This is a genomic window from Pseudomonas sp. 01L34 (assembly GCF_056400265.1).
This window is the reverse complement of the sequence record NZ_JBFTSX010000004.1, coordinates 1-57,671: the sequence shown is the minus strand read 5'-3', so window position 1 is coordinate 57,671 and position 57,671 is coordinate 1. Positions and strand designations below refer to the sequence as shown.

At 58.4% G+C, this 57,671-nt stretch carries 49 protein-coding genes and 1 pseudogene (1 of these 50 running past the window's edge); 17 read left to right on the top strand and 33 right to left on the bottom strand.

What is annotated here, in order from left to right; genetic code table 11:
* Nucleotides 1-182, top strand: partial view of an alpha/beta fold hydrolase gene (locus AC1DQM_RS12435; protein WP_018925549.1) — the 3' end only. Its footprint begins 643 nt before the window's first position; only the last 182 of its 825 coding nucleotides appear in the window; the start codon falls outside the window, past its left edge; the stop codon is at nucleotides 180-182.
* A 22-nt stretch (nucleotides 183-204) separates the two neighbouring features.
* On the opposite strand, the gene AC1DQM_RS12430 is transcribed toward AC1DQM_RS12435, so the two are convergent.
* On the bottom strand, nucleotides 205-669 hold the full coding sequence (locus tag AC1DQM_RS12430) for a helix-turn-helix domain-containing protein (protein ID WP_028941289.1): 465 nt from the start codon (nucleotides 667-669) through the stop codon (nucleotides 205-207).
* Between the two features lie 279 nt (nucleotides 670-948).
* Here AC1DQM_RS12430 and AC1DQM_RS12425 point away from each other — a divergent pair, with 279 nt between their 5' ends.
* The 8 genes from AC1DQM_RS12425 (at nucleotide 949) to ycaC (ending at nucleotide 9,427) form a co-directional block, all read left to right on the top strand.
* Nucleotides 949-1,944 carry an MBL fold metallo-hydrolase gene (locus AC1DQM_RS12425; RefSeq protein WP_018925551.1) on the top strand — a complete coding sequence of 332 codons (996 nt, stop codon included), beginning with the start codon at nucleotides 949-951 and terminating at the stop codon, nucleotides 1,942-1,944.
* A 47-nt stretch (nucleotides 1,945-1,991) separates the two neighbouring features.
* Nucleotides 1,992-2,915, top strand: coding sequence for a LysR family transcriptional regulator (locus AC1DQM_RS12420; protein ID WP_111454050.1), 924 nt, complete (start codon nucleotides 1,992-1,994; stop codon nucleotides 2,913-2,915).
* 138 nt (nucleotides 2,916-3,053) lie between these two features.
* Complete coding sequence (locus tag AC1DQM_RS12415; protein WP_477746260.1) at nucleotides 3,054-4,823, top strand: hypothetical protein; 1,770 nt, start codon at nucleotides 3,054-3,056, stop codon at nucleotides 4,821-4,823.
* Between the two features lie 364 nt (nucleotides 4,824-5,187).
* Entirely contained in the window at nucleotides 5,188-5,556 is a 369-nt protein-coding gene (locus AC1DQM_RS12410; RefSeq protein ID WP_086944973.1) for a DUF6124 family protein, read from the top strand.
* 257 nt (nucleotides 5,557-5,813) lie between these two features.
* Nucleotides 5,814-6,230, top strand: a complete 417-nt coding sequence (locus tag AC1DQM_RS12405) for a DoxX family protein (protein WP_064618759.1) — start codon at nucleotides 5,814-5,816, stop codon at nucleotides 6,228-6,230.
* Nucleotides 6,223-6,849: an antibiotic biosynthesis monooxygenase gene (locus AC1DQM_RS12400; protein ID WP_028941292.1), complete on the top strand. Its 627-nt coding sequence runs from the start codon at nucleotides 6,223-6,225 to the stop codon at nucleotides 6,847-6,849. Before AC1DQM_RS12405 ends, AC1DQM_RS12400 begins: the two co-directional genes overlap by 8 nt.
* 45 nt (nucleotides 6,850-6,894) lie before the next feature.
* Nucleotides 6,895-8,733, top strand: coding sequence for an amidohydrolase (locus AC1DQM_RS12395; RefSeq protein ID WP_018925557.1), 1,839 nt, complete (start codon nucleotides 6,895-6,897; stop codon nucleotides 8,731-8,733).
* Between the two features lie 67 nt (nucleotides 8,734-8,800).
* On the top strand, nucleotides 8,801-9,427 hold the full coding sequence (ycaC, locus tag AC1DQM_RS12390; protein WP_028941293.1) for an isochorismate family cysteine hydrolase YcaC: 627 nt from the start codon (nucleotides 8,801-8,803) through the stop codon (nucleotides 9,425-9,427).
* A gap of 64 nt (nucleotides 9,428-9,491) precedes the next feature.
* On the opposite strand, the gene AC1DQM_RS12385 is transcribed toward ycaC, so the two are convergent.
* Nucleotides 9,492-10,919 (bottom strand): mechanosensitive ion channel family protein, encoded by a 1,428-nt coding sequence (locus tag AC1DQM_RS12385; RefSeq protein WP_138867892.1) that lies wholly within the window; start codon nucleotides 10,917-10,919, stop codon nucleotides 9,492-9,494.
* A 63-nt stretch (nucleotides 10,920-10,982) separates the two neighbouring features.
* Nucleotides 10,983-11,999 (bottom strand): alpha/beta hydrolase, encoded by a 1,017-nt coding sequence (locus tag AC1DQM_RS12380; RefSeq protein WP_018925560.1) that lies wholly within the window; start codon nucleotides 11,997-11,999, stop codon nucleotides 10,983-10,985.
* A 160-nt stretch (nucleotides 12,000-12,159) separates the two neighbouring features.
* Between AC1DQM_RS12380 and AC1DQM_RS12375 the strand changes: the two genes are divergently transcribed.
* Complete coding sequence (locus AC1DQM_RS12375) at nucleotides 12,160-13,041, top strand: LysR family transcriptional regulator (protein ID WP_477746259.1); 882 nt, start codon at nucleotides 12,160-12,162, stop codon at nucleotides 13,039-13,041.
* A gap of 114 nt (nucleotides 13,042-13,155) precedes the next feature.
* Entirely contained in the window at nucleotides 13,156-13,968 is an 813-nt protein-coding gene (locus AC1DQM_RS12370; protein WP_477746258.1) for a class I SAM-dependent methyltransferase, read from the top strand.
* A gap of 14 nt (nucleotides 13,969-13,982) precedes the next feature.
* Here AC1DQM_RS12370 and AC1DQM_RS12365 read toward each other — a convergent pair whose 3' ends face one another.
* The 17 genes from AC1DQM_RS12365 to AC1DQM_RS12285 form a co-directional block, all read right to left on the bottom strand.
* Nucleotides 13,983-14,291: an addiction module antidote protein gene (locus tag AC1DQM_RS12365; RefSeq protein ID WP_018925563.1), complete on the bottom strand. Its 309-nt coding sequence runs from the start codon at nucleotides 14,289-14,291 to the stop codon at nucleotides 13,983-13,985.
* Between the two features lie 2 nt (nucleotides 14,292-14,293).
* Nucleotides 14,294-14,587 carry a type II toxin-antitoxin system RelE/ParE family toxin gene (locus AC1DQM_RS12360; RefSeq protein WP_018925564.1) on the bottom strand — a complete coding sequence of 98 codons (294 nt, stop codon included), beginning with the start codon at nucleotides 14,585-14,587 and terminating at the stop codon, nucleotides 14,294-14,296.
* 143 nt (nucleotides 14,588-14,730) lie between these two features.
* Entirely contained in the window at nucleotides 14,731-15,420 is a 690-nt protein-coding gene (locus AC1DQM_RS12355; RefSeq protein ID WP_064618749.1) for a hypothetical protein, read from the bottom strand.
* A gap of 56 nt (nucleotides 15,421-15,476) precedes the next feature.
* Nucleotides 15,477-16,289, bottom strand: a complete 813-nt coding sequence (locus tag AC1DQM_RS12350; protein WP_477746257.1) for a ChbG/HpnK family deacetylase — start codon at nucleotides 16,287-16,289, stop codon at nucleotides 15,477-15,479.
* Complete coding sequence (locus AC1DQM_RS12345; protein ID WP_477746256.1) at nucleotides 16,261-17,484, bottom strand: GNAT family N-acetyltransferase; 1,224 nt, start codon at nucleotides 17,482-17,484, stop codon at nucleotides 16,261-16,263. Before AC1DQM_RS12345 ends, AC1DQM_RS12350 begins: the two co-directional genes overlap by 29 nt.
* A gap of 31 nt (nucleotides 17,485-17,515) precedes the next feature.
* Nucleotides 17,516-19,435, bottom strand: coding sequence for a hypothetical protein (locus tag AC1DQM_RS12340; protein ID WP_477746255.1), 1,920 nt, complete (start codon nucleotides 19,433-19,435; stop codon nucleotides 17,516-17,518).
* On the bottom strand, nucleotides 19,432-20,736 hold the full coding sequence (locus AC1DQM_RS12335) for an oligosaccharide flippase family protein (protein ID WP_138867886.1): 1,305 nt from the start codon (nucleotides 20,734-20,736) through the stop codon (nucleotides 19,432-19,434). Before AC1DQM_RS12335 ends, AC1DQM_RS12340 begins: the two co-directional genes overlap by 4 nt.
* On the bottom strand, nucleotides 20,733-21,734 hold the full coding sequence (locus AC1DQM_RS12330; protein ID WP_064618741.1) for a polysaccharide deacetylase family protein: 1,002 nt from the start codon (nucleotides 21,732-21,734) through the stop codon (nucleotides 20,733-20,735). Before AC1DQM_RS12330 ends, AC1DQM_RS12335 begins: the two co-directional genes overlap by 4 nt.
* 12 nt (nucleotides 21,735-21,746) lie before the next feature.
* Nucleotides 21,747-22,883 carry a glycosyltransferase gene (locus AC1DQM_RS12325; protein ID WP_477746254.1) on the bottom strand — a complete coding sequence of 379 codons (1,137 nt, stop codon included), beginning with the start codon at nucleotides 22,881-22,883 and terminating at the stop codon, nucleotides 21,747-21,749.
* Nucleotides 22,876-23,844 (bottom strand): glycosyltransferase family 2 protein, encoded by a 969-nt coding sequence (locus AC1DQM_RS12320; RefSeq protein WP_477746253.1) that lies wholly within the window; start codon nucleotides 23,842-23,844, stop codon nucleotides 22,876-22,878. The genes AC1DQM_RS12325 and AC1DQM_RS12320 overlap by 8 nt, the downstream gene beginning before the upstream one ends.
* The gene (locus AC1DQM_RS12315; protein WP_138867885.1) at nucleotides 23,841-25,208 is read right to left on the bottom strand and encodes an O-antigen ligase family protein; all 1,368 of its coding nucleotides are present in this window, start codon (nucleotides 25,206-25,208) and stop codon (nucleotides 23,841-23,843) included. Before AC1DQM_RS12315 ends, AC1DQM_RS12320 begins: the two co-directional genes overlap by 4 nt.
* Complete coding sequence (locus AC1DQM_RS12310; RefSeq protein WP_477746456.1) at nucleotides 25,205-26,260, bottom strand: glycosyltransferase family 4 protein; 1,056 nt, start codon at nucleotides 26,258-26,260, stop codon at nucleotides 25,205-25,207. The genes AC1DQM_RS12315 and AC1DQM_RS12310 overlap by 4 nt, the downstream gene beginning before the upstream one ends.
* 32 nt (nucleotides 26,261-26,292) lie before the next feature.
* The gene (locus tag AC1DQM_RS12305; RefSeq protein ID WP_064618735.1) at nucleotides 26,293-27,888 is read right to left on the bottom strand and encodes a GumC family protein; all 1,596 of its coding nucleotides are present in this window, start codon (nucleotides 27,886-27,888) and stop codon (nucleotides 26,293-26,295) included.
* A gap of 17 nt (nucleotides 27,889-27,905) precedes the next feature.
* Nucleotides 27,906-28,934 (bottom strand): polysaccharide biosynthesis/export family protein, encoded by a 1,029-nt coding sequence (locus AC1DQM_RS12300; protein ID WP_477746252.1) that lies wholly within the window; start codon nucleotides 28,932-28,934, stop codon nucleotides 27,906-27,908.
* 23 nt (nucleotides 28,935-28,957) lie between these two features.
* Complete coding sequence (locus AC1DQM_RS12295) at nucleotides 28,958-29,602, bottom strand: CpsD/CapB family tyrosine-protein kinase (protein WP_064618731.1); 645 nt, start codon at nucleotides 29,600-29,602, stop codon at nucleotides 28,958-28,960.
* Nucleotides 29,603-30,349 carry a sugar transferase gene (locus AC1DQM_RS12290; RefSeq protein ID WP_018925578.1) on the bottom strand — a complete coding sequence of 249 codons (747 nt, stop codon included), beginning with the start codon at nucleotides 30,347-30,349 and terminating at the stop codon, nucleotides 29,603-29,605.
* Nucleotides 30,350-30,360: 11 nt separating this feature from the next.
* Nucleotides 30,361-31,404 (bottom strand): NAD-dependent epimerase, encoded by a 1,044-nt coding sequence (locus AC1DQM_RS12285; protein WP_018925579.1) that lies wholly within the window; start codon nucleotides 31,402-31,404, stop codon nucleotides 30,361-30,363.
* Nucleotides 31,405-31,872: 468 nt separating this feature from the next.
* Between AC1DQM_RS12285 and AC1DQM_RS12280 the strand changes: the two genes are divergently transcribed.
* The 5 genes from AC1DQM_RS12280 to AC1DQM_RS12260 all read left to right on the top strand — a co-directional run bounded on the left by AC1DQM_RS12280 (nucleotide 31,873) and on the right by AC1DQM_RS12260 (nucleotide 39,416).
* Nucleotides 31,873-33,570: a sulfatase-like hydrolase/transferase gene (locus AC1DQM_RS12280; protein WP_477746455.1), complete on the top strand. Its 1,698-nt coding sequence runs from the start codon at nucleotides 31,873-31,875 to the stop codon at nucleotides 33,568-33,570.
* A 111-nt stretch (nucleotides 33,571-33,681) separates the two neighbouring features.
* Nucleotides 33,682-34,350, top strand: a complete 669-nt coding sequence (locus AC1DQM_RS12275; RefSeq protein ID WP_138867883.1) for an ABC transporter ATP-binding protein — start codon at nucleotides 33,682-33,684, stop codon at nucleotides 34,348-34,350.
* A 1-nt stretch (nucleotide 34,351) separates the two neighbouring features.
* Nucleotides 34,352-36,823: an ABC transporter permease gene (locus tag AC1DQM_RS12270; protein ID WP_477746454.1), complete on the top strand. Its 2,472-nt coding sequence runs from the start codon at nucleotides 34,352-34,354 to the stop codon at nucleotides 36,821-36,823.
* Entirely contained in the window at nucleotides 36,813-37,883 is a 1,071-nt protein-coding gene (locus AC1DQM_RS12265) for a lipocalin-like domain-containing protein (RefSeq protein ID WP_477746251.1), read from the top strand. The genes AC1DQM_RS12270 and AC1DQM_RS12265 overlap by 11 nt, the downstream gene beginning before the upstream one ends.
* A 690-nt stretch (nucleotides 37,884-38,573) precedes the next feature.
* Nucleotides 38,574-39,416, top strand: coding sequence for a cyclase family protein (locus AC1DQM_RS12260; protein ID WP_225609293.1), 843 nt, complete (start codon nucleotides 38,574-38,576; stop codon nucleotides 39,414-39,416).
* Nucleotides 39,417-39,423: 7 nt separating this feature from the next.
* On the opposite strand, the gene AC1DQM_RS12255 is transcribed toward AC1DQM_RS12260, so the two are convergent.
* The 13 genes and pseudogenes from AC1DQM_RS12255 to AC1DQM_RS12195 form a co-directional block, all read right to left on the bottom strand.
* On the bottom strand, nucleotides 39,424-41,310 hold the full coding sequence (locus AC1DQM_RS12255) for an ATP-binding protein (protein ID WP_477746250.1): 1,887 nt from the start codon (nucleotides 41,308-41,310) through the stop codon (nucleotides 39,424-39,426).
* A 493-nt stretch (nucleotides 41,311-41,803) separates the two neighbouring features.
* Nucleotides 41,804-42,177, bottom strand: a pseudogene (locus tag AC1DQM_RS12250) (DUF6124 family protein).
* Between the two features lie 83 nt (nucleotides 42,178-42,260).
* Nucleotides 42,261-42,728: a hypothetical protein gene (locus AC1DQM_RS12245; protein WP_477746249.1), complete on the bottom strand. Its 468-nt coding sequence runs from the start codon at nucleotides 42,726-42,728 to the stop codon at nucleotides 42,261-42,263.
* Nucleotides 42,712-43,017 (bottom strand): hypothetical protein, encoded by a 306-nt coding sequence (locus AC1DQM_RS12240; protein WP_477746248.1) that lies wholly within the window; start codon nucleotides 43,015-43,017, stop codon nucleotides 42,712-42,714. Before AC1DQM_RS12240 ends, AC1DQM_RS12245 begins: the two co-directional genes overlap by 17 nt.
* A 632-nt stretch (nucleotides 43,018-43,649) precedes the next feature.
* Nucleotides 43,650-44,120: a hypothetical protein gene (locus tag AC1DQM_RS12235; protein ID WP_477746247.1), complete on the bottom strand. Its 471-nt coding sequence runs from the start codon at nucleotides 44,118-44,120 to the stop codon at nucleotides 43,650-43,652.
* The gene (locus tag AC1DQM_RS12230) at nucleotides 44,117-44,509 is read right to left on the bottom strand and encodes a hypothetical protein (protein WP_477746246.1); all 393 of its coding nucleotides are present in this window, start codon (nucleotides 44,507-44,509) and stop codon (nucleotides 44,117-44,119) included. Before AC1DQM_RS12230 ends, AC1DQM_RS12235 begins: the two co-directional genes overlap by 4 nt.
* A 193-nt stretch (nucleotides 44,510-44,702) precedes the next feature.
* Nucleotides 44,703-45,008 carry a hypothetical protein gene (locus tag AC1DQM_RS12225; RefSeq protein WP_018925589.1) on the bottom strand — a complete coding sequence of 102 codons (306 nt, stop codon included), beginning with the start codon at nucleotides 45,006-45,008 and terminating at the stop codon, nucleotides 44,703-44,705.
* Nucleotides 45,009-49,667 (bottom strand): RHS repeat-associated core domain-containing protein, encoded by a 4,659-nt coding sequence (locus AC1DQM_RS12220; protein WP_477746245.1) that lies wholly within the window; start codon nucleotides 49,665-49,667, stop codon nucleotides 45,009-45,011.
* Nucleotides 49,667-50,404, bottom strand: coding sequence for a DUF4123 domain-containing protein (locus AC1DQM_RS12215; protein WP_064618721.1), 738 nt, complete (start codon nucleotides 50,402-50,404; stop codon nucleotides 49,667-49,669). The genes AC1DQM_RS12220 and AC1DQM_RS12215 overlap by 1 nt, the downstream gene beginning before the upstream one ends.
* A gap of 24 nt (nucleotides 50,405-50,428) precedes the next feature.
* A complete protein-coding gene (locus tag AC1DQM_RS12210; RefSeq protein WP_225609294.1) occupies nucleotides 50,429-51,220 on the bottom strand; it encodes a hypothetical protein in 792 nt (263 codons plus the stop codon).
* Nucleotides 51,180-51,770 carry a hypothetical protein gene (locus AC1DQM_RS12205; protein WP_081626496.1) on the bottom strand — a complete coding sequence of 197 codons (591 nt, stop codon included), beginning with the start codon at nucleotides 51,768-51,770 and terminating at the stop codon, nucleotides 51,180-51,182. The genes AC1DQM_RS12210 and AC1DQM_RS12205 overlap by 41 nt, the downstream gene beginning before the upstream one ends.
* A complete protein-coding gene (locus AC1DQM_RS12200; protein ID WP_477746244.1) occupies nucleotides 51,712-54,018 on the bottom strand; it encodes a type VI secretion system Vgr family protein in 2,307 nt (768 codons plus the stop codon). The genes AC1DQM_RS12205 and AC1DQM_RS12200 overlap by 59 nt, the downstream gene beginning before the upstream one ends.
* 132 nt (nucleotides 54,019-54,150) lie before the next feature.
* Nucleotides 54,151-54,666, bottom strand: a complete 516-nt coding sequence (locus AC1DQM_RS12195; protein WP_007900657.1) for an Hcp family type VI secretion system effector — start codon at nucleotides 54,664-54,666, stop codon at nucleotides 54,151-54,153.
* Nucleotides 54,667-55,099: 433 nt separating this feature from the next.
* Between AC1DQM_RS12195 and ligD the strand changes: the two genes are divergently transcribed.
* Nucleotides 55,100-57,637 (top strand): DNA ligase D, encoded by a 2,538-nt coding sequence (gene ligD, locus AC1DQM_RS12190; protein ID WP_064618715.1) that lies wholly within the window; start codon nucleotides 55,100-55,102, stop codon nucleotides 57,635-57,637.
* The last annotated feature ends 34 nt before the right edge of the window (nucleotides 57,638-57,671 follow it).

Below are 57,671 nucleotides of genomic sequence, written 5' to 3'. Positions count from 1 at the left end.
TGCCGACCCTCGTGGTGCATGGCGACGACGATCAGGTGGTGCCGATTGAAGCCTCGGGCATCGCCTCGGCAAAACTGGTCAAGGGCTCCACATTGAAAGTCTATCCGGGAGCTCCACACGGCCTGACCGATACCCACAAGGATCAACTCAACGAAGATCTGCTGGCGTTCATCAAGGGCTGATCAAAATCAAAGGCGCCGGCGCCTACAGGGACATGTGAGCACCTGTAGGCGCTGGCGAAGGCTGCGATCTTTTGCTGTTGTGAGAGGGAAGAGTAAGCATGGCACGGCAGCGCCAGGCAAACGGTGTGATGCCTTCGCTGCGGGTGAAGATATGGGAGAAATGCGCCTGGTCGCAGAAGCCACATTCCAGGCTGATTTGCGTCAGGGTCAGGTCGGTGTTCTGGATCAATTGTTTGGCCCGGGCAATGCGTTGCTGTCGGATCCAGTCCTGCGGCGAAACACCGGTGCTGCATTTGAACGCACGGGAAAAATGACTGCGCGACAGGGCACAGACCCGTGCCAGTTCGGTCACTTCCAGGGTGTCGTCGAGGTGGTCGAGGATCAGTTGCTTGACCAGAGTTTCGCGCCAGGGGCTAAGGCCCCCCGTGGTTTTTTTTTGCGTTTCAATGGCACACGCCTTGATCGCGTTTTGCTGAATGAGAGCCATGGCCAATGTCCGTGTCGATGGGCGCGCGCGGATGCACTGCACGGTGGGTCAGCACGTTCCCTTGTTTTAGAAACAAGTCTGCGCAGAAGGCTTCATTCTTGGCCGCGAGGACTTTGGCTTGCGAGTTAAACGTTGTTAATTCCGCAGTCAGGCTTAAGGGTGAAAATGCGCCAACTGAGCACATCACTGCAATTCGCACCGATGCACGGTCATGCAAGATGGGCGACGTGTAGCGGCCTGGACTGGGCCGCTTTTTCTGGCTCGATCAAGGGTGATCTCATGAAGCAATCCCGCGTTTGCACACTTGGCGGACTTGGCCTGGCATTGGCGCTGATGTCTGGCATCAGCCTGGCCCAGGCACCGGCTCAGGTGAACACTCAGGTGCCCGGCTATTACCGGCTCGCGGTGGGCGACTACGAGGTGACGGCGTTGTTCGATGGCTACAACGACCTGTCGCCCAAACTGCTCGAGGGGCTGACCCAAGACCAGATCCGCGCGTTGCTGGCTCGTCGTTCGATTGAAACGCCGGGGGTGCAAACCGCGTTCAATGCGTTTCTGGTGAATACCGGCAAACAATTGATTCTGGTGGATACCGGAGCAGGGCAGTGCATCGGTGCCACGGCGGGCCAACTGTCGGCGAACATGAAAGCCGCCGGTTACCAGCCGGAACAGGTCGATACCATCCTGCTCACTCACCTGCATCTGGATCATGTGTGCGGGTTGGTGGATGGGCAGCAAAAGCCCGTGTTCGCCAACGCAACGGTGTACGCGGCCAAGGCAGAAGCCGATTACTGGCTTGATCCCCAGGCCATGGCCAAGGCACCGGCCGGTGCCAGGGAATTCTTCAAGATCGCCCAGGACTCAACCGCGCCGTATATCGCGGCGGGCCGTTTCAAAACCTTTACTGCCGGGCAGTCGCCAGTGCCGGGCGTTGTCGATGCCGAGCTGGAGGCCGGGCACACACCGGGCAGTACCACGTATCGGTTCAACTCCCAAGGTCAGAGCATTCTGTTCATGGGCGATCTGGTGCATAACCTGGCGGTGCAGTTCGAGCATCCCGAGGTGTCGATCCGTTTCGACGTCGACAATCAGCAGGCGATCAAGAGCCGCGCCAAGGTGTTCAGCGATGCGGCGGCCAGCAAGATCTGGGTCACGGCGGCGCATTTGCCGTTTCCGGGTGTCGGCCATATCACCGCTGTGGACAAGCATTTCCAGTGGGTACCGATCGAGTACGGGCCTTACAAACGAGCGGCGAAAGTGCCGATGATCGAGTAAAGTCCGACACACTTGCGCCTGGCTGAACACAAAAGGGAACCGTGCCCATGAACCGTAACGATCTGCGCCGTGTCGACATGAACCTGCTGGTGATTTTCGAAGCGCTGATGTTCGAAAAGAACCTGACCCGAGTCGCCGAAAAACTGTTCATGGGCCAACCGGCGGTGAGCGCCGCGCTGGGCCGGTTGCGTGATTTGTTCGACGATCCGTTGTTGCTGCGCAACGGTCGCGGCATGGAACCGACGGCGCGGGCGCTGGCGATTCTCAAGGAGCTGCAACCAGCGATGGACACCATCTCGGGGGCGGTCAGCCGGGCCAAGGAATTCGACCCGGCCAGCAGCTGCGATGTGTTTCGTATCGGGCTGTCGGACGACGCCGAGTTCGGGCTGTTTCCGCCGTTGCTGCGCCAGTTGCAGGAAGAGGCACCGGGGATCGTGGTTGTGGTACGCCGTGCCAATTATCTGTTGATGCCGACGTTGCTGGCGTCGGGGGAAATCTCGGTGGGGGTGAGTTACACCACGGATCTGCCGGCCAATGCCAAACGCAAAAAACTGCGCGACATTCCCTGCAAAGTCCTGCGCGGAGACAGCAGACCGGGGCCGCTGACGCTGGACGAATACTGCTCCCGCCCGCATGCCATGGTGTCGTTCTCCGGCGACTTGAGCGGCAACATCGACGTCGATTTGGCCAAGGTCGGCCGCACCCGCCGCGTGGTGCTCGGCGTACCGCAATTCAGTGGTTTGCGCGCGTTGCTCGCTGGCACGGAAATGATTGCCACTGTCCCGGACTATGCCGCGTGCGCGTTGGTGGAGGGCTGTGCCTTGCGCGCCGAAGATCCGCCGTTTCCCATTGATGCGGCGCAACTGTCGATGGCCTGGAGCGGGGTGCATGACAACGATCCTGCCGAGAAATGGCTGCGGTCGCGGATCAGCCAGTTCATGTCGGCCTCGCTGGATATTCCGGCTGTGTAAGGCGAAACCGCGCCGCGCCGTTCGTCCGAAACAGCCGCACACCTATAAGTTCTGACAGTAGCGCGTGCCCGCGCGTCGGTGTGTGATTCATTCAATGCTCTTTCGGGGGCCGGATCGATCATGCACAGGGACAGAACAATGAACATCGCTACCGCCACAGTGAACGCCGGCAGCCCACCGCCTCCTGTCATCCAGGAAAGCGCCAATCAGTCCCTCCTCAATCCGGTGGACGTGAGGAATACCCTCACGATCGAGGTGACCGATCCGACGTTGCAGCCCACCGACCAGGTGAGTGTGGCCTGGACAGGTGCACCGGGCTCCGGAGCAAACGGCTCTCTCACTACGGCTTTCATCAACGCCGGTAACACTCGGCCGCTGGTGATTCGAATCCCGGTTTCGCTAGTACTCTTCAATCTGAGCCAGACGGTGACGGTGACTTACACCATCATTCGCGGCACCGCTGCACCCGTGACTTCAGAGCCACAGGTCGTGTACGTGCTGCCTCTGGCGCAACGCGATTTGCCTCGTCCCGTCATCACCCAGGCAGAACAGTCCGGGGAAGGTCCGATACTGGACATCAATGGCCTGACCGACATTACCCTGCGTATCAACGCGTGGCCCTTGAGCGCTCGGGGTCAATTCCTTTGGTTGGGGCTTGAGGGCAAGAACGCCGACGGCAGCGATTTCCGTATGAGGTACTGGAGTGCGCCGAGCAATGTCATCACTGACGAATTCATCCGTTTCGGTTTTTACGAGCGAAGCCACTCCGCCAATGCCTTGCAAGGGCTCAAGGACCGCAGCGTACTGACCCTGAAGTTGATGGTGGGGCTGCAAGGGAGCCCGGATGAGTCCCTTGCCCAGCCGTTTGCCCATCGAAACTATATCGTCCTGACAAACGCAGCGACCCCGCCCGCGATCTTGTCGGTCACCGGTCCCGACGGCCAGGACATCGCCGATGGCGCAGACACCCCTCACACTAGCGTTACGTTAAGCGGCAGTGCCGGGGCTGGCGATGAAGTGGAAATTTTTGATGGGCCAACCCCCCAAGGCACGGTCATAGCTGTTGGTAGCGCCTGGACGTATAAGGTGGCTGTATTGACGGGCGGCTTGCACGTTTTCACGGTTAAGCCGGCGGATGGCAGTGGAGGGGCGTCCAGCCCATGGACAATCAACGTTGTGCTGCAAAACCTGGAGCTGACGATTGCAGAGGCGCCTGATAACGGCAATCTGGATCCTATTGCGGCATTGACGAGGCTGACGGCTGTCCTGGATTACAACATGCAGGCCGATGACAGGATCAGGGTCATCTGGACTGCTGCGCCAGGAACACCCGCTGCGGGCTCACACACCACCAATACCGTTCAGGCCGGCACTACCATCCGACCCAGGATAATCCAGCTGCCCGTTTCGCTGTTGGCTTTCAGCTTGGGCAAACGGGTGACGGTGAGCTTCGAATATGATCGCGGAACAGCACTCCCGGTGGTTTCACGGCCGCTTGTCCTGAACATCGGGACTATTCCGGCAAACTGGTTCGTCCCTCCGGTAATCACCCAGGCGAACGGTACGACGGTGCTGAATCTGGCCAATGTGCAAGCCGGGGCAACGCTCCTGTTTGGCGGTTGGCCGCTTATTGCCTCCGGTCAGCCGATCTGGCTGGATTTTGAGGGCCAGAACGCCAGTGGGGGCAGCCACAATCTCACCATGTGGACGGGCCCCAACTTCGCAGTCCATCGAAGTTGGGTGTTGAACGGCCGCTACAGCGTTACCGTTTTGTACAGTTATTTGAAGGAACTGGCGGAAGGCAGCACATTGTCCATTCACTTCAGGGTCAATATGGATCAGGTCCCGAATCCGGCGACGGCGGTGGTCTTCGCCGCACGTCAGTACATCATTCGGGCCATTCCTTGAAGAAGGGCTGGCGGGAGGTGTGTTTAACGGCGTTTATCGTTACTTGATGAAAGCTACAGATCCTTGCGCCGTTGCCTACGACTGCGCCAGAATCCGCCGGCTTGTGCGCTTTGGGCCTGGTCTTTATCGTTTCCGTATCGCTGCCAATCAGCGATCGGGTTTAGCGACTCGGACTATCAAAGTGCATCAGTGCTCCAGACTTTATTGCCGACTTTTGACGTCTGCATAACGTTATGGTGGCTGTATGCGGGAGACTCTCGGGTCTACCGGGTGCCTTTGACCGGTTCGCTAACCTGCATACAGTCGCCACTCTTACTTGTTTAGCGACAGGTTCTGGTGGTGCTATTTCCAAAGGAGATTCACCATGTTCAAAGCCACACCTAATCCGCCAGCAACCGATGACGTTTCCCCCTACGATCCCCTCGATCCCAAAAAACTCAACGAAGCCGCCGAACGCGCCCTCGATCACTACCTCAAACCGTCTGACACCAAGTCCCCACGCAAACCGAGCACGATTTACACCGTCGCCCCGGACATCAACATCGAAGAGCTGCTGACCAATGCCTGCGAGTCCTTTGCCTCGGCCAAGGTGATCGCCAGTGACTGCGCCGGATTTCTGGAGGGGCCGCAGCGCAATACGATACTGGGCGTCGCGCAGCTCATCATGTTCGGCGAGTTGGCGGTGAGTCGGGCGCTGGACAGTCTGGAGCTGAAGGCCAACCCGGCCCTATGACCTGATCCCCTGTGGCGAGGGGGCTTGCCCCCGTTCGGCTGCGCAGCAGTCGTAGAACCTGTGCATGCGGTTTGCCAGACAGACGGTGACTGCAGGTTTTGGGTCTGCTTCGCAGCCCAACGGGGGCAAGCCCCCTCGTCACAGGGGTTGCGTTGTCTGTGTATGGCGTTCCAGCCGTACAAAGAGAGCACGTACATTCAATTTTTCCCTACCCCTTGGCGGCACTATTCAATCCAATGATTGAACAGGGGTGAGTCATGAACGCTTCGCAAAGGGATGAACAGGCGCGGGATGTCGGGCTGCTGTTTCTGCGGGTCAGCGGTGGTCTGTTTCTGCTGTGGGTGCACGGCTTGCCCAAGCTGCTGGACTTCAGTGCGCAGCTGCAACTGATCGAAGACCCGTTCCACCTCGGTGCCCACCTCACCCTCAGCCTGGCGATTTTCGCCGAAGTGCTATGCCCGCTGCTGATTGTCGCTGGTGTTCTGGCGCGTCTGGCGTGCTTGCCTATTCTGTTTGTGCTGCTGGTGGCGCTGCTGGTCGTGCACCCGCAATGGAGTGTGGCCGAAGGGCAGTTCGGCTGGCTGTTGTTGATCATCTTCACCTCTGTGTTTATCGCCGGGCCTGGACGGCTGGCGCTCAATGTTCGTTTGCCCGGAGTGCTCCGTTATGTCTGAAGCCCAAACTCAAAAAGCGCCGGGGTCCGATGAGATCGTGACGCTGATCGTCAAGCACCGGGTCAAGGCCGGTTTCGAAGCAGCCTATGAAGCCTGGCTGCGCAACATCGTCAGCGTAGCGGGGCGCACGGAAGGGCATCTGGGCGTGGACGTGATCCGCGGCAAGAACGCGGGCCTGGACATGTTCACCTGCGTGCTGCGCTTTTGCTCCACCGAGGCCATGCAGCACTGGCTCGATTCGCCGCAACGTCAGGCGCTGATCGATGAAGCCGCGCCGATGCTGGCCGACGGCGACCAGACCGAGGTCAACCCGGTCAACGAATTCTGGTTTGCGCCGCTGGCCGATGCCGCCTCGCCGCCACCGCGCTGGAAGCAGGCCGTGGTGTCGTTGCTGGTGATTCTGCCGCACACCTTGCTGGTGCCGCTGCTCTGGGGGCCGCTGCTCAAACTCAACGCTTTTCTCTCCAACTACCTGGTCGCCACGTTCCTGATCACCCTGACCATCGTGGTGTCGGTGGTGTACGTGTGCATGCCGGCCGCGACTCGCTTGTTTGCGCCGTGGCTGACGGCCAGTCAGCCACGGGAGCACCTCGAATCCAACGCAAATTCGCCGCGCTGAGCCGGCGCTTTTTTGCTTCATTTCACTGATGACGAAGGAACTGCGATGAACGCCGATCTGATTCTGTTCAATGGTCAATTTCATACCGTAGACCGCGAAAAGCCCCTCGCCAGCGCCGTGGCGATCAAGGGCGGCCGCTTCGTCGCGGTCGGCACCGACGCCGAAGCCATGGCCCTGCGCGGCTCGGGCACCCAGGTGATCGACCTCAAGGGTCGCTGTGTCATCCCTGGCCTCAACGACTCGCACCTGCACCTGATCCGTGGCGGTTTGAACTACAACCTCGAACTGCGCTGGGAAGGCGTGCCGTCCCTGGCTGATGCGTTGCGCATGCTCAAGGAGCAAGCCGACCGCACACCGACGCCGCAATGGGTACGGGTAGTCGGTGGCTGGAACGAATTCCAGTTTGCCGAGAAGCGCATGCCGACCCTGGAAGAGCTCAACCAGGCGGCGCCGGACACCCCGGTGTTCGTGCTGCATTTGTACGACCGCGCCTTGCTCAACCGCGCTGCATTGCGGGTTGCCGGTTACACCCGCGACACGCCGAACCCGCCGGGTGGCGAAATCGTGCGTGATGCCAACGGCAATCCGACCGGCATGTTGGTCGCAAGGCCGAACGCGATGATCCTGTACTCGACCCTGGCCAAGGGGCCGAAGCTGCCGCTTGAGTATCAGGTCAACTCGACCCGCCAGTTCATGCGTGAGCTCAACCGCCTCGGCCTGACCAGCGCGATCGATGCCGGCGGTGGTTTCCAGAATTACCCGGACGATTACCAGGTGATCGAGCAGTTGGCGAAAGATGATCAACTGACCGTGCGTATCGCCTACAACCTGTTTACCCAGAAGCCGAAAGAAGAGCTGACCGATTTCCAGAACTGGACTGGCAGCGTCAAGTTGCACCAGGGCGACGACTACCTGCGGCACAACGGCGCCGGCGAGATGCTGGTGTTCTCGGCGGCGGACTTCGAGGACTTCCTCGAACCGCGTCCGGACCTGCCGCAGACCATGGAGCAGGAGCTGGAACCGGTGGTTCGCCACCTGGTGGAACAGCGCTGGCCGTTCCGTTTGCACGCCACTTACAACGAATCGATCAGCCGCATGCTCGACGTGTTCGAGAAGGTCAACCGCGACATTCCGTTCAACGGCCTGCCATGGTTCTTCGACCACGCTGAAACCATCACCCCACAGAACATCGAGCGGGTAAGGGCGCTGGGCGGTGGCATTGCGATCCAGGACCGCATGGCGTTCCAGGGTGAATATTTTGTCGACCGCTACGGCAAGCAGGCTGCCGAATCTACGCCACCGATCAAGCGCATGCTGGCCGAGGGTGTACCGGTCGGCGCCGGCACCGATGCCACGCGAGTGTCTAGCTACAATCCATGGACCTCGCTGTACTGGATGGTCAGCGGCCGTACCGTCGGTGGTCTGGCGCTGTATGAGGAAGGTTTGCCGCGCACCACTGCACTGGAACTGTTCACCCATGGCAGTGCCTGGTTCTCGTCCGAGCAGGGCAAGAAGGGCCAGATCAAGGTCGGGCAACTGGCGGACCTGGTAGCACTGAGCGCGGACTTCTTCAGCGTCGAGGAAGAAGCGATCAAGTGGATCGAGTCGGTATTGACCGTGGTCGGCGGCAAGGTGGTGTACGCCGCCGGCGACTTCGAAAAACTCGGACCTGTCAGCCTGCCGGTGCTGCCGGACTGGTCGCCGGTGGCGAAGGTTCCGGGACACTGGCGGCCGAACGCGCCGATGCAGGCGCAGGTGCACCAGTGCAGCGGCCCGTGCGCCGTGCATACCCACAGCCATGAGAAGGCCCGTATGTCGAACGTGCCGGTGAGTGACTTCGCCGGTTTCTGGGGCGCCTTCGGCTGTTCCTGCTTCGCGTTCTGAGTCTTGCAACAAAAGCGTCGGCCATGTGTGGTCGACGCTTCACTCACCACCCTCCGAGGAGTTTCACATGAGCAACGTTCCTTACAAACGTCTGAACAAAGATGACGCCGTTGTGCTGCTGGTCGATCACCAGACCGGCCTGATCTCTCTGGTGCAGGATTTCTCGCCCAACGAATTCAAGAACAACGTGCTGGCCCTGGGCGACATCGCCAAATTCTTCAACCTGCCGACCATCCTCACCACCAGTTTCGACGCAGGCCCGAACGGCCCGATCGTGCCTGAACTGCGCGAGCAATTCCCGGACGCGCCGTTCATTCAGCGTCCAGGCCAGATCAACGCCTGGGACAACGAAGACTTCGTCAAAGCCATCAAGGCCACCGGTCGCAAGCAACTGATCATCGCCGGCGTGGTGACTGACGTCTGCGTGGCGTTCCCAACCCTGTCGGCCATCGCCGAAGGTTTTGAAGTGTTCGTGGTAACCGACTCTTCCGGCACCTTCAACACCACCGTGCAACAAGCGGCGTGGGCACGCATGTCGGCGGCGGGTGCACACCTGCTGAACTGGTTCGCCGTGGCCTGCGAGCTGCAAGGCGACTGGCGCAACGACATGGAAGGCCTGGCCAACCTGTTGTCCCAGCGTCTGCCGAACTACCGCAACCTGATCAACAGCTACACCAAGTTCACCGCCAAGTAAGGCGTTGAAGAAAAATGCCCGCGATGTGCGGGCATTTTTTTGTACTGCTCGAATGTCCTCTGCATCAGCGCTTCTGCAACCATCCCAGAAACCCACCTTTCCTGATCGGCACCGGTTTGGCCATCAACGCCAGCCGACTGTTTTGCTGGCGCACCGCCTGCAACTTGTTCAACGCCCGGCCCACTTCGCTGCGCTGTTCCATGCACTGGCGGGTCAGGTTCTTGTCCAGACGGTAGATGATCGAAGATGTCAGCGCGGTGAACGTTGCCTGCGACGGCGTATCGGCCAGGATGCTCTGTTCGCCCATGACTTCGCTCGGCCCCATGCGACCGGCCTCGGTGAAACCATTGCCGTCCGGCACGCTGGCGCTGACGACGCCAGTGGCGATCACGAACAGGCTGTCCGGCACTTCAGCCAGATCCAGCACCACCTCGCCGGCGGCGTATTGTTGCGCGACCATCGATTCGGCGAGGCGGTCGCGTTCCTCATGGCTCAGCGAGCGGAAAATCTTCACTTCATCGAGCAGTGCGCGGGCGCGGGTCGAGGGTTCGATCACGCCGTCGGGGTGCCGCGAGATGCCGGCTGCTTCCAGATGGCGATGGGCGAGGTCGAACAATTGATTGCGCACGTCGCTCTTTTTGCCCAGCTCGGCGATGAACCCGCTGACCACGTATTCGGACATCTCTTCGCCAGCCTCTTTGAGCACCGCTTTTGGCGCGGGCGAGAGCAACAGACTGCTGCTGCCTTGCAGCGTGCGGTCGAGGGCGTCGAGCACCCGGCGTGGGCGGATGTGGTTCGCCACCTTGATGCTGATCGACACCCCGTGCAGGTTGTTCGGGCGGCTGAGGTTGACGATCTTGGCCTTGGCCGCCACCGAGTTCGGCACCACGGCCATCGTGCCGGCGCTGCTCAACAGGTGCGTGGCGCGCCAGTTAATGTCCAGCACTTTGCCTTCGACGCCATCGATCACCACAAAGTCGTCCACCTGATAGGGTTTGGTGGTGTTGAGCACAATGCCGGAGAACACGTCAGCCAACGTACTTTGCAGCGCCAGACCGACCACGATGGCGAACACGCCGGAAGTCGCCAGCAGACCCTTGACCGGCAGATCGAGCACATAACCGGCGGCCGCGACGATAGAGGCCAGAAACACCAGCGCACCGATCACGTCCTGCAGCAAACGGCCGCTGTGACCTATGCGACGCATCAGCACCAGACCGAACACCTCGGTGAGCACTCGTGCGGCGTACAACCACCAGATAATCCCCAGCGCCGTTGCACCGAGTTGCGCCACCGGGTCATCGGCAACCAACGGTGTCTGCAACGGGCTGACGCCAGCGTTGATAATCAGCGCGCTGAACGCCAGAAACAGCACCAGCCGCACACCGACCTTTGGCGCGCGATGCTTGAACGGGACGAGGTGCCAGAGCAGGGCGTCGAGCACCAGCAGCAGGGCGCTCCAAGGCAACAGGTGGGCAGAGAAAAGGCTCATGGATTGCACTCCAGCGGGCACAAAAAAACTCGCCACACCCTGAGGTGTGGCGAGAGGTTGGGCTTAGTTCAGATGCGTCTTGAGCTCAGCCGCGGCCTGACGTACCGCCGCTTTGACTTCCGGAATCTGATTCAGCGGATTGAGCAGGCCAAAGTCATGAATCATCCCGTTGTAGCGCACCGAGGTCACCGGCACACCGGCCGCATCGAGGTGGCGGGCGTAGCCTTCGCCTTCGTCACGCAGCACGTCGAATTCGGCGGTCTGCACCAGTGCCGCAGGCAGGCCCTTGAGTTGTTCGGCGCTGGCATTCAGCGGCGAGGCATGGATCTGCGCACGCTCGGCCGGGTTGGTGGTGTAGTTGTCCCAGAACCACTGCATCATCCCTTTGGTGAGGAAGTGCCCTTCGGCGAATTGCTGGTACGAGCCGTCGTCGAACTGTGCGTTGGTCACCGGCCACATCAACAGCTGGAAGCGCAGGGCAGGGGTTTTCTGTTCCTTGGCCATCAGCGCCACGACTGCCGCCATGTTGCCGCCGACGCTGTTGCCGGCCACCGCCAGTCGCTTGCCGTCGACACCGATCTCTTTGCCATGCTCGGCCACCCATTTGGTCGCGGTGTAGGCCTGGTTGATGGCGGTCGGGTAGTGCGCTTCCGGCGACGGCGTGTAGTCGACGTATACCGCGACTGCGCCGGAGCCCACCACCAGGTCACGGATCAGGCGCTGGTGAGTCGGGAAGTCGCCCAGTACCCAGCCGCCACCGTGGAAGAACATGAACACCGGCAACTCGCCCTTGACCTTGGCCGGACGCACCACTTTCAGGTTGATGGTCTGGCCGTCGACCTTGATCGCCTTGTCGCTGACTTCAACACCCGACAGATCTACCTTCACCGAAGCCTGGGCACCGGTCAGCACCGCGCGGGCGTCTTTCGGGCTCAGTTGTTCCAGCGGTTTGCCACCGCCGGCGGCGAGGGCATCGAGGAAGGCCTGGGTGTTGTGTTCGACACCGGGGCTGCCAGCGGCGAATGCGTTGCCGATGGACAGGGCGAGAACGGAAGTGGCGAGGGTTTTCTTGATGTTCATGTGCAAATCCTTTTTAAATCGTTTGAGTTTTTATGCCTTGGGATCGGGCTGCTGTGGCGCTGGGGTTCAGGCCTCAGCAACACCGTGAGCACAGATTAATAAGATGTCTGAAAGCGAAAAAGCGGCTATAAAGCGATTAACTGTCAACCAGAGAGTGACAATGAACCCGTTCGAAGACATGCGTATTTTTTGCCAGGTCATGGACTCCGGCAGCTTCACGGCGGCGGCCGATCAGTTGGGCCTGTCCAAGCAGTTCGTCAGCCGTCGGCTGATGCAACTCGAAGAGCGCCTCGGTGTGCGCCTGCTCAATCGCTCCACCCGACGGCTGGACGTCACCCCGCTGGGGCAGAGTTATTACGAATCGGCCCTGCGCCTGCTCAGTGAAGTCGAGCAAGTGGAGCAGGGCATCGCCGGCCAGACCATCGAGCCTCGCGGGACCATTCGCCTGAGTGCACCGTTGTCGTTTGCCGTGGCGCATTTGGGCTGTTTGCTGCCAGTATTTTTGCAGCGTTATCGCGACGTCACCATCGAGGTCGACCTGAGTGATCGTCCGGTGGACTTGCTCGGTGAGGGATACGATTTGGCTTTGCGCATCGGCGTGCTGGAAGACTCGACACTGATCGCCCGGCGCATCGCCGTCATCGAGCGGGTGTACTGCGCCAGCCCGGCGTATCTGGCCGAACGTGGCACGCCGCTTGAACCCGAGGAGTTGCACAGCCACGATTGCCTGCCGTACGGCCATGGCCGCCAAGTGCAATGGCGGTTCGAAGGGCGGGGCAAACCGCTGACCGTCAATGTCACCGGGCGGATGCGGGTGAACAACGGTGAACTGCTCAAGGACGCGGCCATCGCCGGCATGGGTATCACGTACTTGCCGACCTTCATCGTCGATTCGGCCCTGGAAGACGGTCGGCTGGTGCCGGTACTGGATGATTTCCGCCCCGAGCCGCTGACCTTGTCGGCGGTCTACCCGCAGCACCGTCAGGCCTCGCGACCGGTGCAGGCGTTGATCGAGTTCTTGCGTGAGCGGTTGAACCAATAGGAGGGTGCACGCCATCGTTGATTACAAGATCGCAACAAACCCCTGATGTGGTTTTTCCTGACGCTGATCTAGACTCGTGCCGGTCAATCAAAGGCCCGGAATCTGGAGCGTGCAATGGAAATGCCGACAAAGGAAAAAGCCATCGCCAGCAATCGCGATGCATGGAATGACTCCGCCCAACACCACAAAGACACCCCCGAATGGCGGGCCCGTTTGAGAGCGGTGAGCCATGGCGATTTTTCCTGCCTGGATGACACCCTCACCGGGTTGCTCCAACAGGTCGGTGTCGACGGCAAGGATGTGGTGCAACTGGGCTGTAACAATGGCCGGGAAAGCCTTTCACTGTTTGCGCTGGGGGCCCGCAGCGCAGTGGGCGTCGACCAGTCCGGAGCCTTTCTCGATCAGGCCCGGGAGCTGGCATCCCGTTCGCCTCATCAGCCCGAATTCATCGAGGCTGATATCCATCACCTGCCGACTGAGCTGCACCAACGCTTCGACGTGGCGCTGATCACCATCGGCGTATTGAACTGGATGCCGGACATCGGTGAGTTCATGCGCCATGTCGCGCAAACCCTCAAGTCCGGCGGCAGTCTGGTGATTTACGAAACCCACCCGTTCCTGGAAATGTTCGACCCCGAGTCAGCCGATCCCTATCGCCCGGACAGCTCGTATTTTCGCAGTGAGCCTTTCGTCCAGGACCAACCGATCGTCTACGAAGGCAAAGTCGAACAGCAGGCCTCGGCGTCCTACTGGTTCGTCCACCCCCTGAGTGCCATCTTCACCGGTGCCGTCGAAGCGGGGTTGCAGATCAGCCACTTCAAGGAGTACCCGCATTCCAACCGCGAAGAACTCTACGATCAGTATCAGCAGCAAAAGGCGCAGTTGCCGTTGTGTTACACGTTGGTGGCGGTGAAGCGAGCGACGTAGTGCCTGGGGTATTTTCAGAGCGTTGAGTGATTTGCCGCGTGCCCTGGTTGCGCGCAGAGATCAATGCCCAAGGCATGAATGACCTTTAGAACCGTATCAAAACGTGGTTTCGCCCCGGGTGCGAAGGCCTTGTACAGGCTTTCGCGCCCCATTCCGGAATCTTTGGCAATTTGTGTCATGCCGCGAGCCTTTACCACGTAGCCGATAGCACGAAGAAACTCTTCGTTGTCGCCGTCTGCCAATACCTGAGAGAGGTATTCGCTGATGGCTTCGTCACTGTCGAGCAGTGCCGCCATGTCGAAAGCAGTCAAAGTCTGGCCCATGTTCAAACCTCCCTTGCCAATTTTTTCGCCCGTCGGATATCAGTGTTTTGCGAGGACTTGTCACCACCGGCCAGCAATACGATGACTACGCCATTTCGCAAAGTGAAGTAGACCCGATAGCCAGCGCCAACGTCCACGCGCATTTCGGAGACACCATCACCCACCGATTTGATATCGCCAAGATTACCCGTAGAGGCACGGTCAATGCGACGAGCAATAGCAACCTTCGCCCGCAAGTCGCGAATTGAGGCATGCCATGCCACGAAGATTGTGGTTTGTTGAATAAGATAATTCATTGCTCGACTGTATCCATATGAATACAGACGAGCAGTCAGGTCATTCTCTGCTCCAGCGTGTACTTTTCCCTAAACTGCGTAGGCAACATGACGCCTTCGCGGGCAAGCTCGCACACGGAAATATGATCAAATGTGGAAGCCAATCACGCCTGCGCCGCCGTCACCGGCTGCTGTTCCGGTTTGCGCAGTGCCGTCAGCCGCGAGCCGGTGTAGTAGGTTTCGCGGAAGAAGCGCCAGCGGCCGAACAGGTCGTAGACGTGGGTGATGCGCCCTTGCTCCTGGTAGTCCATGCGGATGTGCATTTTCATCGCCTGGATGTTGCGGGTATCGCAGACGTCGACGATCTTGTTGCACCCTTTGGCCCGCATCGCGTCCCAGAGTTTGAACTGGGCGTCCATCGACAGGCTGGTGCCGAAGTATTGAGGGATCATTTCACCGCCGAACTCGAAAAACTCACCAGGGTTGATCCGGAACCAGCAGCCGTAATAGTGCCGGTCGAAGTAGTCCCTGGCACTGCCCCAGATGAATCCGATGGCATCACCTTCCTCGTTCACGTACATGTGTCCGGTGTGACCCTCGGCGGCGATTTCGGCCATGGCCTTGACGCGGTTGCCGTAGTACTTGGTGAACGCGGTGGCGTTTTCCGGGGTGATGATCACCAGGCGCAGGCCCGAATAGGGCCGCAGATTTTGCGGCGCCACCGGGGTCACCAGGTCGCGCCCCAGCCACAGCAGCTCCCTATGGAAATATACGTAGCGCTTCCAGAGCGACTGGAGCGTGTGGAGCAGGCCTTTTTGTTTGATGCGTTCGCGAATCTTGTCGATGGCGCTCATGAAGTCCTCCGAGGCTGAAGCCTGGGTGTGGTGGGTAACGTTTTCGATGGCGAAAATCAGGATTTCAACGGGTGCAGTTCGGTCGGGTAGTGCGGCTCCTCTTTGGATGCCCTTGGCACCACGGCATAGGACACCCTTGGAACACCCGCAAGACGCTGTTCCAGCACAAGGCTCAGCGACTCGCCCGGGTCCAGATAGGCATCGCCAAAGTCGGCGCCGATATGGATCGGATGGACGACGATTTCCAGCAGGCCGTCGATTGGCATTGCCACGGTGCGCAGGTCGACCGGGGTACAGACGTTCTGGGCGGTCGCTCCGGACAGGCTGTTCAAGCGATGGTTGAGCAACGTCTTGAACACTCGCTTGGGCACACTCAAATTACTGCCCAGATCGCGCGCCAGTCGCACGGGCACCCCTTGGCGGGCGGCAAACCGCGCGACGATTTCACCAATGGGCCAGATGTTGTGCACGTGCTGATGGGAATCGAGGTGGCTGGGGTGCAGGCCGTTGTCCAGGCAGCGTTGCCATTGGGCTTCGAGTTCCTCCAGCACCGCGTCGCGATCCAGGCGGTTGAGCCAGAGGCTGTGGCGAGGCAGGCTGAGGTCGAACTCACCCTGGCTGTCGCAAAATGTCGAGCGCGAGCGAATCGACAGGCTCAACGGCCGGCCATACGTGAGGTTGAAGTGCAGCCCGATCCGCCCCTTGAGCATTGGTTGCCGGGCCAGGACGCAGGCCGCTTCGAAGGCCGGCATGTTGGCCATGGCGGTTGCGGAGCTGATGACTCCAGCGTGGAAGGCACCCAGTATCACCGCATTTTCACTCGGGCTGAGGCCGAAATCGTCAGCGTTGACTATGACTTGGCGAGGCATGGCTGCCCTCTCTTTCTTGTTCGGTGGGTGCAGCGTCTTTGGCGACAATAGGTGCCTGTATAGGTGTAAGCGTAGGAGCAACCAGCGTTGCTGCACGCCTGGCCTGCCACTTTTTTAACCCGGGTTTGATTCGGTGCCAGAGTCGCAGGGCCAGCCCCAGGGCGAGGCCGCTGGGGCGCCAGGAGTAGAAACTCCAGCGCCAGTGCTCCAGTTGGCCGGTCATGCGCTCCAGGAGTTGATGACTCGAGTTTTCCAGGCTGATCCGCGAGGCGTCGACCCAGTGCCAGTTGTCGTCCAGCCCCCAGCGGATCCACTCTTCAAGCAGCACACGTCCGCTGCCCAGGTCAGCGTGTTGCGGCAGGAACGCGAGGTTGTAGTCGTACAGCCGACCCTGTTCCAGCAAGCCGATGCGGTAGCTGATGCAACGCCCGTCCAGTTCCAGCACCACCACCCGCACCAGTCCCTCTTCGGCGAGGGCGGTGAAGGCTTGCTCGATCCATTGCCGGTAGCGGTCATTGGTGAAAATCCCAACGCCTTGAAGGCCTTTCCAGCTCAGCGCTTCGACTTTGCCGAGGGTCCGCAACAGTGGCCTGATGGTGGCGGCGTCGGGGGTTATCCGTCGGATCTCGGCACCGCAAGCCGCGATGCGTTTACGTGCACGGCGCAGTTTGTAGCGGGGGTCGCCGGACACTTCCTGATGGTCGGCCTCGCTGATCAGGTGCACCGGCACCCGACAGCTGATGCGGCACTCGCCGGTCGAGCTGTGGGCCATCCAGGTGGTCAGCGCACTTTCTTCGCCGATGGGCTCGCACAATTCATTGAGTTGCAGCATCGCATGGGGCACGCGACGGCGGATGATCACCAGCGCCTTGCGCATGCTCTCGGCATCGAGGCAACTGAGCAGGGCCAGGCGATCGGTGAGGGGGTAACCGAGGTGATGCAGGACTCGAAACGGTAGCCCGCCAAAGCGCTCCACGGACACCACCAGCGGCAGGCACAAGGCCAATTCATCGCCGTGCCAGCCGAGCAGAACGTGCAAGCGTTCCCCGGCAAGCAGTGCCTGTTCCGATGCGCGCAGCCAGGCGAGGGTGTTGAACGGCGTATTGTCCGTCACGCGCCAGCGCAACCCCTCATAAGCGGCTGTTGGAAAGTCCGGAGCGCACAACGACGTGCGCCATTCGAATCGAGCCATCATAGGTTCAGACCGCCGCATAACTCATGGACGTTCATGAGGCGCTCCAGCTCAGGGCGAACAGGGTTTGCCCTGGCAGGTCGAAGCTGACACGACCGTCCTGACAGTTGAATTTGCCTTCGCGACTGCGGCTGTCGGCACCGAAATACACCAGCGCTCCCTTGGTCAGCGGGCAGGTTGCCCCGGCCAGATCGACACGCTGCAAGCGCGCGCCCTTATTGACGCCCAACAGGCTGCGTTGGTGTTCGGTGGCCATCGCCAGCACGTCGACTTCGAAGGCGTCGTTGTCCAGGCGCATGACGTTTTTCAGCCAGTGCTGCCGGATGAATTGTTGAGCCAGGCCCACCGGTTTGAGCTCGAAACGATCGCCGCCCAGCACCCGCACCATGCCTTTGGGGTAGTTCGGTTCGTCGGCGGCCTGGAACCAGTTGAGCATGTCCAGCAAGCCGTCCTGCGCCGAGTTGATGACCACCGAGGCCCACCACAGCGAAGCGAAATGGGTTTCCTGATCGTAGGGGCTCAGGCTTGAGCCGCTGGACAGGTTGGTCTGGTCCAGCAGCAAGGCCTTGCGTGGCCGGCCCTTGGCATCGAGGCCCACCAGCTGGGCGGCGCGGCGCACGCTGTCGCGGTAGACCCGGGTCGCCAGCAGGTCGCGAACCATCCATTCATGCCAGGCGAGGGCGTCGATCTGCTCGCCGGATTCAGCCAGCAGGCGCCGTGCCCAGTCGATACCGCGCTTGTCGGCAGCATCGTCGGTGAACGGGCCGTTGACGAAGCGTGAACTGGCGGGCATGGCAATGCGAATGCCGGCCTTGGCGTTGGCCGGATCGCTGCGCACTTGCCGGGCCATGCTGTTGAAGATCGCCTGGTAGTTGGCGTAGCTCGAGTAGTTGAGATTCGGCTCGTCGGCGAACGCGATGTAGTGAGTGCCGCGGCCACCGAGGGCGCGGGTGGCGGTGAGCCAGGCGTCGAGGCCGGCGTTGCTCACGGTGTCGGCGCGCAGATCGGCCTGGCGCTGGCTGCCGGCCAACAGCGTAATGTCCTGCGTAATGCCGAAGCGGTTCTGATAGAGCTGGCGGAACGCGTCTTCGTGGTGTGGATTTTGCGCCGTGACGTCGACGAAACTGTAGTAGGAACCCGCCTGAGGCTTGAGGGCGTCGAGCGCCGCGAAACTGGATTGCGGCGGCAGCACGTAGGGCAAATAAATGCCCAGGTTCGGGGTCGGGCCGAGCGTCTCTTTATGCAGGGTCAGCCGGGCCTGGCCAGCGTCCTCGCGCAGCGGCTTGAGTTGCTGCGGGTTCTGGGCGAACAGGTTTGCCGTGCCATCGAGCCAGAACGCGACCTTGCCGCTGCCTTGCAGGCGCAGGCGCCAGACTTGTTCGTCCTGGGTGACGGGCAGTTCGAGCTGATCGAATTGCCAATAGGCGCGATAGGGCTTGAGCATCAGCGACACTTGTTTGTTATCACCCACACGCTGCGCCTGCAAGGCGCCGACTCCACCATGAAACTTGCCGGCCAGTACCGCGTGTTCCCCCGGTGCGATTTTGAAATACAGCTCATCGCCGCCACGGGCTTCGGCGCTGAAATGCACCTTGGCCGGGGCGAATAACGCCACGGTGTGTTCGTCATGTTCGACGGTGTAGCGGCGGAAGCTGTAGCCCGGAATTTCCAGTCGATAACTGGCGGCACCCGGCGCCAGCGGCCAGCTCTGCTTGCCGCGGGTTTCACTGGCGGCGATCAGGCGATCACCCTTCAGGTTGCCGTTGCCGTCGAGCAGGTACAGGTGTTCTTCGTTGGCATCGGCCTGCCACGCCGGGACCCACTGGATGGTCAACGTGTCGGGGCGATCCGCTTGCAGGTACAGGCTGCCGTCGCGAATGTCGGTCCAGCGCATGGGCGCCGCCTGAGCACTCAAACCAAGGCCCAGGCTCAACAGCAGCACCAGGGGTTTCATGCTGATTTCCGTTGCAGTATCTGAAGCATCGGTGCCACATCACTAGGCAGGATGATCAGGGTTTGCCAGAAGGGTACGCCGCTCAACCGGCAGTACATCACCAGCAGCGCGACGGTCACCGCCAGGTAGGCGATGGACGATGCCGCCGCAGCACCGACGATGCCATACAGCGGGATCAGCAACAGGTTCAGGGCCAGGTTCAGCAGCGCGCCGAGGCCCACCAGCAGCGAAACCGTGCCGGGGCGATTTTTGCCCAGCAAGTCCAGGCGCAGGATGCTCGCATAGCAAAGACCGAGCAGCCCCGGCAGCAGCGCCAGCAAGGCCGGGTAGGCCGGTTGATAGGCGATGCCGAACAGGGTGACGATCAGCCATTGCCCGATCACGGCCATGGTCAGGCAGGCACCGAGCATCACCGTGGCGGTCAGGCGCAAGGCCAACGGCGTCAGGCGATCCATGCCTTCGTCCTGTTGCAGCAGGCGTTTCATCAGAGGTGTGGTCACCGCTTCCGGAACGATCAGCAGCAACTCGGCGGCAGCGCTGGCCATGGCGTAATGACCCAATGCCGTACTGCCGAGCAAGGCACCGATGAACAGGTAGTCCGAGCGCAGAATGACTTGCTGGAACAACAAATCGGGGTGGCTACGGGCGCTGTAGCGCAACAGTTCTTTCTGGCTGGCGCGGTCCCATTGCAACGTCAAGGGTTGCGCACGGTTGAGCCAGACCCAGCCGGCCAGCACCACCAGGCTGATGCCGGCCAGCCAACTGATCAGCGCCGCTTCCAGTGCGGCGTCTTTCCACATCCAGAACAAGGCGATAAACAGCAGCAGTGGCGCCAGCGATTCCACCAGCCGCAAGGCATTGAACGCCACCACACCGCCCGACGCGTTGTGCAAGGTCAGCAGGCCGCTCTTGAGCACGGTCAACGGCACCGCCAGCAGCAACAGCCAGGCGAGCAATCCCAGTTGTGTGGTGATATCGAGTTCGCTGCCGAACTCGCGGGTCAGCGCCACCACCAGCAACGTCAGCAAACCCGCCAGCAGGCAACCGAATACCAGCACCTGACTCAGCAGCAAACCCATGGGCCGTTGCTTGGCCGCCTGATAACCCACCGCCGAATTCAGCCCGCCGCTGGTGGCGGCGCTGATCAAATCGGGCAGGGTACTGAGCAGCGCAAACAGGCCGCGCTCGCTGGGCCCCAGAATCCGCGCCAGCAACACGTTACGCAGTAGGCGCAGGCCGATCATCGCCAGTTTGGTGCCCATGCTCAGGGCCAGGTGTTTGAGGTAGTGGCTGCGACTCATGGCCGGGCTCCGCGGTAGATGCGCCACGACAGCAACTCCGGGTTGCGTGCCGTGCGCTGGCTGATGCCGATCCGTGGTAAGGCCAATGGATCTTCGACGCCACGGTAAATCCCGCTGGCGGTGCCCAGGGCAAACGCAAAGTCGTGGTCGGCCACATGCTCGCGCACCCGCGCATCGTGGTCGCCATTGGGGTAGCAATAGACCGGCAGCGGCCGGATGCAGCCGTTCAACAGTGCATTGCGGCTGCGGCTCAACTCTTCATCCAGGTGTTGATCGTCAAGCTCGGTGAGTAGCGTGTGGCTGGCGCCGTGAGGGCCAAAGCGGATCAACCCGCTGGCTTCCAGCGCGCGCACTTGATGCCAGTCCAGGGCCTGGGGCAACGACTCTTCAGGGCATTGATTGGTGAGCCGGTTCAGTTCGCCCGGCGGCAGGTTTTTCAGGCTTTGCAGAAAATGCAAAAGCGCCAGGCTACGGCGCTGCACATCCAGATCATCGAGCAGCACCGGTAACGGTCGCCCGATCTGTCGCAGGCATTCAATCAAGTGCGTCCGGGCTTTTTCACCATGGCTGTGCCACAGGGTTTCTCCCAGGCTTTCCCACCAGAAGCGTTGCCGGCTGCCGATGAAGTCGGTGGAGAGAAAAATGCTCGCCGGCATCTGATACCTTTTCAGCAACGGGAAGGCATTCAGCGCGTTGTCGCGCCAGCCATCGTCGAAGGTCAGTGCGACTTTGGGACGTTCCGACATGGCGGTGCCGGGTTGCAGAATTTCCATCAGCGGCACGCAGTCGAAGTGTTTTTTCAACCAGAGCAGCAGATGGGCAAAGGCCTTCGGTCCCACGCACAGTTCATTTCGATGAGGCAGGTCGGCGGCGCGGTCATTGGGCAGCACCCGGTGCAGCATCAGGATCACCCCGGCACCGTGCAGTTGGTGGCGGCCTACCGGCGAGTTGAGATAGAGCCAGCCACTGGTGCGTTTTAATAATTGTCTGATCGCCATGGCGCGGTCCTGTCAACGATTTTGCTCGGGGTTCCACTGCGCGTACCGCTGTCCACGCAGGAACTGCCACAGACCGATACTCATCCCGGCAAGGGTCACCAGAAAGAAGCCGGCGAGGCGAAAGGGTTTGGGCAAACGGTGTTGCACATCCAGCAGGCCGGCGATGGCCACCGCATAACCGAGCAGTTGCGCGATCAGGCTCAGGCGATAGAAGCCATGGACGTTCCACAGCCAGAAGTTGCTCAGCAACAACGGCAGTAACAGGATCGGTGCCAGGCGTCGAATCAGTTTGTGGCTGATCAGCGCAATCGCATACAAGCCATGGCGCCATGGGTTCAACAGTTCCCGGCGCTGGGCCAGGCTCTGCAAACCACCGACGGTGACGCGCAGACGACGGCGCCATTGTTTGTCGATCTCATCGACGCCCTGGTCGATCACCCGGGCTGTGGGCACATAGACAATGCGTTTGTGCGCCACCGGCGCGCAGGTACTGATAAAGAAATCATCGTTGACCTCCGACGGCACGTTCTGGAACAACTCGCGACGCAGGGCGAGCAGGGCGCCGTCGGCGGAGACCATGCAGCCGGTACGATTTTCCACCATGCGCAGCCAGCCTTCGTAGTGCCGATAAAGGCTGTCGCCCAGGCTCAGGCCCTGGCCCGCCACCGGGATCAACATGTGTCCGGCGCAGGCCCCGACCTGTGGATCGGCCAGGGGCGCGAGCAATTGGCCGAGGGTGTCGGTCGACCATTGGTTGTCGGCATCGGTGAACACCAGAATCTCGCCCGTGCTCAGGGCAACGGCGGCATTCAAGGTGGCTGCCTTGCCCTGACGGGGCAGGTCGAGCACGCTGATGCGCGGGTCGATGACCTTGCGGGCGCAGGCCACGGTGTCGTCGGTGGAGCCGTCGCTGGCCAGAAGGATCTGTAGCGAGCGCGCCTGATAATCCTGGGCGAGCAGGATGCGCAACTTTTCTTCGATGTACTGGGCCTCGTTGTGCGCGGCGATGACGATGCTCACGTTCATCGGCTGTGCCGGCCCATGACGCCGCGCGGGAAATAACGGCGCGAGCAGCGTCAGCAGCAGGGGGTAGCCGAACCAGGCGTACACCGGCAATAACAGGCACCACCAGAAAATGAATTCAGCCACGGGCGGGTCTCCTGGCATTCCAGCGACAAAGGCTCAGGATGAGCGCGGCACCCGCCAGGTGCAGACGCACCCAATGCAGGCCCCAGAGTTGCAGCATCAGGCGCAGGTCGCGGTGTATCAGGCTCTGGCGCAGACTTTGGGCGAGTGCTGGCAGGCTGGTGACGAACAGCATGAATAGCGCCAGTAGGGGGGAACCGTTGAGCAGGGCGGATAGCGCAATGAAATCCAACACCCAGGCGATGATCGACAGCATCGGGAAACGCAGTAAACGCAGATTCATGCCGTGGCTGCGCAGTAATTGCAGGTGACTGCCCTGACGCCAGAACTCCTTGCCCATCCATTCGCGCCAACTGCTCTCGTACCCCCAATGCAGGGCAACGCTCTGGTTGACGGCCAGCAGGCGTGCGCCAGAGTGGGAAAGGCGCATGGTGAAATCTTTGTCTTCGCCGGTGCGCAGGTTTTCGTTGAAGCCGCCGACCTTGTCGAACCATGGACGACGCATCAACAGGTTGGAACTGGGCAGCCATCGCACTGCTTTCATGGTTTCATCGTTCGGGCGCAACGTGCGGCGTTGCCAGGCATTGGCATACCACGGGGCTTCGGCCGGGGTGTGCAGGTCCAGTCCCAGGACGTCGACCTGAACCGCGTGTTGGATGCTCAACAACAGCGTGAGCCAGTCCTCGGGCATCTCGATATCGGCATCGATGAAGCCCAGCCATTCGCCTGTCGCCATCGCCGCCCCGCGATTGCGCAGGGCGCCGATCAGCAGCCCGGGCAGCACCAGCACCTGCGCCCCGAGCTGGCGAGCGATGTGCGGGCCCTGATCGTTGGAGCCGTTATCGACCACAATCAGCTCGCATTCCATCCCGGCAGCCTGCGCGGCTTTTTTCGCGGCAAGCAAGGTGCGGCCGATGTGTCTGGCCTCGTTGTACATCGGGATGGCAATGCTGATGCGGTTCATGCCCTGGCCTCCGTCGGCGGACGTTCTTCAGCCTTGAGGCGCAACACCCAGGTCAGGGCGAGCATGATCCACAGGTACTTGTGATTCGGTGCGCTGAGGAACATCAAAAACAGTGTCAACGACAGATAACTGATGCCCAGGTGGGTGATCAGGTCGGCCTGTTCCCAATCCCGTCGCAGCATCCAGGCTCGACGGGCGCGGACCAGGTTGTACATCCCAAGGCCGAGCATGCCGACGAACAACAGCCCGGCGGGAATCCCCAGTTCACTGAAGATTTCCATGTAGGTGTTGTGAGCACGGCGGTACAAGTCGCCGGGTTTGCGGTTGGCGGAAAACACCTTGGCGTAACCGGAGGTGGCGTAGTGCAGCGGGAAGGTGCCGGGGCCGGAGCCGAGTAACGGGTGTTCACGAATGATCTGGCTGCCGACCACAAGGTATGACGTGCGGCGGCCGAGGGATTCGTCCTGGCTTTTGGCGCCTTCTTTCAAGACGCTCAAGGACTGGATGCGCTTGAGGTAACCGGCCGGCATCGAATAAATCCCCACCGGGATCACGAGCGCAAGGCTGAGCATGGCAAAACCCAAGTGGCGCGGCCGGATGCGTGGCAACTGCGCGCGGTAGTGCCAGGCGCCGATCATCAAGCTCAGGAACAGGACTACCAGCCCGGAACGGGAATCGGTTTTGGTCATGCCGCCCAACAGCAAAATGCAGCAGCCGCCCCAGAACAATCGGTGCAACAGGTTCGGGCCGCGGATCACCAGCAGCAGGGCCAACGGCACGGCGAAGGCGATCAGCAGGGCAAACGAGTTCGCGTCTTCCAGCAGCCCGGCGGCACGGCCCTGGTCCTGATACTTGGTGGAGAACATGGCCAGCACAGAGGTTGCGGCGACGCTGAGGGTCACCAGCCGGGCGAACAGATCGAGGTTCAAATCACGGCCAATCAGCAAGGTGATCACAAACAGCACCAGGCCGACGCTCAAATCCCGTAGATGACTTTGGGACATGTCCATGCTGTCGGTATTGATCATACTCAACCCGTACAACACCATGAATCCGATCAGGTAGCGCCAGATGTTGCTGCGCAGGCGCTCGGATGGAATCTGGTGAATGGCCAGTTGCAACATCAGGACCAGTGCCAGTGACGCACCGATGAATTTGGTGCCTGACAGCGCGTTGCCCTTGAAGAAACCTTCGAACGGCACCAGCGCCGCGATGCCCAATAACCCCCAGGCGGGTTTTCGGTAGAGCACACCGACAGCGACCATGCCCAGTACCGCGCCGGGCGCCAGATAGGGGTAAGGGCTGGCCAGCAAACCGAGGCAGACCAGGGCGAGCAGACTGACGATCGAGAGCGGAAAGATCACGCGCGTGCCTCCCGTGCAGTACGGATATAAAGCTGCGACCAGCGTTCGGCCAAGGCCTTCAGGTCGTAACGGTCCTGTTGCGTACGTCTTGCGTTGTCGATCAGTTCGCGTGCCAGTACCGGCTCACTCAGCAGCGTGTCGAGCTGCCGGGCGAGGGCGACGCTGTCGGTGGGGGGCGCCAGCAGACCGTTGTGCCGATCCTCCAGCACATCGGGAATTCCGCCGACGCTGAACGCCACCACCGGCACTCCGGCCTGCATTGCTTCGAGCAAAATCATCGGCGTGCCCTCGGTGCGCGAGCTGATCACCAGCGCATCGAGTTGCGGCCACCAGCGGTTCATGTCGGTCTGGTAACCCGGCAGGGTGATGCGGTTGTGCAAGCCGGCGGCGGTAATTCGCGCCAGCAGGGTTTCCCGTTCCGGGCCATCGCCGAGCATCACCGCGTCCAGTTGCGGATGTCGGTGACACAGCGCAATCAGCGCATCGAGAAACAGGTCCGGGCCTTTTTCATGGGTCAGCCGACCGACGTAGCCCGCCAGCCAGCGTGGGTGTCTGGCGTTGTGGGGCAGCAGGCCGTTGGCGGTTGGCAGACCATTGGGAATCACTTGCAGCTTCTCCGTTCGAACACTGGCCTTGCGGTGCAGCGCTGCGATGCTTTCGGCCACGCACACCACCCGATTCACCGATGCGGTGCGGCACAGTTGCAGGCTCAGCCAGCCGTAGAAGCGTTGCTTGCGACTGCGCGGGGTGAAACCGTGCTGGGTAATCACCAATGGCAAGTCAAACAATGTCGCGCCGACCCAGCCAAACACCAGGCCTTTGAAATTGTGCGTATTGATCAGCGGATGTTCAGCCCGCCGATAACGTAAATGACCCAGCAATTGCCCCAGTCCCGCGAAAGCGCGGCAATCGACCCCGGCCTCGCGGAACCGGTCGATCAGGGCCGGCGGCGCATCCAGAAACAGCACCTGGTGGTGCCCTGGCGTCGCCAGGCAATGGTCCAGCAACATCCGCTCAGCGCCATAAAAGCCGCCGCTGCTGATCAAATGCATGATCGGCAGCGCGCTGGCGTTGAGCGGCCCGTTCAATGGCGCACCCAATACATGAAGCTAGGCACGGTCCAGTTCTTGTGCGGGTTGTTCGGCAGGACGTCCTGATCGTTGATCACCAACAGCACCGGCAAGCCCAGTTCATGGGTGATTTGCGCTGGATGTTTGAAGCTGTGATCGAAGAACTCACGCACGTAGACGAAGGCAATCGCCAGCAGCAGTCCGGTCAGCATCCCGAATGGAATGATCAGCAGCGGTTTGGGAAACGCCACCTCGGTCGGCTCGAACGGCGGGCTGAGCACCCGGGCGTTGGACAAATCGCTGTCCAGCGCGCGGGCGGTGCTGCTTTCGGCAAAGCGCTGGGCGTAGGTGGAGAACGCCGCGTGCAAGGCATTGATCTCGGTATCCATCTGCTGCAACTTGCTCTGCGCCACTTGCAACTGGTGGATACGGTTCTTGAACTCGGCGATGCGCGCGGTTTTCTGGTTGATCACCGAGGTGACAATCGCCAGGTCGCTGGTGCGTTCCTGAATCCGGTTGCTGACGATTTTCAGGAACTGCTGACGGGTGCGGGTAATTTGCTCACGGGCCAGCAGCATCGGTTCGCTGCCCGGCTGGAACACCGCCAGGTCATTCATGTAGCGACTGACTTGAGTCGTCAGTTGCTCACCGATCTGCCGGATCTCCCGGTCTTCGAAGGCAATGTTGTCCACCGTGGTGGTGAAGGTGAAGGGGAAGGTGTAGTCGTTGAGCCGAGAGGTATTGTTGGCCGCCGCCAGCGCGGTTTTCAGGTAGTCGAGCCAGCGCTGGCTTTGCAGCAAGCGATCCTGATACTGGTTCAGGTTCTCTTCCTCGGTGTTGATGGCGTTGAGGCGGAAGGTGATTTCTTCCTTCGGATCGGACGCACCGATCTTTTCGAGCAGCGCCAGTCGAGTGCCTTCCAGGCCATCGAGCCGCACCTGATACTGCTTCTTCTTGGTTTCGTAGAAGCTCTGTGGCAGATCGATCGATTGCAGTTCCTGACGGCTGGCCAGGTAGTTTTGCAACATCGTTGCGACAAACCGGGTGCCTTGGGCTGGATCGCTTGAGCTGTAGATAATGGAGATCACGTTGGAGCCGGGCAGGGTGTCGATCTTCAGGTTATCGATGGCCTCCTGGGTGAAGGTATCCAGGGAGGTGTCCCGCACCGGATCGATTGCAAGCCCGAGCGCGCCGCGCACCGGGTTGATCACGTATTCACGCAAGGGGTTGGTCACGAAACGCTGGATCGGTACGGTCACCAGTTTGTTGAAGGCCCCGGGGTTGGGCGTGTATTCGCCTTTGGCCTGAAGGTCACTGATGGTCTGACGGATCAGGGCCGGCGAGCGCAGGATATTGCTCTCGGTTTCCATATCCGCCAGTGATGGCGGAATGAAAGAGGCGTCGCCTTGGGTCAGGGATGTGGTGGCGTCGCCCTGAGAGAGTTTTTTGGACTGCACGAGCACCTGCGCGGTGATATCGAAGCTCTGTTTGAGCACCAGTGGCAGGAGCAGGGCGATCACTGCAAAGATCAGGAAGATTCGCTTCACCAACCGCTTGTTGGCGAAGAAGATCCTGAAGAACTCATGCAGGTAGTTTTCCTTTGGATTCATGATGGGTCACCTGAGAGTTAGTTGCTGCGGTTGCTGCCTTTGTTGTCGACGCGGTAGGCGAAACTGAAGCCCACCCCCTGAAACAGCACCACGTCCGCCAGTTGCCGTGCGAGCTCACCGGCGCTGGCCAGTTTGGTCTTGGGCACATAGAGCATGTCGTCCGGTTGCAGGTAAGCAATCTGCGACGCGTCACCGGACAAGGCTTTCTCCACGTCGTAGTGCACAGCCTGCACCTGGTTGCCGTTGCGGCGCATGATCACCACCGAATCGAGCCGGGCCTTGATGCTGGTGCCACGGGCCAGGGTCAACGCTTCGAGCACCGAGACCGGGCGGCGAATCGGGTAGGAGCCCGGCTGCCCGACTTCACCCAGCACATAGATTTCGTTGCCCGACGTGGATTTGAGCATGACGTCGACTGTCATCCGTCCCGGCAATTGCGCGTAACGTTGATTGAGGAACGTTTCGAGCTGGTTGACGGTCATGCCTTGCAGCGGCACGGAGCCGATTTCCGGAAAACTCGCATAGCCGTCGTTGCCCACGGTGATCTCCCGGCTCATGCCGGTAGCGGGGTGGTTCAAGGCGCTCTTGAGGTTTTGCTCGTTGCTCAGCGGGCTGGTGACCTGCACGGTCAACTGGTTGCGATTGGGCTGGAACAGGGCTTTGCGGTTATAGGCGCGCTGGATTTCCTCCCGGGCCTGGACCGAGGTCATCCCGGCGATTTTCACTGAGGTGTTGGCCCCCGGCAGTTCGATGGTGCCATCGGGCAGCACCAGTTGCGTGCCGTTGAGCTGGCTGGCCGCAGTGAAGTTCAGCGCGACCTGGTCGCCGGACTGAATGCGGTAAGCCTCCGAGCCACTGGTGCTGACGTGGAAGATCACGTCCAGCACGTCCTTGGGCCGCAAGGTCTGTTCGACCTTGGGCATATCGGTGGCCTGGGCGTTGGCCGGCTCGGCCGTGAGGATCTGCACCGGCATGTTCTGGGTTTCACTGGTGCTGGAGCAACCTGCAAGCGGTAGCAACAGCAGGACAAGCACTTTGGCATTCATGACTTCATCCTTCAGGTGGGTGCTTACAGGTTTTTGTAGAGCCATTTGGGCATGTAGTACTTGCGCCGGTTGAAGACGCTGCCCACCAGTTTCGCGCCGGCCTGGGTCAGGCGCTGGGCCGCGGCCTGGGCCACTTCCCAGCGGGTGTCTTCCGCGCGCACCACCATGATCACGCCGTCCACCAAAGTGCTGATGACCAGGGTGTCGACGGCCTCATACACCGCATCGCCGTCGATCACCACGAAGCGATACCGATCGCCCAGTTGCTCGAGCAACGGGCTCAGTTGTTCGCGGGTCAGGTGCTCGGTGCCGCGGATGTGCCGCCCGTTCGGCAGGATGTGGAAGGGCAGGCTGGAGACGGTCACCAGGCAGTCCTGCAGCAGCGGCGGGGAGTCGTTGAACAGCAGATCGCGAAAGCCGCGCTCTTTGCTCAACCCCAGCTGATGCGTGAGGTTGCTCGCCGACTGGCTGGCGTCCACCAGCAGCACTTGGCCGCTGCTCATTGACGCCAATTGGGTGGCCAGCGCCAGGGCACTGGTGGTGGTGCCCGTGCCTGCGTTGGCAGCGGTCAGAAAAAGGATCCGCAGATCCAGGTCGAGCACGGTCGAGGTCAGGTTGGACTCGCTCGGGCTGGCGATGGTCAGGCTGTTATTCGATGAACCGTCCATTTAACTCGCTCCGTGGCCGTTGAACACGATGAAGGGGGTTTTCAACAGAATCTTCAGATCAAGCAACAGGCTCTGCTCGGCGATGTACGTGAGGTCCAACTCAACGCGCTGGTCGAAGTCGATATTGCTGCGCCCGGAGATCTGCCACAGGCCGGTCATGCCGGGGTAGATGCTCAGGCGTGCAAGGTGGCTGTCCTTGTAACGACGGGCATTGAATGAGGTCGGTCGCGGACCTACCAGGCGCATGTCGCCGCTCACCACATTGATCAGGTTGGGTAATTCATCGAGGCTGCTGCGCCGCAGGAAGCTGCCGATGGGGGTAATCCGCGGGTCGTTGTCGATCTTGAAGTCGATGGCGTCGGCGCCGTGCTTGTTCAGATGCCGCAGGGACTCCTTGAGCTCCTCGGCGTTGGCCACCATGGTGCGGAACTTGTACATGCCGAACATGCGGCCGCGGTAGCCGGTGCGTTGTTGCACGAACATCACCGGCCCCGGGCTGCTGAACTTGATCGCCAGTGCCAGCCCCAGCAGTACCGGGGAAATCAACAGCAAGATCACCAGTGCACCGAGGCAGGCGAGCACCCGATTGGTGCGCGACAGGGTCCAGGGCCGACCGCCGTTGCGGCCGGTCACCCAGCCGTGACCCTGCACGTGGATCGCCTTGTCGAGGCGCATCCGGTGCTCGGGATCCAGGCGGTTATCATGCTGCATGTGATCGAGCAACATGCCTTTTTCATGTCCAGTCATAGAGTCCTCCGCTAAAGCCCGGCCATGAATGGCGAGTGGGCGCTACGCAGTGGGTAGTAGTCACGGAACCAGGCGATGAATCGTCCGAGTCCTTCATCCAGCTCTATCCGTGGCTGGAAACCGGTGGCCAGTGCCAGATCGCTGGCATCGGCGCAGGTGTTGAGCACGTCGCCCGGTTGCAGGGGCAGCAACTCGACGAGGGCCTTTTGCCCCAGGTGCTTTTCCAGCAGTGCCAGGTAGTCCTTGAGCGCTACCGGCTGCTGTCCGCCAATGTTGTAAATGCGCCATGGCGCCATGCTGCTGGCCGGGTCCGGTTGCTCGCGGCTCCAGTCCGGTGCCGGCTGCGGCGCGCGTTCGACCAGGCGGGCGATGCTCTCGATGATGTCGTCGATGTAGGTGAAATCCCGCTGGTGCTGGCCGTAGTTGAACAGCTTCAACGGCTGCCCTTCGGCAATCGCCCGGGCGAACTGGATCGGCGACATGTCGGGCCGGCCCCAGGGGCCGTACACGGTGAAAAAACGCAAACCGGTGCAGGGAATGCCGAACAGATGGCTGTAGCTGTGGGCCATCGACTCGTTGGCTTTTTTGGTCGCGGCGTACAGCGACAACGGATGGTCGACGTTGTCTTTGACTGAATATGGCGTGTGCTGGTTGGCGCCGTACACCGAACTGGACGAGGCATAGATCAAGTGCCTGACCGGGTGGTGACGGCAGCTTTCGAGAATGTTGAGGAACCCGCTCAGATTGCTGTCGAGGTAGGCCCGAGGATTTTCCAGGGAGTAACGCACCCCGGCCTGCGCCGCGAGGTGAATCACCACTTGCGGTTGTTCACACTCAAACAGTGCGTCGAGGGCCTCGGCATCGGCCAGGTCGACTTTCGCGAGGGGGAAATCGCCGACCTGCTCGCGTACCCAATCCACGCGGTCATGTTTGAGTTGCGGGTCGTAGTAGTCATTGAAGTTGTCCAGCCCGCACACCTGATGCCCGTCGCTCAAAAGCCGCAACACACAATGGGCACCAATGAAGCCGGCGGCTCCAGTGACGAGTATCTTCATGATCGTGGCGCCTCTGGAGCTGCCAATGCCGCAGCTTGGATGAGGCCGACGCAACACGTACCAAATACGTTCACGTCCATATTGGCGTGCCTCGTAAGACGGTGGATGTAACTGAAATGAGACTGTCAAAAGGGGTATAGCCCAGCCTTGGGAAAGCGTGTCAGCAAAATGACGGGTAGCGCGGGCTGGAAACCCTGATTTCATGGGCTATTTGGTATCAAGTGCTTGCCGTTGCTGGATTTGTCGCGGTTTTGAGGGGTTTCAAGAAAACGATAAACGGTCGAAGGGCTTGTATTACAAGGGTTACAGGCGTTTTGAAGCGTCAGATTTGAGTTAATGTTTTTTTGACGCTTTTGGCAAAAAACCGGCATTTCTTGCGCTTTCATGGCTCGGTGCTAGTGTCAGAAAATGGCTGATAATCATTGGTTTCCATTGGCCAATGGCAGCCATGGAGGTACTGCATCCACCATGATCCGATACTTCAAGGAACTGTTGCTGGTTCTGTATTTACTCAAAAGCTACGACTATTACCTCGATCGTCTCGAGGCATTGGGCATCGGTTTGCCGATGTTGCTGTATGGCGGGATGTTCGTTGTGCTGACGATCGCGCTGTTCATGACCGCCTATATTCGTCAGACACTGGTCCGTCATTTGTTTGCGTTGGCGCTGTTTGGCTCGGCGATTTTCTTTGACGTGTATACGCACGTGACCGCCAGTTACCTGACCTACAGCAGTTTTGTGTCGCTGGTGTATTCCGGTGGGTTCATTCAGGAAGCGGCTTACCAGTACCGCGATGCGATCATCAGTGCGACGGTCAGTGGCTTGTTGCTGCTATTGGGTATCGGGCTCAAGCCGCGTCGACGGCTACCATTGCCGGGACCGCTGTTGGTGGCGGCACCGGTGCTCGGCGTGCTGCTGCTCAGTGTCGTGCTGTTCGTGCGGGCCGGCGAGGGCGCCCGTGGCTTGCCGATCATGTACACGCCGTTGGCCTATCTGAATCTGTTTACCTATGAAGCGTTGCACAACACCGTCGGCCCGCGCGAGCCGGTGAGCCTGGCGCGCATCGATCGGCCGGTGGGTTACGACATCGTACTGATCATCGACGAGAGCATTTCCGGTAATTACCTGGACATCAACACGCCATTCGGTGTGCACAGCAACCTCAAGGAAGCACACCCGGGCGTGGACATCTTCAATTACGGCTACGCCGCGTCCATCGCCAATTGCAGCGCCGACACCAACGTCACGTTGCGCTATGGCGGCACCCGTGGCGATTACATGCGGATCAACACCACACTGCCGTCGATCTGGCAGTACGCGAAAAAAGCCGGGCTGCGCACGGTTTACATCGATGCCCAGCGCACCGGTGGCAACTTGCAGAACCTGATGAACAATGCCGAGAAGCAGGACATCGACGAGTTCGTGCAATTCGACCAGACCAGCGTGCGTGACCGCGACATGGCCGCGGCCGCCAAGCTGATCGACCTGCTCAACGACGGCATACCGGAGCTGGTGGTGATCAACAAGGTCGGCGCGCATTTCCCGGTACACGACAAATACCCGGACGCGTTTATGGCGTATCGCCCGACCTTGCCTCGGGGGCAGTTTGTCGAGGTGGCGGACACGGGCACGCGCGAGGGTTTCAATGGGCAGCCGAATGATTGGGTGTTGTACCGCAATGCCTACAAAAACACGGTGCTGTGGAATGTCGGCGAGTTCTTCTCACGGGTTTTCGCCCAGGCGGATATGCGTAATGCGCTGATGATCTACACCTCGGACCACGGGCAGGATCTGCATGAGCGCGGTAACCCGGGGCTCAACACCCACTGTGGCAGTGACCCGGTGGAGGAAGAAGGGTTGGTGCCGTTGGTGGTGATCTCGGGCAGCGATTTGAAGACGATGGACTGGCAGGCGCAGTTGCCGGCCAACAAGGACCGCTCCAGTCACTACAACATCTTCCCGACGTTGTTGCAGTTGATGGGCTATGACCTGGCGGGGATCGAGGCGGTGTATGGCAAACCGTTGAGCGTGTCGACGGCGGATGACTTCACTTTCAACTATCGCTTCAATGCGCGGCTCGGCGCTATGCCTGCGTGGAAGTACATCGATCTGAAGAGCATTGTGACGCCGGGGCCGGTGGTGCCGAGTGTGGCGGTGGGGCAGTGAGATTTTGATGAAATGGCCTGGCCTTATCGCGAGCAGGCTCGCGATAAACGATAACGCGGTCTTGCTGCCGTCCGCTATCCTAGGCCCACTGCCTTCAACGAGCCTCCTCTCATGCTTTCGGTCCAGGGCGTCTTCAAAAGCTACGTCACCCCTCAAGGCCCTTTGCCGGTATTACAAGGCGTCGACCTCACGTTGAAGCCCGGCAGCAGCCTGGCGTTGATGGGCGAGTCGGGCAGTGGCAAAAGCACCTTGCTGCACCTGATCGCCGGCCTGGACAAGGTCGATCGCGGCAGCATTCGCAGTGGCGAGCATCGGCTGGAACAGATGAATGAAGGCCAATTGGCCCACTGGCGGCGAACCGAAATCGGCCTGGTGTTTCAGCAGTTCAACCTGATCGGCAGTTTGCGGGTCGAGGACAATCTAGCGTTTCAGGCGCGTCTGGCCGGGCGCCACGATCCGCGCTGGCAAGCGCATCTGGTGCAGCGTCTTGGGTTGGTGGATCTGTTGCAGCGCTATCCGGAACAACTGTCTGGCGGGCAACAGCAACGAGTTGCGCTTGGCAGGGCGCTGGCCTCGCAACCGAAACTGCTGCTGGCCGACGAACCCACCGGCAGCCTCGATGAAGCCACCAGCGATGAGGTGTTGAAGTTGCTGCTGGAGCTGCTCGACGACAGCCCGACGACGTTGTTGATGGTCACCCACAGCCCCAGAGTCGCCGCGCGGCTGTCGGAAAAAGTGGTGCTGCACAATGGCCGTCTGGCTGGCGCGGACGAGCGCTGAAGTGCGGGTTTTTCGCGAGACATTGCGGGCGCTGCTCAGCCATTGGCGGCAACATCCGGTGCAATTTTTCAGTGTGCTGACCGGGCTCTGGCTCGCCACCAGCCTGCTGACCGGCGTGCAAGCGCTGAACAGTCAGGCACGGGAAAGCTACGCGCGGGCCAGTCAGTTGATCGGTGGCGAACCTCAAGCCAGCCTCAGCGCGCCCGGCGGCGGGGTGTTCCCTCAGCAATTGTTTATCGACTTGCGTCGCGCGGGTTGGCCGGTATCACCGGTGTTGCGAGGCCGGGTGACGCTCAAGGGCCATGAAGACCAGCGCTTGCAGTTGATGGGCATTGAACCGGTGTCGCTGCCGGCCGGTTCCGCAGTGGCCGGGCAGACATTACCGATTGAGCAGGTCGTCGAGTTCTTCACGGCGCCGGGCAGCACCTGGATTTCGCCGCAGACCTTGCAGGCGTTGAGCTTGCACGAAGGTGAAACACCGACGGCCGAGAGCGGCGTCGCCTTGCCGCCACTGCGTGCCCAACCCGACATGGCCCCCGGTGTGTTGCTGGTGGACATCGGCTTCGCCCAGCAAATTCTGCAATTGCCCGATCAACTGTCACGTCTGTTGCTGCCCAAGGATTTCACCGCGACCCTGCCTGATCAGTTCAAGGGTCAACTCCAGTTCATCAGCAGCGGCGAAGAAAACAATCTTGCGCGTCTGACCGAGAGCTTCCATCTGAACCTCGATGCCTTGGGCTTTCTGTCGTTCGTGGTTGGCCTGTTCATCGTGCACGCGGCGATCGGTCTGGCGCTGGAGCAACGTCGAGGCTTGCTCAGAACCCTGCGCGCCTGTGGCGTCAGTGCGCGAATGTTGATTGCCGGCCTCGCCGTTGAGCTGGGTGGTCTGGCGTTGATCGGTGGTGTCGCTGGCGTGGTCAGCGGCTACCTGCTGGCCGGCGTGCTGTTGCCGGACGTCGCCGCCAGTTTGCGCGGCTTGTACGGCGCCGAAGTGCCGGGACAGTTGAGCCTCAGCCCGCTATGGTGGTTCAGCGGCATCGGTCTGAGCCTGCTCGGCGCGTTGCTGGCCGGTGCCAACAGTTTGCTGCGAGCGGCGCGTTTGCCGTTGCTGGCGCTGGCCGATCCGCAAGCCTGGCATCAGGCCCACGCGCGCTGGTTGCGGCGCCAGGGTTGGGTCGCGGCGATGGCTGCGCTGATCGCGGTGTTGGCGTTGATGTTCGGCGACAGCCTGAGCAGTGGTTTCGTGCTGATGGCCGCGTTGTTGATCGGCGCCGCACTGGCCTTGCCGGTGGTGTTGAACAGTGTGCTCAACCGGGTGCTGCGGCGCAGTCGCTCGGTGCTCGGCCAATGGTTTGTCGCCGATTGCCGTCAGCAGTTGCCGGCCCTGAGCCTGGCCTTGATGGCGCTGTTATTGGCGCTGGCGGCGAACATCGGCGCCGGCAGCATGACCGCCGGTTTCCGCCAGACCTTCAACAACTGGCTCGAACAACGCCTGACCGCCGAGTTGTATGTCAATCCGCAAAATCCGGCCCAGGCCCGAGAGCTTTACACATGGCTCAAACAACAACCCCAAGTCAGCGCGGTGCTACCCAACTGGCAAGTGTCGATTCAGTTACAGGGTTGGCCGGCGGATGTCTTCGGCGTGATCGATCACCCGACCTATCGCCAGCACTGGCCGTTGCTGGAGGCCTTGGGCGACGACCCTTGGGAACGACTGGCCAAGGACGACGCGCTGATGCTCAGCGAACAACTGGCCCGGCGGTTGAAGGTGCGCCTGGGTGATCACGTGACCATTGCCACGCCCAACGGTCCATGGTCGCCACGGATCGTCGGGATCTACGCCGACTACGGCAATCCCAAGGGCCATCTGCTGGTCAACATCAATCACCTGCTGCGCGGCTGGCCGCAGCTGACACCCAGCCGTTTCAACCTGCGCATCGAGCCCGCGTCGATTCCCGCGTTCCTGGCCGCGCTGCAAGCGCGCTTCGCCCTGGACGACAGCCGCATCGTCGATCAGGCCCGGCTCAAGGGTTGGTCCACACAAGTGTTCGAGCGTACCTTCGCCGCCACCGCCGCACTCAACAGCCTGACGCTTTTCGTCGCGGGCGTGGCGCTGTTCATTAGCCTGCTGACCCAGAGCCAGAGTCGCTTCGGACAACTCGCGCCGTTGTGGGCGCTGGGCGTGACGCGGCGACAGTTGATGCTGCTCAACCTCGGGCAGACCTGGTTGCTCGCGGTGCTGACATTGGTGCTGGCATTGCCGTTGGGCATCGCATTGGCGTGGTGCCTGGACACGGTGATCAACGTGCAGGCCTTCGGCTGGCGCTTGCCGCTACGGGTGTTTCCACTGCAACTGTTGCAGTTGATGGGCCTGGCCTTGCTCGCCACGTTGCTCGCGTCGGCGTGGCCGTTGTACTCGCTGTATCGCACGCAACCGGCGGATCTGCTGCGGACGTTTGCTCATGAAGATTAAAATCTGCGTGTTGCTGCTGGCGTTGCTGAGCGGCTGCGACAACACGCCTGCGCCGGAAAAAGGCTTCGCCGGCCTCGGCCATCAGGCCGCCGCATTTACCCCGGTGGTGCCCGGGCGAGAATTCAGTTTCCCGGCGGACCACGGCGCCCACGATGGCTTTCGCATCGAATGGTGGTACGTCACCGCCAACCTCAAGAACGATCAGGGGCACGAGTTCGGCGCGCAATGGACGCTGTTTCGCAGCGCCTTGAAAGCGACGCCCGAGCAACCTGGCTGGGCCAATCAGACTATCTGGTTGGGCCACGCGGCCGTGACATCCGCCACCGCACATCATGCCGCCGAACGCTATGCCCGAGGCGGTGTCGGCCAGGCCGGAGTGACCCTTAAGCCGTTCAACGCATGGATCGATGACTGGCGTTTCAGCAGTCAGGCCACCGACGAAAACCCGCTGGCAGACCTGCAACTCAGCGCCCGCGACAAGGCGTTCAGCTACCAGCTTCGACTGACGTCAAGCCGGCCATTGGTGCTTCAAGGAGACAAAGGCTTCAGCCAGAAATCCGAACAAGGCCAGGCGTCGTACTACTACAGCCAGCCCTTTTTCCAGGCCAGCGGTACCCTCGAAATCGACGGTAAAACCTACACGGTCAACGGCCCGGCCTGGCTCGACCGCGAGTGGAGCAGTCAACCGCTGACCGCCAACCAGACCGGTTGGGACTGGTTCTCCCTGCACCTGGACAGCGGTGAGCAAGTGATGCTCTACCGCATGCGGCAAAAGGACGGCGCGCCATACCTCACCGGTACCTGGATCGACGCTCAGGGGCAGACGCAGTTGCTGCACGCCGACGATATCAGCCTCACACCGCAAGACACCGCCAAGGTCGCCGGGCGTTCGATGCCTGTGCGCTGGTCGATCAACATCCCGGGCAAGCACCTCGAAATCACCATCGATGCCCTTAATCCCAAGGCCTGGATGGACTTGCGCATTCCTTATTGGGAAGGGCCGGTGCGGCTGAGCGGCAGTCATGGCGGGCAGGGGTATCTGGAGATGACCGGGTATTGAATTGGAGTTCTCGGCGCGACACTATTCGGTGAAATTGAAAGATCTGAAAGCAGGGCAGAGCGTTGTGCTGACCTGTAACGATGTGCTGAAAGTGAACAGCCGGCACCCAAGCTGATCATTACTTGTACGTATTGATTGTTCTTGTGCGGATAGCTGTATAAGAACAATCAATTTTAATGGTCGAACTGGTGATTTTAAGAAGTTTGTAGACGTTGTGTAAGCGGGGCCTTACGAAATATTACGTGCATAAATTTCATGTTTATACACGAGGACATATCTGCCAAATTCTATTAAAATCCTTCCCGTTCGCCCGGTGTCAGGGCTCTTTACCGGTGCATGGATTGCCAAGGCCATTACACTGGGCGAACACCTTCTTTGGGAGGTGCTGTTTAAAAGTTTCGGATATAAAAATGGGCGACCTTGGGGTCGCCCATTTTTATTGGAAGATCTAAAGCTGCTTCCGCAAGCGCTGTCCGACCACATCCATCAAATCGCAACCGTCCTGCAACGGGATGGCCAACCCGCGTAAAGTGCCGCGAGTCGATGCATAGTGGGGCGCCTGGACGGTTACGGTGATGCATTGAAACGATCAATATTGATACTCTCCAATACACAAACCTCTTCAGGATCAACGAACAGGGAGTAGAGAATGGCTGGAGCCACAGCTGGGCTCGAGGGTAGGAGTCCTTAATGATCAAAGGGGAGCCAATCGTTATGGCGAGATCAAAGCAAAACAAGAGCTGTTTTAAACGGGTATCCATCGGCGTACTGGCCGCTTTGCTGTCGGTCGGCGTCGCTAAAAGTTTCGCAGAGGATAAGGAAGTCAAAGGAATGCAGAGTATTCAGTTTCGAAAGGTCATTGACCTCAGCCATGTCATTAGCACGACGATTCCACTGTGGCCTAACGACCCTCCAGTGACATTCGACGTGGTGGCTTCACAGGAAAAAGACGGTTATTACCTGCGGCGTTTCAGCATCGGCGAGCACAGCGCTACCCATATGAACGCGCCCAATAGTTTTCACCCCAATGCCATCGGGATTGATGCCTATAAACCAGAGTCCCTGGTGCGTCCGGCCGTTGTGATTGATATACGAACCCAGGCTCGGGATAACCCGGACTATGTGATTGGCGTCCAGGACATCGAAAAATGGGAACAGGCTAATGGGCGCATCGCCCAAGGCTCTGTTGTGCTGTTTTATACGGGATGGCAAGCCTTGTGGAACGATCCCAAGCGCTTTATCAATGAAGACGCGAAAGGCCCACACTTTCCCGGTGTGGGCGCTGCTACGACCCAGTTTCTGCTTGAAGAACGCCAAATCGCCGGTGTCGGTATCGATACACATGGCGCTGATCCAGGTCAGGATACGGTTTATGCCACCAACAGCCAGATTCTGGCCAAAGATGGCATTGTCCTGGAGTGCCTGACTAATCTCGATCAGCTACCTGCGAAAGGCACGACACTGGTCATTGGCGTGCTTCGACTCAAAGAGGGGTCGGGTTCTCCTGTTTCCGTAATGGCGTTTGTACCCTGAGCCCATTTCAACTTGAAATTGCATCCACTACCGGAGTACTGGCCTGGAGCTGTCGCCGGTAGTTGGCTGCACGCTGAAGTACTTGGGTCAAGGCCTGGAAGTTTGCCGGTTTGGTCAAAATGTCATTGGCACCGGCGGCCCTGAAACGTTCTATCTCGCTCGAAAAAGCGCTCGCGGTGAACGCAACGATGTAGCACGTATCGCCCAGTGGTAGTTCGCGGATGTTACGGATGGCCGCTAGCCCATCCATAACAGGCATATTGATATCCATGAAAATGATATCTGGAATCGACGTCATGCACTCGTTGATCGCCTCCAGACCATCTGACGCAAGGGCGGGTGTATAACCCAACGCCTGTAACATCGCCAAGGCAACTTTCTGACTAATGGGATGGTTCTCCACCAACAGGATATCGAGCGGGTAATCCCCGGCAAAAGATGAGTCGAAACCAACCGTTGCATGATCGTCCCCGAGGGGGATTTCCGAGACGGAAAAAGGCTCCATGGGGAGTGAGAAGGAAAACGTCGATCCGATACCAGGCTGACTAGTAAAGGATAAAGTCCCCTGTTGCGCCTCGACCAGATTCTTGCAAATTGAAAGACCTAGCCCACTTCCGGTAAAGCGTTGACTGGCTGGCCCTTTGAACTGAACAAAGGGCTTGAACAGGCTGTCTTGCCGCGCCAAAGGGATACCTATGCCAGTATCGCGTATGGAGAACTCGAGTCGGGCTCGAGGGCTGTCACCGCTCGTTTTGACCACGAGCGATACTGTTCCGGTTTCGGTGAACTTGACCGCATTACCCAACAAGTTGATCAGTATCTGGCGAAGGCAATCGGTATCGGTTTTGACCCAGTGCGGTACATCCGGTGATACCTGAGCCTCAGTGATGATTGGTTTGCCCTGAGTGTTTTGCCGGATCATTTCAATACTGGATGAAACCAATGCTCTCACTTCGAATACACGAGGCCTCAATTCAAGTTTGCCCGCTTCGATCTTTGCCAGGTCGAGAATGTTGTCGATAAGCGACAGCAGGGTTCGTCCGCTGGTATGAATCGTATTGACCAGAGCGCTTTGCTCGGGATTCAGGGCGGAGCCGGCCAGTAACTCGGTCGCACCGATGACACCGTACATGGGGGTGCGGATTTCATGACTCATGGTGGCTAAAAAACGGGTCTTGGAACGATCCGCGTCTTCGGCGGCATCTTTTGCCTGACTCAATACCTGTTCGTTTATTTGCAGTTGCTGAAGATGAGCACGCATGCGCAATAAGTCGATCACGAACAAAAGACTGAAGGCGAGAAATACCAGAATGGCAAGGATGATATGGTGCAGAGAGTCCTGATTAAGTTGTTGGTTGTAGTTCGCCAACGTCATCTCCGCACCTGCCACATAAACCGTCCCGTCCTGGGATTTCATTGGGACGAAGACGGCGCGAAAGTCTCCCCAGTGATCCGAGTAATCGATCCAGGTGGGCTCGGTACGCTCAAAACTGTCGAGCAGGGCCTGACTGGCATCTGGATAAGGATCGAAAAAGCGTACGTAATTCTGCTCTTGAATCTCTTTTTTCGAGGCGCTGGAGCTGATCAGATAGGCTTCCCCATCGCGTTTGACCACGCTGTAGACAAAGGCGGTGCCCATGGACTCGTTGAATCTGGAAAGCCGCTGAATGGTATCCCAGTCTTGCGCTTCCGTTTTCGACTGTTTGTCGATCAGATTGTCATGGTAGCGGTCGCCGAGGATGGCTGACGCGCCCAGCGCGGCATGCAGCAGCTTGTTATTAATGTTGTCAGTGAGAATTCCCTGAGTCTCGACGTAGAGGTAGTAGATATAGCCACTGACACCTACGATGTAGACCAAAAGTAAAGCCCATGTTTTCCGTCTGAGTTTGAACATTCATCACAGCCTCCATACTGTCAGCCCAAGCATAGATTGAAGACTGGTTGAAAACCATTGTTTATCAGTGAGGAAGTTACTTGACCGAGTAGCCAGTTTTTCTGGGTTTTTGGGAAGGTCGCGATTTTGCGGAAGAGCCCACCATAGTGGAAGTTGGAAGAATTTTGCTCCTATATCAAGAAATTTGCGGGCGAAGTTTTAGCAGCCTCTTGCCAAATGCTCTGTGTATAAAATTGAGGGATGATATTAAACGTCGGATATAAAAATGGGCGACCCTGGAGTCGCCCATTTTTATTGGCTGAATTAAGGCTGGGCCCGTAACCGCCGTCCGACCACATCCAGCACGTCGCCCGGAGACAGCTCTCTTCCAACAGTTGAGTGACACAACGAATGCGATATGCGGCCGTGTCCTGCAGCACATCGACAGGCGCTGCGGTGTCGATCGGGAGGGAAGGGATCGTGCAGTCGATGCCGGTAATCGACATGTATCGAGTCATGGTTGAACCTCCCGAGTGTCGGACGCCCCACCGGGTGGATCGAGGTTGTCCAACGCCCGGTTTACCAACAATTCACCTAGCACGGCCAATTGCTGAATTGATAGCGCCAGGCTGCGGTGTGAGCCTTCGAAGTTCACAGGCCAGGTCGGGGTCAGTGCGTTGAGCGAGGCGAGGGTTTCGCAGGCGTGGCTTAACAGGGTTTCGGTGCGGATGTTGGGGAGAAGGGTGAAGACGTGGCTGATGGGGTCGGGATTTTGGGGTTGCGGAGGCGGGCGCTGACAGCGCGTTGGGTTGCTTGGCTGAGTTAAATGGGGTTGAGGGAGTCGGAATCGTTGGGGCTTTCAGGGGGATTGGGGGTGATCTTTTTCAGGCTGGATGCCAGGCAGAATGGAACGGATTTATTTTTATGAGCGCTTAGAAAGTGAATCTGTCCTCTCTATCTTTGTTTTATGCTTATAAGCTCTCTAGATTTGGTCCGTCATCATTGAGAATTTTTGTCATTCGCCGATTGTAAAGCTCAATGTCTTGTGCGTTATTGGCTTTGTTCAGTTCTTGACGCAGGAACTCTATGGAGTTGGATATTGTCTGCTTTTCGTTTCTAGATATATCGCGGACCAGATCGAACCCATTTGCAGCTAGGGCTGGAACCTTTTTTCGCATGTAGTAATAACAGCCAATATTTTCGAGGGGGTCATTTGCATTTTCCACGGTATTATTAATAGTAGCTAAGTATTTTTTGAACGAGTTTTTTAGTATTGACTCTGGATTTTTTTGTGTTTTTAGAAAGCCGCACAGTCCTTGCCAGTTAATGATGTGTAGCTGAGTTCCCCAGTCAGGATCTTTCGTGAAATAAATGCCAGTTCCTCTGAAATAGTCTGGGAAGTCATCTCTGTTTAGTGCTTTTTCAAAGTTGCTGTTCATTGAGCATCCAAAGGAGAGGGCAGTCAGTAAGCCAGATTAGGCATTGAGCCGCTTTATCTGTTTCGTCCATTCTGGCCGACTCTTTCTTGTCTAGTTCAGTGAGTGTTCCGGATACATCCCGGCGATAGAGAATTAGCCAACCGTCTCGTCCTTCGTGGACGATCAAATAGGTGTGTCCATGACCTTCAACGGTCAGTGACCAACAGCCGAAGTATGCTTGTTGATCTGAGAATTCGGTGGCGGTGAATCCGGCATGCTGAACAGTGTTTTGCAGATCAGAATAAAGCAAACGAGAGACTCCTATCCTTTATGAAGAAAACGTCATTTGATAATTGCAGTTGCTACAGACAGGGGACTGATGTTTCTGGTGGCAAGATTATTAGTTAGGGAGGGGTTGTTTGTATAAGTTTGTAAATGATCAGTTGCCAAAAGGTGGTAAATTTATTTTTATCAAAAGTATCAAAAGTATCAAAAGGGGACGGATTTGTTTTTAGGCATGAAATATAAATCCGTCCCCTTTTCTGTCCAAACTATTCGTCGACATAAATGGAATATTGGTGCACATTAGTTTGCATTTGGCAGTAGTGAGTCTGCATTTTCGTAACTGCTGTGTAGTGATTGTAAATAAATACTGAGTGCATCTAATGATATTGTATTCGGGGCGTCTTTCAGCTTGAGATATCCACAAATGCCCTGTCAGTTATTTATGTAGAGGTGGTCGCCCCAGTCCGGGTCCCTGGAAAAATATTGTCCTTGGCCTTTAAAGAACTCTGGGGATTCTCTGTTTTCTAATGTGGTCTGAAATTTAGTTTTCATTGGCGCTGCCCCCTTTCTTCATCCCCTTTTTTTGGTTCTATTTCTTCTGTTTGTGTAAGTTTGTAAGTGATCGCTAGATGAATTTTTTTGGTTTGGTTTTTATATTTATAAGGTCTCGAGTTCGATGAGGCAGCCATTTCTTTTTATTTTCTGAACTTCTTGCTCAAATGAATATTTTTGCAGGTCTTTGTTTCTTATGTCATATTCATTTCTCAAGAGTCTACATGCGCGGCCTATCTGCTCTTTGCTCTTGTTGTTAAGATTTTCAATTAGGTCGTAGTTTTTGTCTGATAAAAATGGAAACATACCTCTTGCTATATAATAAGCGGCTATGTTTGAAAATAGCCCTTCAGCATCTTCGTAGCTTTCATTGAGGCATTTTATGTACTCTTCAAATATGGTTGTCAGCAGAGTCTGTGCGGCTGTTTGGGTTTTAAGTACGCTACACATCTCTTGCCAGTTGCTTATGTATAAATGATCGCCCCACTCGGATCCCCGGGCGAAGTAGATGCCATTTCCTTTGAAGAAGTCAGAAATTTCATGTTGGTCTAAGGCAGTTTCGAACGTGGTTTTCATTGTAGTTTTTCCCAGTCATCAAAATTTTTCAACAATGTTCCCACATCGCTATCATGGGTGACACTTTCAGAGCCGATCAAAGCCGCTTCTTTTGTTCCGCTTTTGGTTGCTCCACCTGGAACCCATTCGTTCGGATACGCACCATTTTCCTTACCATTAGGCATTTCATATCTGAATCTTGGGTCATCAGGCTTGATTCTAACGATATATATCCCGTCGCCCTCCAGAGTTTTTGCTCCAAGGTTTAGTTCGTTGTTTAGTACCCTCCAATCGTTGCCAGCGGCTCGATATTTTGCGACAACATCTTCCATTTCGGAGGACAGTCCTACAAATTTCCGTGGTGGAAAGCTTGGATATTTCGAGCCTTTGATCCAGCTTTCGATTACCACGAAGGATCCTCCCTCTTTTGCGAAAAGCTCTCTGAGCCAAAAGGGGACAGATTTATTTTATGGCATGAAAAATAAATCTGTCCCCTTTTCTCTCGACTCTCCGGCGGGGATTATGATTCTTTTATTTGCGTCTAGCATTTTCTTCTGAAAGGCCAAAATGAGGTGGCTTTTTTTTTTTTGAGCGCTCGGGCGATCATTTTTCTAGTTTGTTTAAAGCATTGGAAATTGCCTTGTTTAATTCTGTCCAGCTTTTTGCTTTTTCGCTGAAAGCTGGGTGCTCCCAGTCATAGGCTTTAATTAAAGAAACTCTAAATGTGCCGTTTTCACAGAATTCAGGGTACCAACCTATGTCAATAAGTTGATCATGTGGGAAGACGGCTTGGAATAGATCCTCCTTTAAGTCATCAACGATCATCGAAGTGTCAATAAGCTGGTTGAGGTGGGAGATGTCATCAAATGTGACTGTTCCGCCAAGTTCTATAATTTTTTTAGTGTCCATTCAGTTTTTCTTCGCTTTTGTGAGTTTTTTAAATGCTTCTTCGGAAATAGGGTGGCCGTGGATAGTGTTTGCGCTTAGTTCAACCCTCATGAAGCGTGTTTCTTTACCATCGTTGGCGCCAATAGTCTTGCCCATATCAATAACTTTCCAAGGCTTTCCGTTGTTAACATCTTGGCCATTTTTAAATGCATGCCGCTCGAGTGCTTCGATGTCTGTCCCAGGTAAATACCTTGCCGCGCCTCCATTTGCCGTTGATTTAACAACATTTGGCCAGGGGGCCTTGGGGGCTACGTGCTTGTTACCGTGATTCGTCCATTGAACATCAGGTGCTCCTGATGTCCCCTCATTTACCTTGGCCTTACTCGCCGGATCTTCAACCGTTCCAGGCTTGCAACTCGCTCCCCCCGGACATTCGCTATTCAACCCCAACGGATCCACCCACCCCGTAGGGTTAGGCACGTACTGGTAGTTGTTCAACCCGCCCGCAAGCTTGATCGGATCCGGCGTCAAAAACCGTCCAGTCCCCGGATTGTAGTAGCGATGCCGGTTGTAATGTAAGCCTGTCTCCGCGTCGAAGTACTGACCCTGGAAGCGCAGCGGGTTGTCGACTTCTGCAACGTCGAGGGTGGCGAGGTTGCCGTAGGCCCGGTATTTCGCCGACCACATAATCTCGCCGCTGTAGTCGGTGAGTTCCTGTGGCGTGCCGAGATGATCGAGTTGGTAATAGAAAGGCGTAGCGTTCAGCGGGCCTTCGCCATCGAGCATCGCCAATGGGCGGAAGCTGCCGGGTTCATAAATGTAAGTGCGATAGCGATTGTCGGCGCTTTCAGCGATGAGGCGTTCGCCTTGCCACAAGAATTCGGTGGTTTGACCATCGACGGTTTTGGCGATGCGTCGGCCGAAGGCGTCGTACTTGTAGTTTGCGATGCTGCCGCCGGGCAGGCTGACGCCGATCAGGCGATGTTGGCAGTCGTAGCGATACTCGGTGACGAGTTTCTGCCCGGCGCCACGACGTTCGCGGATCAGGTTGCCGTGGGCGTCGTAGTCATAATGGCGGTCGCCTTGCATCAGCAGGCGGTTGCCTTTGACGTTGGCGAGATTCGCGGTCGGTTGGTCGCCTTGGCCCAGGAGGTTGCCCGCCGGGTCGTGGGCGAAGCTTTCCGGTGTGGTGCCACGGACGTTGATCAGGCGATCGAGCGGATCGTAATGGTAGCTGCGGTTGCCTTTGCGGCTGTCATCGATACCCGCGAGGTTGCCGTTGGCATCGTAGGCGTAGCGGCGACGGAACAGGTTGCGGTCTTGCTGACTGACGGTGTGGGCTTGCAGTCGGCCTTGTTCGTCGTACTGGTATTGGCTGAGCAGCAGGCCTTGTTGGCGCTGTTGTTCGCGACCGGCGCTGAACTGGTGGGTGGTGAGGCGCGAGCCGTTGAGGTCGATGCTGCTCAGGCGTCCGCCGGGTTGGTAGCGGTAGTCGAGTTTACTGCCGTCGGGAAGGCGGCAATGACTCAACTGGCCCAGGTTGTCGTACTCGTAACGTAAAGTGCCCCAGCCTTGGTGTTCGGTGATCAGGCGATCCTGCAGGTCGTATTCGTAGGCGAGGGGCCAGTGGCCGTCGTCGACGTTGACGAGGCGGCCTAGGGCGTCATAGCTGTAGTGAATTTCCTCGCCATCGGCCAGGGTTTTCACCAGCAAGCGGCCGGCGGCATCGCGCTGGTATTCGGTGACCAACTCACTGCCGTCTTCGCCGAATTCGGTTTTCTTCAGCAGTTGGCTGTTGAGGTCGTATTCGTAGGCAGTCCGGCGACCGTCGAACCCTATTTCCTGCTGGATCAGGCCGTTGGGGTAGTAATCGAGGTGGTAGTGCTCGCCACGTTCGTTTTCGATGTCGCTGAGCAGCAGACGCGAGTTGTCGTAGCGGTAGCGAAGTTGGCTGCCATCAGGGTTGATACGACGGCTAACCAGATGCAGACCATCGGCGTATTCGTATCGGGTGATGCGGCCCAGTTCATCGCGCTCTGCTGTGACGCGGCCATAAGGGTTGTAGGTGAACGCACGGGTTGCGCCGCCGGGCAGGGTAATTTGTGCGAGGCGGTTGGCGGCGTCCCACTGGTACTGGGTGATGGCGCCGTTTTCTTCCTGACGGGTGATCTGGCGGCCTAAGGCGTCGTAGCGGTACTTGCGCTGACCGCCGTCGGGCAGTTGCTCTTCAAGCAATTGGCCGAGGTTGTTCCAGCCCAGCTTGTGGCGACTGCCGTCCGGATGGCGGATCTCCAGCAGGCGACCCTGGCGGTCATAGCTGTAATGTGTGGAGTTGCCATCCGGGTCGATCTGCTGAGTGATATCGCCCTGATCGTTGCGTTGATACTTCCAGGTCGCCTTGCCGCGACTTACTTTGCTTACGAATCCATTGCTGTATTCGTAGCCGGTAGGTTGGTCTTCCGGTGGAACAACCGCCACCATGTGACCGGTTTCGTTGTAGTGATACTCCGTGATTGCGCCAAGCGGATCCTGTTCTGCAATCAAGCGACCCTTGTCATCGTAGGCCTTGAGGTGCTCAGCACCATCCGGGTCAATTTTGGCGATCAGTCGAGCCTGATCGTCGTGGGTGTAGATCTCTTCGCTGCCGTCCGCATTGGTGACAGTAACGCTACCCTTGTCATCCCAGGCGTAGTGCGCGTCCATCTGCGAGAAGCTTGCCCAGTGATGGATGCAGCGTGCCGATTTGCCTTCTTTTTCCCATTCCCAGTAGAAACTGGCGCCACCGGCCAGTTGGCGCTCAAGAATGACGTTCTGCTCGTCGTAGGTGTAGCGCTCGGCTTCGCCCGCCGGGTTTTTGGCTTCGATCAGGCGGTGTTGAGTGTCATAGCTATAGGTGACCAGGGTCTGGACGGTGCCCCAGGCATCTTCCAGATTGTCTGCCGGACTGAACTGCTGGTAATCGACGGCGACGATGTGTTTGCGGTCATAACGCAGGAGCAGGGCGCGACCGGCGCCATTGTCGACACGTTTGATCCGGCCGTGAATGTCGCGGGTGATGTGCAGGTGGTTGTTGTAGGTGTCGCTAATGGCGATCAGCGTCGCGCCTTTGCTGTTGTAGCGAAAATGATAGAACTGGGAACGGTCGCCAGCTTGAGTGAGGATCAGCTCGGAAGGATCCTCACCGAGGAAAATCGCCGCTTCGGACAAACTGTTGGTAATCGCCGGTCGTTGAATACTCGGCAATGGGAAGGTCGTAATGCGGTTTTCGTGGTCAGTCCAGACTACCTCGTCGCCGTTGATGTCCACCCTTTGCGCCAGTGCGTGACTCCATCCGTAGCCGAGGCCGCAATCGACTTCCGCGGCGCTGGTGCGATAGAGGCGGGTCCAACTGAATGGCAGTAGCCCTCCGAGTTCACCATCGGTCAGGGTCAACAGTTCTTCACCCGTCACCATCGAAACCGGACAGCCATTGGTGCAGGTGCTTTTGGCGCAGTTAGCACTTTTTTCGTCAGGAGTCTTGGACTGAGCGGGGGCATCGTAGTGGACTTTCGGCGTTTCTACGGTAGTCACTCGCTTCCCGTCAAAACGAACCTGTGCAATCCCTTTCTTCACCTGAGCCGTCACACCACGAGCCGCTACCGCGGTGTACTTCGCGACGTATTCCATGAAGCCTTTGATGATCTTGAACACCGACTCCACAAAGCCGGTCACGGCCTTGATGACGATTTCGCCGTACTTTTTCAAGCGCGCGGCGAGGTAGATGACACCGGTACCCTCGGCAGCAACGGTCAGCACGATCGAAATCACGATGTCGATCGCGATGCCGACTACCGCTGCCGTGGTCATTTTTGCGGCGTCACCGGCCATCTTCATCGGTGGCAAACCGGCCAGCCAGATCACGGCACTGCGTACCATCAGGAACAGAGCGGCCTCGTCGCTGGCCAGCAGCATGGCCTTCTTCATGACGTCTGGCGTTTCTTTTGCCAGTGCTATCAGTTTTTGGGTTCCGGCACCGAGGTCTTTGGCAAACTTGCTCGGGTCTTGCAGGATATCGAGCACCAGGCTGATACCGTCCCAAACCCCTTTGATCGCTTCCCAACCGCCTTCAAGGATGCCGTTGCCAATTGCCGAGGCCGTTCCCAAGGCGGATATGTTCGACCATTGCGGTTTGAAACCGGCCCATTCCTTGCGCAGGAAACCTTCCAGTTGACCGGTCAGGCCTTCATAGGATTTGAACAAGGTATCGATCTGAGCCGGCGTCACTTCGTGGTGAACACGGATCTTGTAGAACTTGCCGGGAACACCCTCCGTCCAGCTGGCTTTGCCCTGGGCGTCGAGTTTGACTTTGCTGACTGCGCCGCCTTCCACCGCAACGATTTCAACTTCGATGTCACCCAATGGGATGTCATACACCGATTCGAATTTGCTCTCGATCAGCAGTGGCCCCTTGAGCGGGCACTGGGCAACGTTCGAGGCGAAGTCGCCATCGGTCATGCTCACCGATTTGCTGGTGTTACCGACCTTTATCACGCGCTCCATGCCCAGCAGGGAGGGCAGGTCTGCGGCTCGACTGCCTTTGTCGGCGGCTTTCGCGTACCAGGTTTTGGTCTGTTCTTGATACAGCTTCAAGCTGTCCTTGAACGTGCTCAGTTGGTTGTCAACGTAGGCAACGCGATCCATCAGCCTTGCTCCAGAATCAGGTGGTTTAACAGTGCTTCATTCAGGTTTTTCGGAGCATCGGGCCGGCTCACGAAACGTGCGATTTTCAGCTTCAGATTGCTCTCGGGGTAAGCGGCGTAGATGTCTGGACGTTCCTCTTCCAGCCATTGCATCAGGTTGCCGATCAGGGTCGACGGGTTTTGCTTCGCCAGGCTGTCGAGCAGTTTCTGCGGCACCTCCCACCACGGCCAGTCTTTCGCCGGCGGCACCACCCTCGGCCCCACCTCCAGGCTCTTCCCATTAATCAGATACCGATCAAACACCGGCAGTACCTCACCGGCGGCATCGCCGAGACCTTCCAGAATCGGATAGATATGCCGTCCATCCCAAAAACGGAAAAACACTTGCGTCCCATCCGGCATCCGCACTTGAGTCAGGCTGCGCAGATGTTCGAACACCACATCCGGCGCACTGGTGGATACCGCCAGCCAGCCCCAGTCCTGAGCATCGGTTTCGGCAATCCACGTTAGAAAACTTGAGTTGGGTTTCAGCTCGATGAGGTAGGGCATCACCGGCTGCCAGCCCGCGTAGGGTGTACCACCCCAAATCGGGGTCGCCTGGGTTGTGGGTTCGTTTTGGTAAAGCGACTTGAGCGCTTCGGCATCACTGGCGGCGCTGATGATCAGGTAGAGGCGTTCACCCGGCAGTAGCGGGGTTTCGGATAACCAGACCTGTGGATTGGTGTTTTCAGATGTCACAACAGCCGTCCTTGATGAGTGAATCTAAAAACTCATATCAGCTTCAATGTTTTCTTCGTAAGTCGAGAGCAACTTCTCAACGTTTTCGTTTCCGGAGTATTTTTCTTTCAACTGCTTCAGCTGCTGGTCGGTGCCCTTGCAATATTTATTTATATCGCTGATGACACGATCGAGAATTTTCGGGTCGGCGGGGTCCCGTTCAGGAATATCTCCGCGCAAAGAATCACAGTTGTCTCTATTTTTGATGTAGCCGGAGACGTCGGTCGGAACGGACTCAGAACTTTCCGTTTCGCAAGAATTTGACGTTGGCTCTACATCGTAACCTAGGCTCAAATAGAGATGACCGTTCAAACTCCCATTTTTTCTCGAGAAGAGATGAACGCCTTCTTGACTCAAACAGGTGCTGATAGTTGTAGCTTGATCCTTGACCTCAACGGCTGAGACGCCGTTTCCGGTTGCATTTTTACCAACTACAGCTATGCCGATGAAAGGCGCAGAGTATTGAATGTCAAGCCCATAAATGTGCATGTCGGATTCGTTGAGCAGATCCATTGCATCGCCCTGCTGCTGTTTTCCCCCAGTTGTCTTTGTTAACTTGCAGCAAGCAACGGTTCCATCCTGAGGGAATTGGACCGAAATGACTTCGTTGCTTGAAATATTCTGGGTTGTATATAAATAAGTTTGCCCGTCTGGATTATTTTTAACGAATCCAAATCCAGTGTCTTGGGCAAATACTGACCCTGAGCAAATAGTCAGAATGAAGAAAAGTGTATGTTTAATGTCCATCGGTTGACCAATGTGGAGGGTCGGAAACAAGCTTTTTAACTCCATATGTAGTACCTACTGGATTCAAGTCGCTTAAGTGAGTGATCAAAACGGAGGCGCCAGAAGCATTTACAATTGTTTTTCCAGACATGTTGGATATTGTCATGTCTATGGCTTTTCGCTGTGTATGGCGACTTGTAAGTGCCGGCGGATACACAATTCCGTAGCCCGACGCCATGCTGGTCGCAGCACTGATTGATTGCGCTGAGGTGCTATGAACCCACTCGATATTTACACCGTCCATTTCAGGTACGTCTTCTGGTGCAATGATTCCTTTAGATATTGCTGAGGAATAGTGCATCAGATAAGCACGCTCTTTGGGCCGATAAGTTGCCGAAATTGAAACACTGCCCCCGGCTTCTTTTATCGCTGCAATAAATTTGTTCACACTGGCTTCGAACTCAGTCGTGAGATCGCCCACACTTGTACTGGTCGGAAATCGTGCAACCCATTGCGTACCGCTTAGCTCCTTGGTCGGGATGCTAACAGTTACAGGTGTCTGATCCGTGGTTGGGGTGAGCGTCGCTTGTTGTGTTGCCATAATACGGGGCCTCGATAGTGGCTTTTTCAGCTTTGTTAGATGAGACTTTTTGGGTCATCCCCTTGTTGTCAGTGACACCATCAACAATAATCCCGGATTCAAGCGTTATTCGATAGGGAATATTCTGCTTCGGTTTACCCGTTTTTTCATCATTGACTAAAAATACTAAGTCGTGGCTGGTTTTTTCAGTGTCTTGGGCAGGTTTTGCTATATCGCATACACCCGCCTTACACCTCTCGCACTCTTCACAGAACGGCGCGTTGCGTTTCAGGGTGTTGATCTGCGCCGGCGTCAGTACCGCGCCAGCCTTGTCGGCATCAGCCTGTTTCAGCGCCCCAGGCATCAGCGGTGCCGCTCCAGTGCCGCTGCCGGGGCTGCCGCCGGAGTTCATGTTGATCACCGGGCCGCTCAGCGTCACGCCGCTGGCGTCGATCTTGATGAAGCTGCCGCCGCCCTTGAGGGTGAGTTCGCTGCCGGCTTCGAGCACGACTTTCATGCCGCTGCTCAGGTGGATTTCCTGGCCGGCTTCGATGAATTGGCCGGTGCCGACCTTGATGTGCTGGTTGACGCCCACGGTGAGGTGGTCGTTGGCGCGGGCTTCGACTTTGCGATCGGCATAGACGGTGTGGTGTTCTTCAGCCTTGAATTCGCTGTAGCTGTTTTGCTCAACGGTGTCGTGGCGTTCGTTGCCGACGCGGATTTTCTGGTCGTGCTCGACGTTTTCGTCCCAGTCGCGCTGGGCGTGCAGGAAGATCTGCTCCTGGCCCTTTTTGTCTTCGATACGCAGCTCGTTAAATCCGCCGCCGCCCGGAGAGCTCAGGGTTTTGAAGGTGCTGCGGGTCTTGTTCGCCGGCAGGGCGTACGGGACGACGTTTTCCTTGTGGTACAGGCAGCCGCTGATCAGCGGTTGGTCGGGGTCACCTTCGAGGAAGCTGACCAACACTTCCATGCCGATGCGTGGAATGGCGATGCCGCCGTAATGGGCGCCGGCCCAGGCGGAGGAGACGCGCAGCCAGCAGCTGGTCTTGTCGTCGGCCTGACCTTCGCGGTCCCAATGGAATTGCACTTTGACGCGGCCGTATTGGTCGCAGTGGATCTCTTCACCTTTTGGCCCGGTGACCACGGCGCTCTGGCTGCCGAGGATCCGTGGCTTGGGGTGGTTCAGCGGCGGACGGTTCGGCACGTCCCAGGGGGTGGCCTGGAAGCGGTTGCGGTAGCCCTGGTGGAAATCGTCTTTCAGATTGGTGGTGCTGCTGGTCACCGACTCTTCCAGCACTTGCGGCTGTTTGCCTTCGTGGAGGATTTCGGTCAGCAGCCACAGATCGTTCCACTTGGCCTTGGGGTGTTGGGTCAGGGCCAGGAAGTGGCCGCTGACCAGCAACGGCTGATCGCTGCGGCCTTCGGCCAACTGGAAGTCGCTGCGGTGACGCTCGAGGGCGCGTTTGGCCAGGTGCTTGCCGCGTTCGCGGTCGATGAAGCGGCCGGGGTAGTCGTAGTCTTCGAGGTCGGGCAGGGCGTCGCCACGGTTCTCGCTTTCCAGTTTCAGGCGCGGTTTTTCGAAGTCGTAATCGCGGCGGGTGGTGCGGCTGGTGCGGGTTTCCAGGCGCAGGTCGAAGCGCTTGATTACCGGGTCGTTGGCGACCATGCCGGAGTCTTGCTGGTAGGCCACGGGCGCGAGTTTCGGGAACACCGTCTGGTCATCGCCGAACACCAGCTTGTGGGCCGTGGCGCTGTGCTGGAAGTGGTAATGGATACCTTCTTCCTCGCACAGGCGCTGGATGAACTGCAGGTCCGATTCATCGTATTGAACGCAGTAAATGCGCTCGGGATAAATCGCCCCGACTTTGAATTCGTAGGCATTGCCTTGGATGCCGTGTTCTTCGAGGACCATGCCGATGATTTTCGGCACGGTGAGGTTCTGGAAGATGCGTTGGTTGATGCGGTGCGCCAGGTAGGACAGCTGCGGGCACAGGGTCACAGCGTAGCGGGTCAGGCGTTTGCCCGAATCGCCCTGGGCGGCGCGGTAGATCTGGCCATGAATGCCGCTGCCGTCAGGCGAGAGCTGCAAGAAGGCCGGTTTGTGCAATAGCGTTTCGAGGTCCAGGGACGGCTGCTCGCTGACCAGCTCCACCTCAAACACAAAAGGCTGGCTGATGGCTTCCCGACCTTGCAGGGCAAGGACCTGGAGATCGTTTTCCAGACCTTCGACAGTCAGGGCAAAGTGAGTCTGATTGGCCGGCGCGAACATCCCTTGTTCCTCGTGCAGTGCTGCGGCGCGCGTTGACACCCGAAAGCCGGATCAACGGACGCGAAAATTCTTGGAGGGCGCAAATGACATCGACCAGCAGAGCTGGCCGATGTTTGGAACCGTCAGCCGCGATTAAGCGACTGGAACACGCCAGTCATCGGAACCCGAAGTACCGGATACTTCGTGGGTCCAGGTGATTTTGCGGTAGGTGAATTGCACTTCTTCCAGGTGCGTGAAGTGCGAGTTCGACGGATCCTGGCAGTTGTGCATTTTGTTGTTGATGGCGACGATGATCGCGTCTTCCAGTTTGGTGGTGTAGTAGTGCTCTTGGGTACCTTGAGCCGAAGTGCGGTACCACTGGATAACGATTTCGCTCATGCGCTCGCCGGAGGTCAGGGCCGCTTGCAGCAGTGGCGAAGACTTGTCGTAGACCTTGGTGATCACGACTGGCTTGTGTACACGCTGACCGGTCGGTTGGCCGGACTGTGGGTCACGCGGGATGATCACGTCGTGGCTGAAAGCCTGAACCATGACCTGGTCTTCGTGGCCTTCCTGGTAGGTGTTGCCAACGGAGTCGGCGGTGAATGCGCCGGCAGTGATCAGGCCTTGTTTCTCGCCAGTAACGGACATGTACGCTGGTGTAGCCATGGATGTGCTCCTTGCTAAAAGTTAGGGTGCCCGGGAGGCGGTATCGCCCGGTGGGTGCCTGACTGTTATCAAGGAGCGTGCCATAAATGTTTTTTGTCATATAAATCAGGTAGTTGAGGATATTTTTTAAACGTGGAGAGGTTGTTCGGCAGCGATCACCTGAAAAAGTGCGCAACTTCTTGCGCAGTGGTGCGCAAGAAGTTGCGCACTCGGCTGGAGGGCTTGATCCACCTGGCGTTCAGCGATGTTGAGGTGTATTTGGGACGAATAACTGCGCAAGAAGTTGCGCATCAAGGCTACGAGCGATCATCCCGATAGACCCAGCCGTCTGTCCGGGCAATTCCAGTGGCGATGGAATTTTTTTCCGGACCTGTCGCTCTGCTGATGTAGAGACGTGCCGATTCAACGTCCGCCAGCGAGCACCCGGTAAGCCATGAACAAGACCCTGGACGATTACAACCGCATGCGTGACTTTGTGGCGACTCCGGAACCGGCCGCCGCCAAGCGTTCGGGCAAAAAAGCGGTGAAGGATCACGCGCTGCAATTCTGCATTCAGAAACATGACGCCTCGCAGCTGCACTATGACTTTCGCCTGGAGCTCGATGGCGCGCTGAAAAGTTGGGCCGTGCCGAAAGGCCCGTCGCTGGACCCCAAGGTCAAGCGACTGGCAATCCACGTCGAAGACCATCCGCTCGATTACGCCACGTTTGAGGGCACCATTCCCGAAGGGCATTACGGCGCCGGCGAGGTGATCGTTTGGGACCGTGGGGTGTGGATTCCCCAGGACGACCCGGCCAAGGCGTACGCCAAGGGCCGGCTGAAATTCGAGTTGCAAGGGGAGAAGCTCGGCGGCCTGTGGAACCTCGTGCGCACGCACATGCCGGGCAAGCAGGAGCAATGGTTTCTGATCAAGCATCAGGACGGCGCGGCCAGGCCCGAAAGCGATTACGACGTGGTCGCCGCCGAGCCCGACAGCGTACTCAGCGATCGCACCATTGTCGCCAAGTCGAAACCCAGTCCCGTAAAAAAGCCAGCGGCGAGGGCGCGCAGAGAGCGCTCATCACAGCTGACAGGCGCTCGTAGAGCCAGACTGCCGGAGCTGCTCAAACCCGAATTGGCGACACTGGTGGAGTCCGCGCCGGACGGCGAATGGAGCTATGAGATCAAGTTCGACGGCTACCGGGTCATGGCGCGCATCGACCACGATGAGGTCAAACTCTTCACCCGCAACGGTCACGACTGGACTCACAAATTGCCGGAGCAGGCTGCAGCGCTAGCGGCGTTAGGCTTGGAATCGGCTTGGCTCGACGGCGAAATGGTGGTGGCGGACGAGCAGGGTGTTCCGGATTTTCAGGCGCTGCAAAACGCCTTCGATGCCGGTCGTAGCGCCAGCATCGTTTACTACCTGTTCGATTTGCCTTACCTCAACGGCGTGGACCTGCGCGAAGTTCCTGTCGAAGCGCGCAGGGCGGCGCTGGCGACTGTGCTCAAGCCCAATGAAAACCCTCTGTTGCGGTTCTCCGACACGTTCAACGAGTCCCCGGAGGCGTTACTCGACAGCGTCTGCAAAATGCACATGGAAGGGTTGATTGGCAAACGCCTGGGCTCGCCTTACGTGTCCCGGCGCAGCAGTGACTGGATCAAACTAAAGTGCAAGCATCGGCAGGAATTCATCGTGGTCGGCTTCACCGATCCCAAAGGCTCGCGCAGTGCCTTTGGCGCGTTGCTGCTGGGGCTGCACGACCGTGACAGCGGGGAATTGCGCTATGCGGGCAAGGTCGGCACCGGATTCAGCGAGGCGAGCCTCAAGCGTCTTTACGAACAACTGAAACCGCTGCAGACGAAAAAGCCCCCGGTGGTGAACCCGCCCACCGGTGTTGAAGTCAAGGGTGTGCATTGGCTCAAACCCGTTCTGCTGGCGGAAGTGGCCTTCGCCGAGATGACCAAGGACGGCTCGGTGCGCCAGGCCGTGTTCCATGGGCTGCGCGAGGACAAACCTGCCACCGACATCACCGAGGAGCGTCCGACAACCGTGAAAACCTCAACCACTAAAACTAAAACCTCCCAAGCGACACCGTCACAAGTCGGCCTGGAGCAAGGCAAGGTGCGCATCACGCATCCGGATCGGGTGATCGATGCCAGCAGCGGCACCACCAAGATGCAATTGGCGGAGTATTACGCCAGCGTCGCCGAGTGGATTCTGCCGCAACTCAAGGACCGGCCGGTGGCGCTGGTGCGCGCACCGGACGGCATCACCGGCGAACTGTTCTTTCAGAAGAACGCCGAGAATCTGGCCATACCCGGCATTATCACTCTGGACAAGGCACTGACCGGCCAACCGATGATGGTTATCAACAATGCCGAGGCCCTGATTGGCGCAGTGCAGATGAGTACCGTGGAGCTGCACACCTGGAACGCCACGTCGGTCGATCTGGACAAACCCGACCGCTTCGTCCTCGACCTCGACCCGGATCCGGCGTTGCCCTGGAAGAGCATGGTCGAAGCGACCCGGCTGATCCTCACGGTGCTGGATGAGCTGGGGCTCAAGGCGTTTCTCAAGACCAGCGGCGGCAAGGGGATTCACCTGGTCGTACCGCTGACCCGCAAACACGGTTGGGACGAGGTCAAGGACTTCAGCCATGCGATTGTCAGTCACATGGCCAAGCTGCTGCCGGAACGATTTTCCGCAGTGTCGGGGCCGAAAAACCGGGTTGGGCGCATCTTCATCGATTACCTGCGCAACGGTCTCGGCGCCACCACGATCTGCGCTTATGCCGTACGCAGCCGCGAAGGGTTGCCAGTGTCGGTACCGATCTTTCGCGAAGAAGTGGCTGAGCTCAAGGGCGCCAATCAATGGAACCTGCACACCGTGCATGAGCGCCTGGCCGAGGTGGGCGATGAACCCTGGGCCGAGCTGAAGAAAACCCGGCAGACGATTACCGCCGAGATGCGGCGACGGATCGGGATGTAGGAGCCAGGCTTGCCGGCGAAGGCGTCCTTAAGAG

Excerpts from the sequence above, each read along its gene's own strand:
- AC1DQM_RS12415 (WP_477746260.1), top strand. The coding sequence starts at position 3,054 with ATGAACATCGCTACCGCCACAGTGAACGCCGGCAGCCCACCGCCTCCT.
- AC1DQM_RS12400 (WP_028941292.1), top strand. The coding sequence starts at position 6,223 with ATGTCTGAAGCCCAAACTCAAAAAGCGCCGGGGTCCGATGAGATCGTG.
- AC1DQM_RS12330 (WP_064618741.1), bottom strand. The coding sequence starts at position 21,734 with ATGGCGATCAGACAATTATTAAAACGCACCAGTGGCTGGCTCTATCTC.
- AC1DQM_RS12425 (WP_018925551.1), top strand. The coding sequence starts at position 949 with ATGAAGCAATCCCGCGTTTGCACACTTGGCGGACTTGGCCTGGCATTG.
- AC1DQM_RS12305 (WP_064618735.1), bottom strand. The coding sequence starts at position 27,888 with ATGAATCCAAAGGAAAACTACCTGCATGAGTTCTTCAGGATCTTCTTC.
- AC1DQM_RS12320 (WP_477746253.1), bottom strand. The coding sequence starts at position 23,844 with ATGAACCGCATCAGCATTGCCATCCCGATGTACAACGAGGCCAGACAC.
- AC1DQM_RS12340 (WP_477746255.1), bottom strand. The coding sequence starts at position 19,435 with ATGAAACCCCTGGTGCTGCTGTTGAGCCTGGGCCTTGGTTTGAGTGCT.
- AC1DQM_RS12355 (WP_064618749.1), bottom strand. The coding sequence starts at position 15,420 with ATGAGCGCCATCGACAAGATTCGCGAACGCATCAAACAAAAAGGCCTG.
- ycaC (WP_028941293.1), top strand. The coding sequence starts at position 8,801 with ATGAGCAACGTTCCTTACAAACGTCTGAACAAAGATGACGCCGTTGTG.
- AC1DQM_RS12365 (WP_018925563.1), bottom strand. The coding sequence starts at position 14,291 with ATGGGCCAGACTTTGACTGCTTTCGACATGGCGGCACTGCTCGACAGT.
- AC1DQM_RS12420 (WP_111454050.1), top strand. The coding sequence starts at position 1,992 with ATGAACCGTAACGATCTGCGCCGTGTCGACATGAACCTGCTGGTGATT.
- AC1DQM_RS12380 (WP_018925560.1), bottom strand. The coding sequence starts at position 11,999 with ATGAACATCAAGAAAACCCTCGCCACTTCCGTTCTCGCCCTGTCCATC.
- AC1DQM_RS12345 (WP_477746256.1), bottom strand. The coding sequence starts at position 17,484 with ATGATGGCTCGATTCGAATGGCGCACGTCGTTGTGCGCTCCGGACTTT.
- AC1DQM_RS12225 (WP_018925589.1), bottom strand. The coding sequence starts at position 45,008 with ATGGACACTAAAAAAATTATAGAACTTGGCGGAACAGTCACATTTGAT.
- AC1DQM_RS12310 (WP_477746456.1), bottom strand. The coding sequence starts at position 26,260 with ATGCATTTGATCAGCAGCGGCGGCTTTTATGGCGCTGAGCGGATGTTG.
- AC1DQM_RS12350 (WP_477746257.1), bottom strand. The coding sequence starts at position 16,289 with ATGCCTCGCCAAGTCATAGTCAACGCTGACGATTTCGGCCTCAGCCCG.
- AC1DQM_RS12265 (WP_477746251.1), top strand. The coding sequence starts at position 36,813 with ATGAAGATTAAAATCTGCGTGTTGCTGCTGGCGTTGCTGAGCGGCTGC.
- AC1DQM_RS12245 (WP_477746249.1), bottom strand. The coding sequence starts at position 42,728 with ATGAACAGCAACTTTGAAAAAGCACTAAACAGAGATGACTTCCCAGAC.
- AC1DQM_RS12205 (WP_081626496.1), bottom strand. The coding sequence starts at position 51,770 with ATGGCAACACAACAAGCGACGCTCACCCCAACCACGGATCAGACACCT.
- AC1DQM_RS12385 (WP_138867892.1), bottom strand. The coding sequence starts at position 10,919 with ATGAGCCTTTTCTCTGCCCACCTGTTGCCTTGGAGCGCCCTGCTGCTG.
- AC1DQM_RS12370 (WP_477746258.1), top strand. The coding sequence starts at position 13,156 with ATGGAAATGCCGACAAAGGAAAAAGCCATCGCCAGCAATCGCGATGCA.
- AC1DQM_RS12200 (WP_477746244.1), bottom strand. The coding sequence starts at position 54,018 with ATGTTCGCGCCGGCCAATCAGACTCACTTTGCCCTGACTGTCGAAGGT.
- AC1DQM_RS12280 (WP_477746455.1), top strand. The coding sequence starts at position 31,873 with ATGATCCGATACTTCAAGGAACTGTTGCTGGTTCTGTATTTACTCAAA.
- AC1DQM_RS12220 (WP_477746245.1), bottom strand. The coding sequence starts at position 49,667 with ATGGATCGCGTTGCCTACGTTGACAACCAACTGAGCACGTTCAAGGAC.
- AC1DQM_RS12290 (WP_018925578.1), bottom strand. The coding sequence starts at position 30,349 with ATGACTGGACATGAAAAAGGCATGTTGCTCGATCACATGCAGCATGAT.
- AC1DQM_RS12285 (WP_018925579.1), bottom strand. The coding sequence starts at position 31,404 with ATGAAGATACTCGTCACTGGAGCCGCCGGCTTCATTGGTGCCCATTGT.
- AC1DQM_RS12275 (WP_138867883.1), top strand. The coding sequence starts at position 33,682 with ATGCTTTCGGTCCAGGGCGTCTTCAAAAGCTACGTCACCCCTCAAGGC.
- AC1DQM_RS12295 (WP_064618731.1), bottom strand. The coding sequence starts at position 29,602 with ATGGACGGTTCATCGAATAACAGCCTGACCATCGCCAGCCCGAGCGAG.
- AC1DQM_RS12375 (WP_477746259.1), top strand. The coding sequence starts at position 12,160 with ATGAACCCGTTCGAAGACATGCGTATTTTTTGCCAGGTCATGGACTCC.
- AC1DQM_RS12235 (WP_477746247.1), bottom strand. The coding sequence starts at position 44,120 with ATGAAAACCACGTTCGAAACTGCCTTAGACCAACATGAAATTTCTGAC.
- AC1DQM_RS12430 (WP_028941289.1), bottom strand. The coding sequence starts at position 669 with ATGGCTCTCATTCAGCAAAACGCGATCAAGGCGTGTGCCATTGAAACG.
- AC1DQM_RS12300 (WP_477746252.1), bottom strand. The coding sequence starts at position 28,934 with ATGAATGCCAAAGTGCTTGTCCTGCTGTTGCTACCGCTTGCAGGTTGC.
- AC1DQM_RS12195 (WP_007900657.1), bottom strand. The coding sequence starts at position 54,666 with ATGGCTACACCAGCGTACATGTCCGTTACTGGCGAGAAACAAGGCCTG.
- AC1DQM_RS12260 (WP_225609293.1), top strand. The coding sequence starts at position 38,574 with ATGATCAAAGGGGAGCCAATCGTTATGGCGAGATCAAAGCAAAACAAG.
- AC1DQM_RS12410 (WP_086944973.1), top strand. The coding sequence starts at position 5,188 with ATGTTCAAAGCCACACCTAATCCGCCAGCAACCGATGACGTTTCCCCC.
- ligD (WP_064618715.1), top strand. The coding sequence starts at position 55,100 with ATGAACAAGACCCTGGACGATTACAACCGCATGCGTGACTTTGTGGCG.
- AC1DQM_RS12395 (WP_018925557.1), top strand. The coding sequence starts at position 6,895 with ATGAACGCCGATCTGATTCTGTTCAATGGTCAATTTCATACCGTAGAC.
- AC1DQM_RS12405 (WP_064618759.1), top strand. The coding sequence starts at position 5,814 with ATGAACGCTTCGCAAAGGGATGAACAGGCGCGGGATGTCGGGCTGCTG.
- AC1DQM_RS12255 (WP_477746250.1), bottom strand. The coding sequence starts at position 41,310 with ATGTTCAAACTCAGACGGAAAACATGGGCTTTACTTTTGGTCTACATC.
- AC1DQM_RS12335 (WP_138867886.1), bottom strand. The coding sequence starts at position 20,736 with ATGAGTCGCAGCCACTACCTCAAACACCTGGCCCTGAGCATGGGCACC.
- AC1DQM_RS12360 (WP_018925564.1), bottom strand. The coding sequence starts at position 14,587 with ATGAATTATCTTATTCAACAAACCACAATCTTCGTGGCATGGCATGCC.